40 protein-coding genes and 1 pseudogene are annotated in these 53,873 nt (G+C 73.0%); 32 read left to right on the plus strand and 9 right to left on the minus strand.

Annotated elements, in window-relative coordinates; translation table 11 throughout:
* The first annotated feature begins 78 nt into the window (after positions 1-78).
* The 3 genes from ACFV9D_RS34845 to ACFV9D_RS34855 all read left to right on the plus strand — a co-directional run bounded on the left by ACFV9D_RS34845 (position 79) and on the right by ACFV9D_RS34855 (position 3,903).
* Positions 79-765, plus strand: coding sequence for a response regulator (locus ACFV9D_RS34845; RefSeq protein ID WP_385155694.1), 687 nt, complete (start codon positions 79-81; stop codon positions 763-765).
* A gap of 14 nt (positions 766-779) precedes the next feature.
* Entirely contained in the window at positions 780-3,323 is a 2,544-nt protein-coding gene (locus ACFV9D_RS34850; protein ID WP_385155588.1) for an ATP-binding protein, read from the plus strand.
* 187 nt (positions 3,324-3,510) lie between these two features.
* On the plus strand, positions 3,511-3,903 hold the full coding sequence (locus ACFV9D_RS34855) for a nuclear transport factor 2 family protein (RefSeq protein WP_385155591.1): 393 nt from the start codon (positions 3,511-3,513) through the stop codon (positions 3,901-3,903).
* Positions 3,904-3,934: 31 nt separating this feature from the next.
* Here the strand turns inward: ACFV9D_RS34855 and ACFV9D_RS34860 are convergent, their stop codons facing one another.
* From ACFV9D_RS34860 to ACFV9D_RS34870, 3 genes are all read right to left on the minus strand, one after another.
* Complete coding sequence (locus ACFV9D_RS34860; protein ID WP_385155594.1) at positions 3,935-4,630, minus strand: type 1 glutamine amidotransferase domain-containing protein; 696 nt, start codon at positions 4,628-4,630, stop codon at positions 3,935-3,937.
* A gap of 242 nt (positions 4,631-4,872) precedes the next feature.
* Positions 4,873-6,282, minus strand: a complete 1,410-nt coding sequence (gene aspA / locus ACFV9D_RS34865; RefSeq protein ID WP_385155597.1) for an aspartate ammonia-lyase — start codon at positions 6,280-6,282, stop codon at positions 4,873-4,875.
* A gap of 138 nt (positions 6,283-6,420) precedes the next feature.
* On the minus strand, positions 6,421-7,476 hold the full coding sequence (locus tag ACFV9D_RS34870; protein WP_385155600.1) for an asparaginase: 1,056 nt from the start codon (positions 7,474-7,476) through the stop codon (positions 6,421-6,423).
* 116 nt (positions 7,477-7,592) lie between these two features.
* Here ACFV9D_RS34870 and ACFV9D_RS34875 point away from each other — a divergent pair, with 116 nt between their 5' ends.
* From ACFV9D_RS34875 to ACFV9D_RS34890, 4 genes are all read left to right on the plus strand, one after another.
* Positions 7,593-8,048: an Lrp/AsnC family transcriptional regulator gene (locus ACFV9D_RS34875; protein WP_385155603.1), complete on the plus strand. Its 456-nt coding sequence runs from the start codon at positions 7,593-7,595 to the stop codon at positions 8,046-8,048.
* A gap of 68 nt (positions 8,049-8,116) precedes the next feature.
* The gene (locus tag ACFV9D_RS34880) at positions 8,117-8,536 is read left to right on the plus strand and encodes a cell division protein SepF (RefSeq protein WP_385155606.1); all 420 of its coding nucleotides are present in this window, start codon (positions 8,117-8,119) and stop codon (positions 8,534-8,536) included.
* 196 nt (positions 8,537-8,732) lie between these two features.
* The gene (locus tag ACFV9D_RS34885) at positions 8,733-9,938 is read left to right on the plus strand and encodes an ATP-binding protein (protein WP_385155697.1); all 1,206 of its coding nucleotides are present in this window, start codon (positions 8,733-8,735) and stop codon (positions 9,936-9,938) included.
* Between the two features lie 284 nt (positions 9,939-10,222).
* Positions 10,223-10,717 carry a DUF6099 family protein gene (locus tag ACFV9D_RS34890; protein ID WP_385155609.1) on the plus strand — a complete coding sequence of 165 codons (495 nt, stop codon included), beginning with the start codon at positions 10,223-10,225 and terminating at the stop codon, positions 10,715-10,717.
* A gap of 56 nt (positions 10,718-10,773) precedes the next feature.
* On the opposite strand, the gene ACFV9D_RS34895 is transcribed toward ACFV9D_RS34890, so the two are convergent.
* The 3 genes from ACFV9D_RS34895 to ACFV9D_RS34905 form a co-directional block, all read right to left on the minus strand.
* The gene (locus ACFV9D_RS34895) at positions 10,774-10,992 is read right to left on the minus strand and encodes a hypothetical protein (RefSeq protein WP_385155612.1); all 219 of its coding nucleotides are present in this window, start codon (positions 10,990-10,992) and stop codon (positions 10,774-10,776) included.
* Between the two features lie 276 nt (positions 10,993-11,268).
* Complete coding sequence (locus ACFV9D_RS34900; protein WP_385155615.1) at positions 11,269-11,814, minus strand: TetR/AcrR family transcriptional regulator; 546 nt, start codon at positions 11,812-11,814, stop codon at positions 11,269-11,271.
* An 86-nt stretch (positions 11,815-11,900) separates the two neighbouring features.
* Positions 11,901-13,319, minus strand: a complete 1,419-nt coding sequence (locus ACFV9D_RS34905; RefSeq protein WP_385155700.1) for an MFS transporter — start codon at positions 13,317-13,319, stop codon at positions 11,901-11,903.
* A gap of 191 nt (positions 13,320-13,510) precedes the next feature.
* Here ACFV9D_RS34905 and ACFV9D_RS34910 point away from each other — a divergent pair, with 191 nt between their 5' ends.
* The 18 genes from ACFV9D_RS34910 to ACFV9D_RS34995 all read left to right on the plus strand — a co-directional run bounded on the left by ACFV9D_RS34910 (position 13,511) and on the right by ACFV9D_RS34995 (position 42,992).
* Positions 13,511-13,888 (plus strand): nucleotide pyrophosphohydrolase, encoded by a 378-nt coding sequence (locus tag ACFV9D_RS34910; RefSeq protein WP_385155618.1) that lies wholly within the window; start codon positions 13,511-13,513, stop codon positions 13,886-13,888.
* Between the two features lie 67 nt (positions 13,889-13,955).
* Positions 13,956-14,879, plus strand: a complete 924-nt coding sequence (locus ACFV9D_RS34915; protein ID WP_385155621.1) for an LLM class F420-dependent oxidoreductase — start codon at positions 13,956-13,958, stop codon at positions 14,877-14,879.
* Positions 14,880-14,894: 15 nt separating this feature from the next.
* Positions 14,895-15,830: a homocysteine S-methyltransferase gene (gene mmuM, locus ACFV9D_RS34920; protein WP_385155623.1), complete on the plus strand. Its 936-nt coding sequence runs from the start codon at positions 14,895-14,897 to the stop codon at positions 15,828-15,830.
* 46 nt (positions 15,831-15,876) lie between these two features.
* On the plus strand, positions 15,877-17,343 hold the full coding sequence (locus ACFV9D_RS34925; RefSeq protein WP_385155627.1) for a 3' terminal RNA ribose 2'-O-methyltransferase Hen1: 1,467 nt from the start codon (positions 15,877-15,879) through the stop codon (positions 17,341-17,343).
* Positions 17,340-19,895, plus strand: coding sequence for a polynucleotide kinase-phosphatase (locus tag ACFV9D_RS34930; protein WP_385155630.1), 2,556 nt, complete (start codon positions 17,340-17,342; stop codon positions 19,893-19,895). Before ACFV9D_RS34925 ends, ACFV9D_RS34930 begins: the two co-directional genes overlap by 4 nt.
* 227 nt (positions 19,896-20,122) lie before the next feature.
* A complete protein-coding gene (locus ACFV9D_RS34935; RefSeq protein ID WP_385155632.1) occupies positions 20,123-20,845 on the plus strand; it encodes a Crp/Fnr family transcriptional regulator in 723 nt (240 codons plus the stop codon).
* A 76-nt stretch (positions 20,846-20,921) separates the two neighbouring features.
* A complete protein-coding gene (locus tag ACFV9D_RS34940) occupies positions 20,922-21,740 on the plus strand; it encodes a hypothetical protein (protein WP_385155635.1) in 819 nt (272 codons plus the stop codon).
* The gene (locus ACFV9D_RS34945) at positions 21,737-24,112 is read left to right on the plus strand and encodes a hypothetical protein (RefSeq protein WP_385155638.1); all 2,376 of its coding nucleotides are present in this window, start codon (positions 21,737-21,739) and stop codon (positions 24,110-24,112) included. The genes ACFV9D_RS34940 and ACFV9D_RS34945 overlap by 4 nt, the downstream gene beginning before the upstream one ends.
* Positions 24,109-25,410, plus strand: a complete 1,302-nt coding sequence (locus ACFV9D_RS34950; RefSeq protein ID WP_385155641.1) for a hypothetical protein — start codon at positions 24,109-24,111, stop codon at positions 25,408-25,410. Before ACFV9D_RS34945 ends, ACFV9D_RS34950 begins: the two co-directional genes overlap by 4 nt.
* Positions 25,407-25,976 (plus strand): Pycsar system effector family protein, encoded by a 570-nt coding sequence (locus tag ACFV9D_RS34955; RefSeq protein WP_385155644.1) that lies wholly within the window; start codon positions 25,407-25,409, stop codon positions 25,974-25,976. The genes ACFV9D_RS34950 and ACFV9D_RS34955 overlap by 4 nt, the downstream gene beginning before the upstream one ends.
* Positions 25,977-25,982: 6 nt before the next feature.
* On the plus strand, positions 25,983-28,448 hold the full coding sequence (locus ACFV9D_RS34960; protein WP_385155647.1) for a VWA domain-containing protein: 2,466 nt from the start codon (positions 25,983-25,985) through the stop codon (positions 28,446-28,448).
* Positions 28,449-28,487: 39 nt separating this feature from the next.
* On the plus strand, positions 28,488-31,802 hold the full coding sequence (locus ACFV9D_RS34965; protein ID WP_385155650.1) for a tubulin-like doman-containing protein: 3,315 nt from the start codon (positions 28,488-28,490) through the stop codon (positions 31,800-31,802).
* Positions 31,799-34,291, plus strand: a complete 2,493-nt coding sequence (locus ACFV9D_RS34970; RefSeq protein ID WP_385155653.1) for a hypothetical protein — start codon at positions 31,799-31,801, stop codon at positions 34,289-34,291. Before ACFV9D_RS34965 ends, ACFV9D_RS34970 begins: the two co-directional genes overlap by 4 nt.
* Positions 34,288-36,540, plus strand: coding sequence for a hypothetical protein (locus tag ACFV9D_RS34975; protein WP_385155656.1), 2,253 nt, complete (start codon positions 34,288-34,290; stop codon positions 36,538-36,540). Before ACFV9D_RS34970 ends, ACFV9D_RS34975 begins: the two co-directional genes overlap by 4 nt.
* A complete protein-coding gene (locus tag ACFV9D_RS34980; protein WP_385155659.1) occupies positions 36,540-38,888 on the plus strand; it encodes a hypothetical protein in 2,349 nt (782 codons plus the stop codon). Before ACFV9D_RS34975 ends, ACFV9D_RS34980 begins: the two co-directional genes overlap by 1 nt.
* Positions 38,889-38,937: 49 nt before the next feature.
* Positions 38,938-40,170, plus strand: coding sequence for an arginine deiminase (locus ACFV9D_RS34985; RefSeq protein ID WP_385155662.1), 1,233 nt, complete (start codon positions 38,938-38,940; stop codon positions 40,168-40,170).
* Between the two features lie 145 nt (positions 40,171-40,315).
* A complete protein-coding gene (gene argF / locus ACFV9D_RS34990; RefSeq protein WP_385155665.1) occupies positions 40,316-41,335 on the plus strand; it encodes an ornithine carbamoyltransferase in 1,020 nt (339 codons plus the stop codon).
* Positions 41,336-41,471: 136 nt separating this feature from the next.
* Entirely contained in the window at positions 41,472-42,992 is a 1,521-nt protein-coding gene (locus ACFV9D_RS34995) for an amino acid permease (RefSeq protein ID WP_385155668.1), read from the plus strand.
* Here the strand turns inward: ACFV9D_RS34995 and ACFV9D_RS35000 are convergent.
* Positions 42,889-43,389: an ATP-binding protein gene (locus ACFV9D_RS35000; protein WP_385155671.1), complete on the minus strand. Its 501-nt coding sequence runs from the start codon at positions 43,387-43,389 to the stop codon at positions 42,889-42,891. The genes ACFV9D_RS34995 and ACFV9D_RS35000 overlap by 104 nt on opposite strands.
* Before the next feature lie 251 nt (positions 43,390-43,640).
* Here ACFV9D_RS35000 and ACFV9D_RS35005 point away from each other — a divergent pair, with 251 nt between their 5' ends.
* Both ACFV9D_RS35005 and ACFV9D_RS35010 read left to right on the plus strand, forming a co-directional pair.
* Positions 43,641-44,468 (plus strand): enoyl-CoA hydratase family protein, encoded by an 828-nt coding sequence (locus ACFV9D_RS35005; protein WP_385155674.1) that lies wholly within the window; start codon positions 43,641-43,643, stop codon positions 44,466-44,468.
* 5 nt (positions 44,469-44,473) lie between these two features.
* The gene (locus tag ACFV9D_RS35010) at positions 44,474-46,801 is read left to right on the plus strand and encodes a bifunctional salicylyl-CoA 5-hydroxylase/oxidoreductase (RefSeq protein ID WP_385155677.1); all 2,328 of its coding nucleotides are present in this window, start codon (positions 44,474-44,476) and stop codon (positions 46,799-46,801) included.
* A 6-nt stretch (positions 46,802-46,807) separates the two neighbouring features.
* Here the strand turns inward: ACFV9D_RS35010 and ACFV9D_RS35015 are convergent, their stop codons facing one another.
* Both ACFV9D_RS35015 and ACFV9D_RS35020 read right to left on the minus strand, forming a co-directional pair.
* A complete protein-coding gene (locus ACFV9D_RS35015) occupies positions 46,808-47,641 on the minus strand; it encodes a PaaX family transcriptional regulator C-terminal domain-containing protein (RefSeq protein ID WP_385155680.1) in 834 nt (277 codons plus the stop codon).
* A 9-nt stretch (positions 47,642-47,650) separates the two neighbouring features.
* Positions 47,651-49,300 carry an AMP-binding protein gene (locus tag ACFV9D_RS35020; RefSeq protein WP_385155683.1) on the minus strand — a complete coding sequence of 550 codons (1,650 nt, stop codon included), beginning with the start codon at positions 49,298-49,300 and terminating at the stop codon, positions 47,651-47,653.
* A 119-nt stretch (positions 49,301-49,419) separates the two neighbouring features.
* On the opposite strand from ACFV9D_RS35020, the gene ACFV9D_RS35025 reads away from it, so the two are divergent.
* The 5 genes and pseudogenes from ACFV9D_RS35025 to ACFV9D_RS35045 all read left to right on the plus strand — a co-directional run bounded on the left by ACFV9D_RS35025 (position 49,420) and on the right by ACFV9D_RS35045 (position 53,754).
* Positions 49,420-50,673 carry an acyl-CoA dehydrogenase family protein gene (locus ACFV9D_RS35025; RefSeq protein ID WP_385155686.1) on the plus strand — a complete coding sequence of 418 codons (1,254 nt, stop codon included), beginning with the start codon at positions 49,420-49,422 and terminating at the stop codon, positions 50,671-50,673.
* Positions 50,670-51,068 carry a RidA family protein gene (locus ACFV9D_RS35030; RefSeq protein WP_385155688.1) on the plus strand — a complete coding sequence of 133 codons (399 nt, stop codon included), beginning with the start codon at positions 50,670-50,672 and terminating at the stop codon, positions 51,066-51,068. Before ACFV9D_RS35025 ends, ACFV9D_RS35030 begins: the two co-directional genes overlap by 4 nt.
* Before the next feature lie 42 nt (positions 51,069-51,110).
* Positions 51,111-51,407, plus strand: a pseudogene (locus tag ACFV9D_RS35035) (alpha/beta fold hydrolase); the annotation flags it as partial.
* Between the two features lie 259 nt (positions 51,408-51,666).
* Entirely contained in the window at positions 51,667-52,116 is a 450-nt protein-coding gene (locus tag ACFV9D_RS35040; RefSeq protein ID WP_385155702.1) for an alpha/beta fold hydrolase, read from the plus strand.
* A gap of 90 nt (positions 52,117-52,206) precedes the next feature.
* A complete protein-coding gene (locus ACFV9D_RS35045) occupies positions 52,207-53,754 on the plus strand; it encodes an MFS transporter (protein ID WP_385155691.1) in 1,548 nt (515 codons plus the stop codon).
* The last annotated feature ends 119 nt before the right edge of the window (positions 53,755-53,873 follow it).

The following is a 53,873-nucleotide window of genomic DNA, read 5'->3' on the forward strand; positions in this document are numbered from 1 at the left end:
GGAACGACCCGGGCCCGCCGGCTCCCGCGGCACGTCGGACGACACGAACTGCACGTACAAGAGGAAGGCAGCACGCCGATGACGCGGGTGCTGGTGGTCGAGGACGACTCACAGCTCGCACGAGCTCTGGTGATCAACCTGCAGGCGCGCCACTACGTGGTGGACTCGGCGCCGGACGGTGCCACGGCACTCTCCCTCGCCGCCGCCGAGCCGCCGGACGTGCTGATCGTCGACCTGGGGCTGCCCGACATGGACGGCATCGACGTCATCAAGGCGTTGCGGCGGTGGAGCCGTTCCCCCGTGCTCGTCCTCTCGGCGCGCAGCGGTTCCGAGGACAAGATCCGTGCCCTCGACGCGGGCGCCGACGACTACATGACCAAGCCCTTCAGCATGGACGAGCTCCTGGCCCGGCTGCGGGCCGCCACCCGGCGCACGGAGGAGACAGCACCCGCGCCGCACACCAACCACCTGGTCACGACCGAGGACTTCACCGTCGACCTGATGGCGAAGCGGCTCCGGCGTGCGGACCGGGACGTACGGCTCACACCGACCGAATGGCATCTGCTGGAAATACTGATCTGCAACCCCGGTGTGCTCGTCAGCCGGCGGAGGTTGCTGCAGGAGGTCTGGGGCCCGAGCTACAGCACCAAGACGAACTATCTGCGGGTCTACATGGCCCAGCTGCGACGCAAACTGGAACTGGACCCGTCGCATCCCCGCTATCTGATCACCGAACCCGGTATGGGCTACCGGTTCGAACCGTAGGAGAGACGCAGGACATGGGACGCGGAAAGCTCCGTATCTACCTGGGAGCCGCGCCGGGCGTCGGCAAGACGTACTCCATGCTCTCCGAGGGGCACCGGCGCGTCGAACGCGGTACGGACTGCGTCGTCGCCTTCGTGGAGCACCACGGCCGGCCGCGTACGGAGGTGATGCTGCACGGCCTGGAGATGATTCCGCGCCGGACGATCGAGTACCGGGGGACGTCCTTCACGGAGATGGACGTGGACGCCGTCCTGGCGCGGCGGCCCACCGTCGCGCTCGTCGACGAACTGCCGCACACGAACGTCCCGGGCTCGCGGAACGCCAAGCGCTGGCAGGACGTCGAGGAGTTGCTCGCGGCCGGCATCGACGTCGTGTCGACCGTCAACATCCAGCACCTTGAGTCTCTCGGGGACGTCGTCGAGGCCATCACGGGCATCCGGCAGAAGGAGACCGTCCCCGACGAGGTCGTCCGGCGCGCCGACCAGATCGAGCTGGTCGACATGTCGCCCCAGGCGCTGCGCCGCCGTATGGCGCACGGCAACATCTACAAGCCCGACAAGGTCGACGCCGCCCTCTCCAAGTACTTCCGCCCCGGCAACCTGACCGCCCTGCGTGAGCTGGCCCTGCTGTGGACGGCCGACCGGGTCGACGAGTACCTGCAGGAGTACCGGACCGAGCACCGCGTCTCCACGATCTGGGGCTCCCGGGAACGGATCGTCGTCGGCCTCACCGGCGGTCCGGAGGGGCGGACCCTGATACGCCGCGCCGTGCGGCTGGCCGAGAAGGGGGCCGGCGGCGAGGTCCTCGCCGTCTACATCTCGCGCAGTGACGGTCTGACCTCGGCGTCGCCGAAAGAGCTGGCGGTCCAGCGCACCCTCGTCGAGGACCTGGGCGGCACCTTCCACCACGTCGTCGGCGACGACATCCCCGCCGGGCTGCTCGCATTCGCGCGCGGGGTGAACGCCACCCAGATCGTGCTCGGCGTGAGCCGGCGCCGTTCCTGGCAGTACCTGTTCGGCCCCGGTGTCAGCGCGACCGTCGCCCGCGAATCCGGACCCGACCTCGACGTCCACATCGTCACCCACGACGAGGCCGCCAAGGGCCGCAGGCTGCCCGTCACCGGAGGCGCCCGGCTCGGCCGGTCCCGGACCATCTGGGGCTGGCTCGTCGGCCTCGTCGGCCCGGCCCTTCTCACTGTGCTGCTCAGCACCGCCGCCCCCGACGTGGGCCTCGCCAACGACGTCCTGCTCTACCTCACCCTCACCGTCGCGGCCGCTCTGCTGGGTGGACTCAAGCCCGCCCTGGCGTCGGCGGCCGTCGGCTCCCTGCTCCTGAACTGGTTCTTCACCCCGCCGATCCACCAGCTCACCATCGCCGACCCGCGCAACATCGTCGCCCTGGTGATCTTCGTGGGGGTGGCGATCTCGGTGGCCTCGGTCGTGGATGTGGCCGCGCGCCGTACGCATCAGGCCGCCCGCCTGCGGGCCGAGTCGGAGACGCTGTCCTTCCTCGCCGGCAGCGTGCTGCGTGGCGAGACGACGCTCGAAGCGCTGCTCGAGCGGGTACGGGAGACCTTCTCCATGGAGTCGGTCGCCCTCCTGGAACGTCCTGACGAGGCGGAGCCGTGGTCCTGCGTCGCGGTCGTCGGTCACCGGCCGGCCGATCGCCCGGAGGAGGCGGACGTGGAGATGCCGGTCGGGGACCACCTGGCCCTCGCGCTGACGGGCCGGGTGCTGCCCGCGGAGGACCGGCGCGTCCTCGGTGCCTTCGCCGCCCAGGCGGCCGTCGTCCTCGACCGGCAGCGGCTCCTCGGGGAGGCGGAGGAGGCCAGGAAGCTCGCGGAGGGCAACAAGATCCGTACGTCGCTCCTCGCCGCCGTCAGCCACGACCTGCGTACGCCGCTCGCCGGCATCAAGGCCTCGGTCTCGTCGTTGCGCTCCGACGACGTCGAATGGTCGGAGGACGACCGGGCCGAACTCCTCGAAGGCATCGAGGAGGGCGCCGACCGCCTCGACCATCTCGTCGGCAATCTGCTGGACGTCTCCCGCCTGGAGACCGGAACCGTCACCGCCGTCATCCGCGAGACCGACCTCGACGAGGTCGTGCCCATCGCTCTCCTCGGCGTTCCCGAGGACAGCGTCGACCTCGACATCCCCGAGACGCTCCCGATGGTGGCCGTCGACCGCGGTCTGCTGGAACGGGCCGTCGCCAACATCGTCGAGAACGCCGTCAAGTACAGCCCTCCCGGGCAGCCCGTCCTCGTCGCGGCGAGCGCCTTGGCCGACCGCGTCGAACTACGGGTCGTCGACCGGGGCCCCGGCGTCCCCGACGAGGCGAAGGACCGCATATTCGGCGCCTTCCAGCGCTACGGCGACGCTCCGCGCGGCGCGGGTGTCGGCCTCGGTCTGGCGGTGGCGCGGGGCTTCGTGGAGGCGATGGGCGGCACACTGACGGCAGAGGACACCCCTGGCGGTGGGCTGACCATGACCGTGAGCCTGCGGATGGCCGCGGGCGCCCCGCCGTCCCTCCCGGACCTGGCGGCGGAGGCGACCACATGACGCCCACGTGCCGCCGGGCCCGTCAGTCCCGAGGTACGTCGGTCGGTGCCTTCAGCAGCAGCCACGCCGAGATGTCCGGCGGGAGCGTGCCCACTTGCCGGCTGTGGGCGTCATCGGGGCTGGACAACACCCCACCGCGGTCATAGCCTCCCCTCACCTATTCAATTAGTTGAGTATGCGAGGGCTCATGCACCCGTTCCGCAAGGCTGTCGAGAACCGTGACGCGGACGCCGTTGCCGCGCTGTTGGCCGAGGAGGTCGTGTTCACCAGCCCGGTCGCGTTCAAGCCGTACGAGGGGAAGGCGATCACCGCGGCGATCCTCCGTGGCGTACTGCGTGTCTTCGAGGACTTCACGTACGTCCGGGAGATCGCGAACCCCGACGGGCGCGACCACGCCCTCGTCTTCACCGCGACCGTGAACGGCCGTCGCATCCAGGGCTGCGACTTCCTCCACTTCGACGAGGACGGGCGGATCGACGACTTCACCGTCATGGTCCGCCCGTTGTCGGCCGCTCAGGCGCTCGCCGAGGCGATGGGTGCCCAGTTCGACCGCATCGCCCGGGAGGCCGCCGGCGAGTGAGGGGCCGCCGCCGGCTGGGACACGCCCGTGGTCAGGCGAGCTTCTTGAGGACCTCGACCGCGAGCGGGGCGGAGGAGGACGGGTTCTGGCCGGTGACGAGGTTGCGGTCGATGACGACGTTCGGTGCCCAGGGCTCGCCGACCTGTACGTCGACGCCCGCCTCGACCAGTCGGGACTCCAGCAGCCACTGGGCCTTGTCGGCGAAGCCGGACTGGGTCTCCTCCTCGTCGGTGAAGGCGGCGACCCGGTAGCCGGCGAAGGCGTTCGTGCCGTCGTCCTTGACGGCGGCGAGGAGCGCCGCCGGGCCGTGGCAGACGACGGCGAGCGGCTTGCCCGAGTCGAGGGCGTCGATCAGGATCCGCCCCGAGGCCCGGTCGACGGCGAGGTCCTCCATGGGGCCGTGGCCACCGGGGTAGAAGACGGCCGCGTACTCCTCGAGGTTCACGTCCTCGAGGGTGATCGGGTGCTGGAGCTCGGAGATCGAGGCGAGGACGGCGGCGATCCGGTCGGCGCCCTCCTGGCCGCCGTTGAACTCGGGGGCGAGGCTGCTCCGGTCGACCGTGGGGACGACCCCGCCGGGGGTGGCGACGACGATCTCGTGGCCGGCGGCCTTGAACGCCTCGTACGGCGCGGCCGCCTCCTCGGCCCAGAAACCGGTCGGGTGCTTGGTGCCGTCGGCGAGAGTCCAGTGGTCGGCGCCGGTCATCACGAAAAGGATCTTCGACATGGTGAGTCACTCCGAGGGGGCGGGGCGCCGAGGCGCCCGGGGATGGGCACCGCCGCACGGAGACCCTTCAGTGAGTGCGGACACTCGGGGTCCGGATCGTCGGTGCGGCGATGTCCTCGAAGCTATGCCCGTCGCCGACGGGTTTCCAATGGAGAATCCAATGGTCGGCATAGGAACTCCGATGGATCCGCGGGAATACCCTCCCGCCCTGCGGCCCTCCCGGTCGGACCGCCCCGGAGCGGCTAGCGGAGTGGCTGCGAGGGGCCCGTCAGGCGTTCCGGGGTGAGCAGTTCCGCGATCCGCGCCGCGGGCAGCAGGCCCTTCTCCAGGGTGAGCTCCGCGACGCCGCGCCCCGTGAGGAGGGCCTCCTTGGCGATGGCCGTGGCCGCCGTGTAGCCGATGTGCGGGTTGAGGGCCGTGGCCAGGCCGATCGAGTTCTCCACCGTGGCGCGCAGCTCGTCGGTGTTGGCCGTGATGCCCGCGACACAGCGCTCGGCCAGGGTGAGGCAGGCCGCCTGCAGCGAGGTGATGCTCTTCGCCAGGGAGTGCAGGATGACCGGCTCGAAGGCGTTGAGCTGGAGCTGGCCGCCCTCCGCCGCCATCGTGATGGTGATGTCGTTGCCGATCACCTCGAAGGCGACCTGGTTGACCACCTCGGGGATCACCGGGTTGACCTTGCCGGGCATGATGCTCGACCCGGCCTGTACGGCGGGGAGGTTGATCTCGTTCAGGCCGGCGCGCGGGCCGGAGGACAGCAGCCGCAGGTCGTTGCAGGTCTTGGAGAGCTTGACCGCGAGGCGCTTGAGGACACCGGAGAGCTGGACGAACGCGCCGCAGTCCTGCGTCGCCTCCACCAGGTTGGCGGAGGTCACCAGAGGCATCCCGGTGATTTCGGAGAGGTGGCGGCGGGCCGTCTCCGCGTAGGCGGCGGGGGCGTTGAGGCCCGTGCCGATGGCGGTGGCGCCGAGGTTGATCTCGTGGATCAGCTCGACCGCCTCGGCCAGCCGGTTGCGGTCCTCGTCCAGCATCACCGCGTACGTGGAGAACTCCTGGCCCAGCGTCATGGGCACCGCGTCCTGGAGCTGGGTGCGCCCCATCTTCAGGACGTCGCGGAACTCCACGGCCTTCGCCGCGAACGCGTCCTGGAGCACGGCCGTGGCCTGGAGCAGTCCGCGGACCGCCGTGATCGCCGCGATCCGGACTGCGGTCGGGTAGACGTCGTTGGTGGACTGGCTGAGGTTGACGTCCTCGTTCGGGTGCAGGTGCCCGTAGTCGCCCTTGGCGTGGCCGAGGAGTTCGAGGGCGCGGTTGGCGATCACCTCGTTGGCGTTCATGTTCGTCGAGGTGCCGGCGCCGCCCTGGATGACGTCGACGACGAACTGGTCGTGCAGCTTCCCGGTACGGATCTCCCGGCAGGCGGCGACGATGGCGGCCGCCTTCTCCGGGGCGAGCAGGCCCAGCTCCTCGTTGGCCAGCGCCGCGGCCTCCTTGACGGCGGCCAGCGCGTCGATCAGCTGGGGGTAGACGGAGATCGGCGTTCCCGTGATCGGGAAGTTCTCCATGGCGCGCAGGGAGTGGATGCCCCAGTACGCGTCCGCGGGCACCTCCCGCTCTCCGAGGAGGTCGTGCTCATGGCGGGAGACAGTCTTCATCGAGGTCAGTGCCTTCAGGGGAGGGGAGGGTGTGGAGGGCACAGCGAGGTGCCCGGGCGGGTGAGCCCGCCGGGAGGAGGAAGGAAGGAGGGCCGGCGTCCGTCGGGGGAGGGGAAGGGGACGGACGCCGGCGCGTGGTCAGGAGCCGCCGGAGAAGCGGGAGCCGGCCGCCGTCAGGGCGGGTTCGGCCCTGGTGGGGCCGTTCAGCAGGCCGTGCAGCAGCGCGGGGCGACGGTCCGGGGTGACGTCGGACAGGAGGGTCGCCAGGACCGCCATCCGGGCCTGCCCCGCGCGCAGCGAGCCGGTCGGCACGGCGCCCGCGGCCACCAGGTCCACGGCCCCGCCGCCCGTGTAGATCTCCGCGACCGGACCGGCGGCGACCCGGGTGCTGAGGGCGACCAGAGTGCCCTGGGCGACCGCCCTCTCGACGGCCTCGGCTATCTCGGGGGTGGCGTTGCCCGCGCCGGTGCCGACCAGGACGACGCCCTGGGCGCCCGCGGCGACGGACGTGTCGAGGAAGAGCGGGTCGCCGTCGCTGTGGTGCATGACCATGTCGACCCGCGGAGCGGTGGCCGCGGCGGGCAGCGGCAGCGGCGTGGGCCGGTCGGGGGTGCGGCGGATGTCCACGCTGCCGAAGCCGACCTTCCCGAGGTCGTGCTCGGACGGGTCGGAGAACGCGTCGGCCGCCAGGGTCTGCGACTTCACCGTGCCGCGCGCCGCGTGGACCCGGCCGTCGAAGACGACGAGCACGCCGAGGTCACGTACCGACGCGGCGACCTGGAGGGCGTCGTACACATTGCCCGGGCCGTCGCCGTCGCCCGTACCGAGGGGGCGCTGTGCGCCGGTGAAGACCACCGGTCGCGGGTCGGAGTGGTGGAGGTCCAGGAAGAACGCCGACTCCTCCAGGGTGTCCGTGCCGTGCGTGACCACGACGCCGTCCACGCCGGGGTCGGCGAGGGCCGCGTGGACCGCGCGCAGCAGCGTCAGCTGGCGGGCGCTGGTCATCCGGGAGCTGTTGACGTTGAACAGGTCCACGACCTCGACCGTCACGCCCTCGGGGAGGGCGGAGGTCGCCAGGACGTCGTCGCCGGACGCGTCGGCGGCGTACCCGGTGCCCTGCCAGCGGCTGGCGATGGTGCCGCCGGTGCTGATGAGGGTGATCCGGCGGGGCCGGTCGTCGCGTGTCCACTGCATGTCTGTCTGTCCCGGAGGTCGAAGGTCGTCGCCCTCGCAACGATAGGTCAGCTTGTATGGAATGTGATTGCGAATTCGGCCCCGGAATTGTGAATTCCATCGTGCATAATTGTGTGATGGACAGCATCGACCGCAGTATCTTGCGCGAGCTTCAGGAGGACGGTCGGCTGACCAACCTGGAGCTCGCCCAGCGCATCGGTCTCAGCGCCTCCGCCTGCCTGCGGCGGGTGCGGCAGCTGGAGGAGGACGGGGTGATCCAGGGGTATCGCGCGGTCATCGATCCCGCAGCGGTCGGACGGGGCTTCGAGGTGCTCGTCTCGATCGAGGTCCGGCGCGACCGGGAGACCGTCGAGGCCTTCGAGGAGGCGCTGCGGGACATCCCCGACGTCATCGAGGCGCACCGCCTCTTCGGCAGCCCCGGCTGCCTGCTGCGGATCGCGGTCGCCGACCTCGCAGCGTACGAACGCCTCTGGATCGAGCGGCTGACCTCGCTGACCGGGGTCACCGAGGTCAACTCGCAGATCATCATGAAGCGGATCAAGGAGCCGCGCGGGCTGCCGGTCGAACGCTGACTGACCTGCTGCAGAGTCGTGCCGTGTCGCTGTTGGGCCGAACGGGTGAGGGGCGGGAGGATGGGCGCATGAGTAGGTACGAGAGGTACGACGTCACCGACGAGCAGTGGGAGGGCCTCGCCCAGGTCGTGCCCCTGCGCGGCCGTGACGAATGGCCGTCGAGGGTCGACCACCGCGCGATGCCCGACCCGTACGAGGCCGCGGAGCAGCGGCGCATGGTCGTCCTGCGCGTGCAGGTCTTCGCCGACGCCCGCGAGGTCGCCGAATACCTCATCGCCCAGATCCCGGTGCTGCTGGACCTGACCGGCGCCGACACCGAAGTCGCCAAGCGCATCCTGGACTTCAGCAGCGGTGTCGTGTTCGGGCTCGGCAGCGCCATGCACCGGGTGGACCGCAATGTGTTCCTGCTGACCCCGGCCGGCACCGAGGTCGAGGGCGCGCCGGAGTCGGAGCACGACGGCGCGGGGGTCGCGGTCCCTCGATCGTAGGAAGGTCATCACGGCGTAACGGTTCGTCATACAACGGCCTGCATACGGTCCGAGCATGCACTCCACCGGCGGCCTTGCGCCCGATTCCGATGCCTCCGCCACCTCCGCTTCCACCTCCGTCTCCACGCTCGTTCCCGGTCCCGCTCCCGTGCGCGACTCCCCGCACGACCCCTCGCGCGACGTGCTTCGGCAGCTCATGGGCGGCTCCGCGCGGCGACCCGCCCGCCCCGCCGTCACCGAACTGCGCCTCTCGGCCTTCGCCGCGCACCGCGCCGCCGTCCACCCCCTCGGACCCGTGACGCTGTTCACCGGGGCGAGCGGGAGCGGGAAGTCCAGCGCGTTACGTGCGTACGAGGCGCTGGCGCGGCTGGGCGCGGGCGACGACCTGGCCACCGCCTTTCCCGACGCGGCCGACTGCGTCCCCGAGCGGGCCAGGCCCGACGCCCAGGGGAGGCGGGGGTTCAGGATCGGGTGCACGGTCGACGGCCCGGCCGGCCCCGTCCACCTCGACATCGCCGTACAGGCCGAACCCCGGCTCCGGATCGTCGGCGAACGGCTCACCTGCCGCGGCCGTACGCTGCTCACCACCGCACTCCGCGACCCGGGTCGCGACGCCGTCCAGGCCGAGTGGCACACCGCCGGAGCCACCCCCGTCACGCGCGCGCCGTTCCCCGACGACCTGTTGGGCACGGCCCTGCTGCCCCTGCGGGTCGCGGGCAAGACGAAGGGGCAGCTGGAGGTCCTGGCGGCGGCCGAGCAGGTGGTGGTCGCGCTGCGTTCGGTCTTCGCCTGCGATCCCCGGCCGGAGCTGATGCGCGCGCCGGTGCCGGCGGGCGAGGGGCGGTTGCGGCGTGGTTGCGACAACCTCGCGGAGGTGCTGCACCGCACGCGTACCGACTGCCCGCGCCGGCACGCCCGGTTGGCCTCGGTCGCGGGCGCCGGCTGCGCCGGGCCGGTCACGGGGGTCGGTGTCGAGGAGCTCCCGGACGGGAGGGTACGGGCGGTGCTGGAGCGCGCGGTGGCGGAGCGCGCGGCGGCGCGCGCCGGGGCGGGCGCGGGTACCTTGCCCGCCCCGCCGGGCCCGGGCCCGATGGCCACCCCGCTGGGACGGCTCGGTGACGGGGAGCTGCGCTATCTCGCCTTGGCCCTGGTCCTCCTCACCGGTCCGGGCGTGCTCGCCATGGACCAACTCGCCGAAGTGCCGGACGCCATGCGGACACTGACCGTCCTCGCGGACGGCTGCGATCGGGGGCTGGATCGACGTCAGCTCCGGGAACTGCTCGGCCTCGCCACGACCATCTGCGCCGGTGGGCACATCAGGCTCGTGGCGACCGTCGGGGAGACGGCCGCGGCGAGCGCGAGGGAGACGCCCGGGGTGTCGGTCGTGGATCTGGCGCCGTGACGGGAGGGGCGGAAGGGGGACTGCCGTGCGGGCAGGTCGAGTTCGCGGGCCTTGTCGGCGGCGAAGGTCGACCGGAACGAGATCCGCTGACCCGTCAGCGGGCCCCGGGACGGCCCGTGGACGCCACCGAGAACGGTGATCGTCACTCTTCGGAGTGAGCGCGTTTTCCCCGTCGAGCTTCCTGTCCACAGATTTCCGAATTCCTCTGGAGTTTGGGCTCAGGCGCCTTCACTCTGGGTAGTGGAGTGAGTGGGCAGTAAGTCGTACGAACGGGGGCGGCGTACATGGAAGCGGAGCGACTGATCGCGGCGGGGCGGAACGCGCTGGCGCGGAGCAGGGAAGCGTTGGACATCGTGGCGGAGGCCTGGCAGGCGCAGGCTCTCGCCCAGGCGATAGGGAGCCATCTCGCGCTGTGCGGACCGCTGGAACTGCGAGGCGAGGCACGCGGGTTGAGCGAGATCGGGGGCGGGCGCGGGGTGGTCGACCATCCCGCGCTGCGTACGGGCGGATTGAGAGCCGCTCAGCTCACCGAAGTGGGGGACACGCGCGTGGCGTTGACCGCGCTGAGCGCGCTCCTCGGAGAGGTGGGCATCGCCCTCGTCGGGGTGGCCTGTGTCACCGACGAGGAGGGGCTGTACTGGCAGTGCATCGAGGCGATCGACGCCGCCGACGAGTCGAACGACCGGGTGCGGGGGATGCTGCGCCGGCTCGCCGTACGGGAGCGGGACCGGCCGCCCGATGCCGCCCGGGGACGAGCGGGCCCGGCGGGGCCGTCATGAACGGGAACCGCGGGAACGCCGGCCGTGGCAACGGGCGGTGGGCGGCCGGAGCGCTGTCAGTCGGTGAAGGGCTCGTCTTCCGAGCGCGTGTCCTGGCGGTCCGCCGAGGACTGAAGGTCGGCGTCGAGCTGCGACAGATCGGCGGTGAGCGCCGCCATCAGCTCCTCCATCTGCTGCAGCAGGCCCTTGGGGGCGCCGGCGCCCTTCTGCTCGGGCACGGACTGCTGCACCGGCTGCTCGGGCATCGCCCTTTCGGGCGCGGCTTCCTGGGACATGGCGGCCTCCTCGGCCCAGGCCCTTCCCACGGGGGAGGGGCCACACGTGAGAACGACGCACCGGCAGCGGCCGCCGGCGCGCGGGCCGGGCGGTCCGGCTCCGCCCGAGCCAACGACGGGCGTCGGGCCACGGTCACTGGCCTGGCAGAACGCGCCCCGCCAGGAGCCCGGTATTCACCCGACCGAGCAAGTCCGCACCGGATGCTGACGGATGGAGCGACGGTGCGGCGGAGGCGCTCGGCTCCGACCGCCGGGGCGGGTGGGCCGGTCGGCCGGTCAGCGCCGTGGTGGCCACAGCCCGTCGATGAGGACGGTCAGCACCTGGTCGGCCTCCTCGGGGGCGTGCTCCCGGGTCCAGGCCGCCGCGGCGATCAGCGCGAACAGCCCGGAGGCCGTGGTGTCGTCCCGTACCTCCCCGGCCCGCTGCGCCCGCTCCAGCAGCTGCCGGCCGGACGACTGCATCGACGTACAGGCGTTGTTCAGCTCGGACGTCTCGTCCTTGAGGCTGTCCATCAGCATCGTCACGAGGCCCCGGTACGTGGTGGCATGGGCCACCGCCGCCCGCACCCAGGTCGCCAGCGCGGCTCCGGCCGGCTCCGTGGTCAGCAACTCCTCGGCGGTGCGGCCGAGTTCGGAGATGCTGTCGCGGAGCATGGTCTCGAGCAGGCTCTCCCGGGTCGGGAAGTGGCGGTAGAGCGTCGCGTTGCCCACCCCCGCCTGCCGGGCGATGTCGTCGAGCGAGGTGTGGATGCCGTGTTGGGCGAAGGCCTTCCTGGCCTCGGACAGAAGTCGCTCGTAGTTGCGGCGGGCGTCTGCGCGCATCGGGCTGTCTTCTCCTCGCCGTGCGGGGAACGGGGCCGCTCCCGTCGGCGACGGCAGCGGCACCGAAACGGGGTATGCCCCCGATTTTATCCTGCCTCCCCGCCGGTCTCCTCGACCCCACGCATCGGGACCGGGCGCATGATCAGGGTCAGCAGGATGGTGAGCGCGGTGAATCCCGCGCCCCAGGCGAACGCGCTCGTGACGCCCTCGGTGAGGACGAAGTCCGCCGCGCCCTTGGCGTCGAGACCCGTCGGGACCTCGGCCGCCGCGCCGCGGCTCGCGGTGCCGAAGACCGTGACCATGATGGCCAGGCCGAGCGCGCCACCGATCTGCTGCATCACGTTGAGCAGGCCGGATGCGGCGCCGGTCTCCTCCGGTGCGATGCCGGACATCAGGATGGTGGTGACGCCGACGAGCAGGGTGCCCATGCCCAGTCCGGCGACGAGCATCGGCCCGAGCAGGGCGGAGACGTATCCGGCCTCCGGGGTGATCCGGGCGAACCAGATCAGGCCGACGCTGATGGCGGCGGCGCCGACGGCGGTCAGCACCCGCGGGCCGACCGTGGGCAGCGCCTTGGCGGCGATGCCGGACGTGGCGAGGATCAGCGCGGCCAACGGCACGAACGCCAGGCCCGCCTGGATCGGGGTGAAGCCCCGGACCTCCTGGAGGAACTGGGTCAGGAAGAAGAACATCGCGTTGCCGGCCGCCATGACGAACAGCAGCGACAGATAGCCGGTCGCGCGGTTGCGGTCGGCGAAGAGCCGCAGCGGGGTGATCGGCTGCTTGGCGTGGGTCTCGACGAGGACGAAGAGGGTGAGCAGGACGACCGCGAGGGCGAAGGAGCCGAGGGTCAGGGTGTTGCCCCAACCGCTCTCGGCGGCTCGGATGAAGCCGTAGACCAGCGCGGTCGTGCCGACGGTCGAGGTCAGTGCCCCGCCGAGGTCGAAGCGGGCGGGCCTGCGCTCGGTCTCGTGGATGAACAGCGGAGCCGCGATCAGCAGCGCGACACCGATCGGCACGTTGATGAAGAGCACCCAGCGCCAGGAGAGCCAGTCCGTCAGCAGGCCGCCGCCGATCAGGCCGATGGCGGCGCCCGAGCCGGAGACCGCCGCGTAGAGGCCGAGGGCGCGGGCCCGGGAGGTGTCGTCGGTGAAGTGGGTCGCGATCAGCGCCAGCACGGTCGGCGCCGCGACGGCGGCGCCGACGCCCTGCAGGGCGCGGGCGGCGAGCAGTGTCCCCGCCGAGTCGGCGAGGCCGCCGAGCAGCGAGGCGAGGGTGAACACCGTGACGCCGATGAGCAGGCCGCGGCGGTGTCCGAGGACGTCTCCGGCGCGGCCGCCGAGCAGCAGCAGGCCGCCGAAGGGCAGTAAGTAGGAGCTGAGGACCCAGGAGAGCCCGGTGGGTGTGAAGCCGAGCGCCTCCTTGAGGTCGGGGAGGGCGATGTTCACCACGTTCACATCGAGGACGAGCATCGTCTGAAGGGTGAGGACGACGGCCAGCACCATGCCGGGGCGGCGGTTGGCCGCGCCGGCCCGGATGGCCGGGCTCTGTCCTGTGGTGTTCCTTGCGGTCGTTTCACTCATGGCTCGGGCATCTCCTCGAGAGTTAAACGGGGACTGTCCACGGTTACTCCCGGAAAATACGGGGACTGTCCCCGTTTCGCAATCATCGGTGTGCGGGGGCTAGACCTGATGCCGTGACAGAACTGGATGTGGCGGGATTGCAGCGCAGGCTGGCCGAGTTCGCGGCCGCACGGGAGTGGCAGCCGTACCACCGGCCCAAGAACCTGGCCGCGGCGCTGAGTGTCGAGGCGGCCGAACTGCTGGAGATCTTCCAGTGGTTGACCCCTGACGAGGCGGACCGGGTGATGGACGACCCGGAGCGGGCGCACCGGGTCGAGGACGAGGTCGCGGACGTGCTGGCGTATCTGCTCCAGTTCTGCGGCGGGCTCGGCATCGATCCGCTCGCCGCGCTGGCGGCGAAGATCGACCGCAACGAGGTCCGTTTTCCGGCCCGGCGCCCGGGGCGATCCATGGACGCGGACGAGAACGGTGATGCCCACGCCCCGGAGTGAGCGCGTTCTCCCCGGAGCGGGCGGCGGCGGAGAGGTTGACCGTCGCCTCGCGGTGCAGGATGGAGGCATGGATCTTCGAATCTTCACGGAGCCCCAGCAAGGGGCCGACTACGACACCCTGCTCACGGTCGCCAAGGCCACAGAGGACCTCGGCTTCGACGCCTTCTTCCGGTCCGACCACTACGTCAGCATGGGATCCGCCGACGGTCTGCCCGGACCGACCGACGCGTGGATCACACTGGCCGGGCTGGCCCGGGAGACCAGGCGGATCCGCCTCGGCACGCTGATGACCGCCGGCACCTTCCGCCTTCCGGGCGTGCTGGCCATCCAGGTGGCCCAGGTCGACCAGATGTCCGGCGGCCGGGTCGAACTGGGCCTGGGCGCAGGATGGTTCGAGGAGGAGCACCGCGCGTACGGGATCCCGTTCCCCAAGGAGAAGTTCGCCCGGCTCGAGGAGCAGCTGGCGATCGTCACGGGACTGTGGGGCACGGAGGTCGGCAAGACCTTCTCGTACGAGGGCGAGTACTACGAGCTCGTCGACTCGCCCGCGCTGCCCAAGCCGGCCCAGGCCAGGATCCCGGTGCTCATCGGCGGCCACGGCGCGAGCCGCACCCCGCGTCTCGCCGCACGGTACGCCGACGAGTTCAACATCCCGTTCGCCTCCCTGGAGGACAGCGAGCGGCAGTTCGGACGGGTCCGGGCCGCCGCTGAGGCCGCCGGCCGCCGGGCCGACGAGCTGGTGTACTCCAACGCCCTCGTGGTCTGCGTCGGCAAGGACGACGCCGAGGTGGCCCGCCGCGCGGCGGCCATCGGACGCGAGGTGGAGGAGCTGAAGGCCAACGGCCTGGCGGGCTCGCCCGCCGAGGTCGTGGACAAGATCGGCCGGTACGCGGCGATCGGATCGTCCAGGATCTACCTCCAGGTTCTGGACCTCGACGACCTGGACCACCTGGAGCTGGTCTCCGCCCAGGTCCAGTCCCAGCTGGGCTGAGCGAAGGGCACCCCGATGGCACCCGCGCGCACACTCGCCGAGGCGCTCGCCGAGGACGTGCTCGTCCTCGACGGCGGGCTCTCCAACCAGCTGGAAGCCCAGGGCTGCGACCTGCACGACGAGCTGTGGTCGGCCCGGCTGCTCGCCGACGGGCCCGAGCAGATCGCGGCGGCGCACACGGCGTACGTGCGGGCGGGTGCCCGGGTCCTGATCACCTCCGGCTACCAGGCCACCTTCGAGGGCTTCGCCCGGCGCGGCATCGGCCGGGCCGAGACGACGCGGCTGCTCGGGCGCAGTGTGGAGCTGGCCCGGGCGGCGGCGGAGGGGGCCGCCGAGCAGGTGTGGGTCGCCGGGTCGATCGGCCCGTACGGGGCGATGCTCGCGGACGGCAGCGAGTACCGCGGCCGGTACGGGCTGACCGTGGCCGAGCTGGAGCGGTTCCACCGGCCCCGCGTCGAGACCCTCGCGGCGGCGGAGCCGGATGTGCTGGCCCTGGAGACGGTGCCTGACACCGACGAGGCCGAGGCGTTGCTCCGGGCCGTCGAGCGATGCGGCGTGCCGGTCTGGCTCTCGTACACGATCTCCGGCGAGCGGACGCGCGCCGGGCAGGGGCTGACGGAAGCGTTCGGGCTCGTCGCGGACAACGACCAGGTGATCGCGGTCGGGGTCAACTGCTGTGAGCCGGAGGACGCGGGCCGGGCCGTGGAGATCGCCGCCGCGGCGACGGGGAAGCCGGTGGTCGTCTACCCCAACAGCGGTGAGGAGTGGGACGCCCGGGCCCGGGCGTGGCGCGGGAGCGGATCCTTCGATCCCGGGAGGATGCGGGACTGGCCGGCGGCCGGAGCCCGGCTGCTCGGCGGCTGCTGCCGCGTCGGCCCCGACCGGATCGCCGCGCTGGCCGCCGCCCTGGGGGATGTCCCGGGCGATGCCGGGAGACCCGCGGAGGGCTGAGGAAAATGCCTGGTCGGAGCGGGATGGGCGGACCATACTCGGACGTGTGTTCCTGACGATCAGTACGACCGGCACCCCCGAACGTCCCGCGACCGATCTGGGCTTTCTGCTGCACAAGCATCCCGACAACGCGCAGACGTTCTCCACCTCGCACGGCACGGCGCACGTCCTCTACCCCGAGGCCACCGCCGAGCGGTGCACGGCCGCGCTCCTCCTCGAGGTGGACCCCGTGGCGCTGGTGCGCCGCGGCAAGGGCAAGGGCCGGGGCGGCGCCCCCGACGCCGCGCTCGCGCAGTATGTGAACGACCGGCCCTACGCCGCGTCCTCGCTGCTCGCCGTCGCGCTCTCCACCGTCTTCAAGAGCGCCCTGCGCGGGAGCTGCAAGGCGATGCCCGAGCGGGCCGCCGCGCCGCTGCCCCTGCGCATCGAGGTGCCGGCGCTTCCGGCGCGCGGCGGGGCGGAGCTGGTCGGCAAGCTGTTCGGCCCCCTCGGCTGGGACACCGTCGAGGCGGAGCCGGTGGCACTGGACACCGCGTTCCCCGAGTGGGGCGACTCCCGCTATGTGCGGCTCGTCCTCGAAGGGGAGCTTCGGCTCGCCGACGCGCTCAACCAGCTGTACGTCCTGCTGCCCGTCCTCGACGACGCCAAGCACTACTGGGTGGCTCCCGACGAGGTCGACAAGCTGCTGCGCGCCGGTGACGGCTGGCTGGCCGACCACCCCGAGCAGAAGCTCATCACCAGCCGCTATCTGTCCCGCCGTTGGGGCCTGACCCGCGAGGCGATGGAGCGCCTGGAGCTGGTGCGCCTCGCCGAGAGCGACGGGCTGGACGTCGAGGACGTCGACAACGCCGTCGACGAGACGACCGACACAGAGGAAAAGCCGGTGCCGCTCGCCGAGCAGCGCCGGGACGCGATCCTCGCCGCGCTGCGGGCCGCCGACGCGACCCGCGTGCTCGATCTCGGCTGCGGGCAGGGCCAGTTGGTGCAGGCGCTGCTCAAGGACGTGCGCTTCACCGACATCGTCGGCGTCGATGTCTCCGTGCGCGCCCTGACCGTCGCCGGACGCCGGCTGCGTCTTGAGCGGCTCGGCGAGCGGCAGGCCGGCCGGGTCAAGCTGATCCAGGGCTCGCTCGCGTACACGGACAAGCGACTCACCGGCTACGACGCGGCCGTCCTGAGCGAGGTCATCGAACACCTCGATCTGCCGCGGCTGCCCGCGCTCGAGTACGCGGTCTTCGGCTCGGCCCGACCCCGGACGGTCCTCGTGACCACGCCGAACGTCGAGTACAACGTCCGCTGGGAGACCCTCCCGGCCGGACACGTCCGACACGGCGACCACCGCTTCGAGTGGACCCGCGAGGAGTTCCGCACCTGGGCGGCGCGCGTCGCCGAACAGTACGGATACGGCGTCGAGTTCACCCCCGTCGGCCCGGACGACCCCGAGGTCGGTCCGCCCACGCAGATGGCCGTCTTCACCCAGAACACCGCGACCCCGAAGGAGGAGCAGGCATGACCACCGAGACCACCGGCGCCACCTGGGCCCGCAGGCTGCCCGTCACCGACCTGTCCCTCGTGGTCCTGATCGGTGCGAGCGGGTCCGGCAAGTCCACCTTCGCCCGCCGCCACTTCAAGCCCACCGAGGTCATCTCCTCGGACTTCTGCCGCGGCCTGGTCGCCGACGACGAGAACGACCAGAGCGCCAGCAAGGACGCCTTCGACGTCCTGCACTACATCGCGGGCAAGCGCCTTGAGGCGGGACGGCTGACCGTCGTCGACGCCACCAACGTGCAGCAGGAGGCCCGGCGCCAGCTCGTGCAGCTGGCCCGGCAGTACGACGTACTGCCCATCGCGATCGTCCTCGACCTGCCCGAAGAGGTGTGCCAGGCACGGAACGCGGCCCGCCCCGACCGGGCGGACATGCCGAAGCACGTCATCCAGCGCCACCGCCGCGAGCTGCGCCGCTCGCTGCGCGGTCTGGAGCGCGAGGGCTTCCGCAAGGTGCACGTGCTGCGCAGCGCCGAGGAGGTGGAGGCGGCCGAGGTCGTCCTGGAGAAGCGGTTCAACGACCTGCGTCACCTCACCGGCCCCTTCGACATCATCGGTGACATCCACGGCTGCCGCTCCGAGCTGGAGACCCTGCTCGCCACGCTGGGCTATGTCGACGGCCACCACCCCGAGGGGCGTACGGCCGTCTTCGTCGGCGACCTCGTGGACCGCGGACCGGACAGCCCGGGCGTGCTGCGCCGCGTGATGTCCATGGTGGCGTCCGGCGACGCGCTCTGCGTGCCCGGAAACCACGAGAACAAGCTCGGCCGCTGGCTCAAGGGCCGCAAGGTCCAGGAGACCCACGGCCTGGCCGAGACGATCGAGCAGCTGGGCCGCGAGACGGAGGAGTTCCGCGCCGAGGTGGGCGCGTTCATCGACGGGCTCGTCAGTCACTACGTCCTCGACGAGGGCAAGCTCGTGGTCTGCCACGCCGGTCTGCCGGAGAAGTACCACGGCCGGACGTCCGGCCGGGTGCGCTCGCACGCGCTGTACGGGGACACGACGGGGGAGACCGACGAGTTCGGGCTGCCCGTGCGCTACCCGTGGGCGGAGGAGTACCGCGGCCGGGCCACGGTCGTCTACGGCCACACGCCGGTCCCGAACACCTCCTGGGTCAACAACACCATCTGCCTCGACACGGGCGCGGTCTTCGGCGGGAAGATGACCGCGCTGCGCTGGCCGGAGCGCGAACTGGTCGACGTACCGGCGGAGAAGGTCTGGTACGAGCCGGCCCGGCCGCTCGCGACCGAGGCGCCCGGCGGGCACGAGGGACGGCCGCTGGACCTGGCCGACGTGCACGGACGCCGGATCGTGGAGACCCGGCAGATGGGCAACGTCTCCGTACGGGAGGAGAACGCGGCCGCCGCGCTCGAGGTCATGAGCCGGTTCGCGGTCGATCCGCGACTGCTCGCGTATCTGCCGCCGACGATGGCGCCCACGGGCACCTCGAAGCGGGACGGCTACCTGGAGCACCCGGCCGAGGCCTTCGCGCAGTACAAGGCGGACGGCGTCGAGCGGGTCGTGTGCGAGGAGAAGCACATGGGCTCGCGGGCCGTCGTGCTCGTCTGCCGCGACGCGGCGGCGGCGCGCGAACGGTTCGGTGTCGAGGGCCCCACGGGCTCGCTGCACACCCGTACAGGACGGCCCTTCTTCGACGACCAGGAGGTCACCGAAGAGGTCCTGGAACGGCTGCGCGCGGCCGTCACCGCCGCCGGGCTCTGGGACGAGCTCGACACCGACTGGGTGCTGCTCGACGGCGAGCTGATGCCGTGGTCGCTGAAGTCCGCCGGGCTGCTGCGCTCGCAGTACGCGGCGGTCGGCGCGGCCTCCCGCGCCGTCTTCCCCGGCGCGCTCGGCGCACTGGAGCAGGCGGCGGCACGGGGCGTGGGCGGGGTGGACGCGCTCCTCGCCAAGCAGCGCGAACGGGCGGTGGACGCCGAGGCGTTCACCGAGGCGTACCGCCGTTACTGCTGGCCGACGCAGGGCCTCGAGGGCGTGCGCTTCGCCCCGTTCCAGGTCCTCGCCGTGCGGGGGCGCTCGCTGGCGGGTGTGCCGCACGACGAGCAGCTCGGGTGGCTCGACCGGCTGGTCGACTCCGATCCGAGCGGTCTTCTCCAGGTCACGCGCCGGCTGGTCGTCGACACGGGCGACGAGGCGTCGGTACGGGCCGGTGTCGACTGGTGGCTGGAGATGACGGCGGCGGGCGGCGAGGGCATGGTCGTCAAGCCGCTCGCGGCGCTCGTGCGCGGCGCCGACGGCCGGCTCGTCCAGCCGGGCGTCAAGGTCCGCGGCCGGGAGTACCTGCGGATCATCTACGGCCCCGAGTACACCCGCCCGGAGAACCTGGAGCGCCTGCGCAACCGGTTCCTCGGCCACAAGCGTTCGCTCGCGCTGCGCGAGTACGCGCTGGGCCTGGAGGCGCTGGAGCGGCTCGCGGAGGGCGAGCCGCTCTGGCGGGTGCACGAGGCCGTGTTCGCGGTGCTCGCACTGGAGTCCGAGCCGGTCGACCCGCGTCTGTGACAGCCGCCCCACGGGGGGCGCAGGGGAGTGGATAGCTGCGCTCCCCTGCGCCCCCCGTGCTCGTTGACGGGCCTCTTCGCCAGCCCCTAGCGTTCTTCACCCCACGGCGTGACGCAGCGTCAACAACGTGTCTTCGTAGGCCACTTGAGGTGGGAACAAGCACACGAACGCGCGGGTACGGTCCCCACGTGACATCCGGGCTTCTCAGGCGGCGGGGGTGAGTGACGGTGAGTCTTTTCGGCCAGGACCGCTCGTTCCTCCACGCCCTGCCCGACCGGGACCGCAGGACGCTCCTCGCCGAGGGGAGCCCGCGCACCTACGAGCCCGGCGAGGTGATGATCCGGGAACGGGACACCACCGCGTACGTCCTCGCCCTGATGTCCGGCTGGTCCGTCGTCTCGGTCGAGACCGAGCGCGGCACCCGCCTCATCCTCGCCCTGCGCGGCGCCGGCGAGGTGGTCGGCGACCTCGCCGCGGTGGACCGCCGGCCGCGCAGCGCCACCGTCACCGCCCTCGGCCGCGTCGAGGCCGTCGCCATCTCCGGCGACCGCTTCCGGCGCTTCCTCGCCGCCCATCCGCACGCCACCTCGCTGATCCTGCGGCAGCTCTCCACCCGGCTGCGCAGCGCCGACGTCGAGCGCCGCTCCCTCGCGTCCGAGACCGTGCTCCAGCGGCTCGCCGCCCGCCTGGTCGAGCTCGCCGAACGGGCGGGCCGCCGCGCGGACACCGGGACCCTCCTCGAACTTCCGCTTCCCCAACACGACTTGGCGGCCGCCATAGGCGCCACCCGGGAGGCGGTCGCCAAGGCCCTCCGGCTGCTGCGGGAACAGGACGTCGTCCGCACGGCGAACCGCCGGGTCGTCGTCATCGACATGCCCGTCCTGGTCCTGCTGGCCCAGGGCGGATCCCCCCACACGAAAACGGCGGAGAAACCTCCGCCGGGTGTGTAAACGGCTACATCGCCGGTCGCCGTGCGCGACCAGGCTTGACCCGTCACCACGGCAACACGGCACACAGGGAGTCCGAGTGAGCAGTGCGGGAGCGAGCGCGGGAGCGAGTGCGGGAGCGATCCACCGCCTCGTCGTCTTCGGCGACGCGGTCGGATCGGGCTCCTGGAGCATGGACGCGAAACGGCGGATGCGCGCGGCCATGTACGAGGCGTTCGGCGAGGCGTACGCCGCCATCGGCGTCGAACCGGGCACCGTCCACCAGGAGGACCGCGGTGACGGCATCCTCGGGGCGCTGCGCCCGGAGGTCCCGCCGTCGTTCATGGTCGGACGCTGGATCGACACCCTGTACGAGAGCCTGCGCGAGCACAACGCGGGCCGCCGCGAGCGGCTGCGGATGCGGGTCGGCATGAACGCGGGACTCGTCCTGGAGGACGGCCACGGACTGGTCGGGCGCGCGGTCGACCTGGCCTGCCGGCTCTGCGACAGCCCCACGGCCAAGCAGGTCATGACGGCCGCCGCCGACGCCGATCTGCTCGTGGTCGTCTCCGACTGGCTCTACGACAACGTGGTCGTGGAAGGCGGCCGCTACGTGGAACCGGGGCACTACCGGCAGGCCCGCGTGCGCTCCAAGGAGACCGACGAGACCGCCTGGTTCCACATCCCCCGCAGACCGGCACCGCCGCTGCCGCCGTTCGGCGAGACGGACGGCGGGAACGGCAGCGGTGACCCCGAGACCGGCGGTGGGCCGACGCGGGGGGACGGCCCACCGCCCACCGACACCCCGCCCACGCCCACGAAGGGCGACCGGTACCACGCGGGCCGCGACCTGCTGGTGATCAAGGACAACACGATCCACGGCGGAATCACCGGCATCCGGAACGGGGAGGGCGCATGAGCGACGAGGACGGCTCCCCGGCGCAGGACGAGCCCAAGGACGACGGCCCCTCCGCCGGTGGCGACTCCGGAGGCGCAGGGGGAGCGGCAGGCCCAGGCGGCGCGGCGGGGGCGGCGGCCGGCGACCGACCCGGCGGCGACCGGGGGGACGGCGCCGGCGAACAGCCGCCCGAGGCCAACCCCTTCGAGCGGGCGGGCCGCAGTCCGGTCGACGGCGTGGGCGGCACCGGCGGCGCCGGCACCGCACGCGCCGCCCTGCGCACGCTCGCGCCGCGCCCCGCCGGACGTACGTACGAGATCGGCGGCGACGGCCAGATCTACGAGGGCAACCAGTTCATCACCCAGTTCTGGTCGGGCCCCGGCAACCGCCCCGACTTCGTACGGGGCCGGGTGCCCGAGGAGACCCTCCAGCACCTGGACGACGTCTACTGCGAGGTCCCCGGCTACGTACGGATGAAGCAGCTCCTGCGGGAGAACCGCCTCCTGGTCCTGTGCGGCGAGACGGGCAGCGGCCGCAAGGCCACCGCCCTGGCCCTCCTCTCCGAACTCACCGACCACAAGGTCGCCCGCCTCGACCCGCGCCACCGCGTCGACGAGATCGAGACCGACGTGCTGGAGCGGGCCTGCGGCCACCTCCTGGAGCTGCCGAACGACGACGCCCGGCCCGAGCACGAGCCGCCCCCCGGCCGAGACGAGCCCCGTGACCGGACCCGCCGTCCCCGCATCCGCCTCTCCGAACTGCACCTCGACCGGTTCAGCCGGCAACTGCACGAGCAGGAGGCGTACGGCGTCGTCCTCGTCGAGAGCGGCGACCTCGCCGACCGGCTGATGCGCGGACGGTACGGGACGTACTGCCCGCCGCCGCCCTCCGACGAGGTCCTCCGCCGCCACCTGCGGCTGCTGCTGCGCGGCGAGCCGGCGGGAGCCCTCGACGCCGCCCGGGCCCTCGCCCGGCGGCCCGAGGTGACCAAGGCCCTGGGGCTCGACGCGCTGCGCCCGCGCGAGGCCGCCCGGCTCGCCGACCACCTGGCCCGGCGTCAGAAGGAGGAGCTCACCGACGAAGAGCTCCTGGAGGACTGTTCGGCGTTCGTACGGGCCCAGGCGCGCTCCTGGTTCGCCGGCGCGGACCGCCCCGGCACGCTGCCCGAGGCGCAGCCGGCCCTCAACGCGACCGCGTTCCGTATCGCCGTCGCCGTCTTCAACGGCTCGGCCTACAGCATCGCGGCCGAGGCCGCCGAACTCCTCGCCTGGGAGCTCGGCTCCACCCTCGACCCCGAACGCCCCCCGGGTCGGCGGCTGTTCGGCACGCATGCCGACAGTCGTCCGGTGCTCGCCCGCGCCGTCCTGGAGGACGGCGAGCTCGACCTCGGGCCGGCCAGGGTGCCCGTGCGGGCGATCCGCTTCCAGGGCGACGCGCTGGCCACCGCCGTCCTCGCCGAGATCTGGCACGGCTACCACAACGTGCGCGGCCCGGTCTCCCGCTGGCTCCGCTCGCTGTGCGACGACCCGCGCCCGGAGGTGTGGGTGCGGGCTTCCATCGCCGCCGGGGTGCTCTGCTCCTGGGACTGGATCCACGGCTTCGGGGAGCTGATCGCCCCCATGGCGGTCATGGACAGCGCCGTACCCCGGATGGCCGCCGCCACGGCGCTCGCCGAGGCGGCGCGCGATCCACGGGTGCGACCCGCCGTCGTCGCCGTCCTGAAGGAGTGGGCGTCCGGCGACGACGACGAGCTGCGCGACGTGGTCCTGCTGACCCACGGCTACGTGCTGGCGGCGGGCACCGTGAGCGGTTCGCTCGACGGACTGGCACGGGTGGTGCGCGGGCGGGAGGCGACCGACGTGGACGTCATCTCAGCGGCCGCGTTCAGCGTCGTCAGGCTCCTCGCCTCGGGGGAGCCGGAGACGGTGATCCGGCGAATGGCCGAGTGGCTCAAGGACGGGCGGCTCAGCCTCGCCAACCTGGTCCTCGTCTCGATGCTCGACACCCTGACCTTCCGTACCACCCATTTGTGGGGGCTGCGCGACGTACCCGAGCTCGAACCCCACGCCGCCCGGCCGTTGCTCGTGGCCCTGCTCGCCACCCGGCCCGAACTCGCGCCGGAGCTGGGCGCCCTGCTGCTCCACACGCTCAACACCGCGCGCTCCGGAGAGGCCGCCCTCGACGGTCTCGGCAGCCTGCTGCGCCGCGCGGCCAAGGACGAGGAGGCGCTCGGTCACGTCTGCCGGCTGCTGCCGCTGCTCGGCGTGAGCCGCAGGGACCGGGACCGGCTGCGGGGGCTGCTGAAGGAGCTGGTCGGCGACCGGGACCGGCCCATGGACAAACGCGCGGCGGGCCGGATGTGGGACGCCGTCGCGGAAGGAGCGACGCGATGAACGACCCGCGGAACGAGGGCGGCCGGCCCGGCGATCACCAGGCAGAGGGGGAGGGCCAGGGCCTCGGCCAGGGGCGGCAGGGGCAAGGGCCGCAGGGCGAGGGCCCCCGCGGTCCGCTGCTGCGCGAGCGCAAGCCCCCGTACAAGCGCGAAAGCGGCCAAATCGCGGCCGTCCTGCTCTACCGCAACGGCGGCCACCGGGTCATGTGGCCCGATCGCAACGAGGACACGAACAAGCCCCGGCTCGGCTCCCCGTACACCGTCTTCGAGGTCCGGCTCGGCCGTAACGTCACCGAGTTCGAGCTCACCCTGCCCGCCTCGGGCGACGGGGTCTTCTTCAAGGCCGCCGCCCGGGTGCAGTGGAAGGTCGCCGACCCGCATCTGGTCGTCACCCAACAGGTCTGGGACGTCGCCGAGTTGCTGCGCGACGACCTCCTGGACGGGTTGCGCGCGGTGTCCCGCAGGTTCCGGCTGACCGACGCCCAGCGCGCCGACGAGGCCGTACGGGACGAGTTGGCCTCGGGGCGGTTCCGCCTCGGCGCCGATCTCGGGCTGCGTACCCGGGTCCTCGTCTTCATCGACCTGGACGACGCCATCAAGGAGGCGATCGGCAAGCGCGACATGGTCGCGGTGACCATGCAGGTCGACGAGCGGGAGATGGAGCAGCAGCGCCTCAAGGACGTGGCCGAGCGGCGGCTGGTCGCCGAACGCGCCCGCGATCTCGAGGAGCTCTTCCGGCGCGGCGATCTGGCGCAGGTCGCCCATCACATGGCGATGAACCCCGACAAGCAGTGGGACATCAGGCGCGAGCTCCAGCACGAGAAGCGGGAGGGCCAGGCCGACTTCCTCGCGGTGTTCAACCGGCTCCTCGACACCGGCGTCCTGGAGCGGCACGACATCGGCGAACCGATGTACCAGGTACTGGAGTTCCTGCGGGAGAGCACCGGCACCGTGCTCGGCGGAGTCGCCGGGCACGTCCTCAACCCGCCCGGGCCCGACCGCAGACGGGCGGCGCTGGACCGAGGACTCCCCGAGCCGGTCCTGCCGCCGTGGGACGCCGACGCCGACTTCGACGCCGACCGTGACGAGGACGACGGCGGCCGGCACGAGCGCCGGGACGCGGACCGGGCGGCGGACCGGACGGGGGAGCGGGGCGACGGCCGGGCCGAGGAGGAACGTCCGGTGTACGAGCCGACCCGCGTCCAGTCGTCCTCCGAGCGCGACCGCGACGAGTACCCGGGGCGGCCGTCCCGCTCCCGGCCGCCGAGCTCCGACTTCGACGACTGGGACGCCGAATGACCACCCCGGCCCCGCCCCCGACCCCGGCGCCCGTCCCGCCGCCGGCGCCGCCTCCCGACCCGGGCCCCGTTCCCGGCCCGGCCCCCGTACCCGCCCCCGACCCCGCCGACCTCCGCTTCATGGCCGACCGGCTCCTCGTCGACGTCCGCGAGGACATCGGCCGGGCCGACACCAAGGCGGCGATCCTGCTCTCCGGCGCCCTCGCCTTCCTGGCGGTGGTCTTCTCCAAGGACCGCGGCCCGCTGCCCTCGTCGGGAGCGGGCCTCGCCCTGCTCGTCGTGGCGGGGGCGCTGTGGACGGGCGGGGTCCTGATGCTCGTCTCGGTGGTCCTGCCGCGCACCCGCACCGGCGCCGACCGCACCCTCCTGCGGGAACTGACCGCGGGGACCTCCTCGGGCGCCCTGCGCGACCGGCTCACGGCGTCCGGCGAGGACGCCACCGGCTGGCTCCTCGAACAGGCGAGCGTGCACGGTGTCGTGCTCGCCGCGAAATACCGATGGCTGCGCCTGGGCGTCTGCTCCCTCGTGCTCGGCGCGCTATCGGCCCTCTTCAGCGAACTGTGGTGAGAGACAATGCAGTCGAGACACACGGGGGGCGTCCTGCTCCTCGCCGGGGCGCTGCTCGCGCTCTCCGGTCCGATGGCCACGACCGGCGCGGACGCGGCGACCCCGCGGACCCCCGCCGCCCCGACCACCCCGAACGCCCCGGACGACGGTCCCGACCCGATCGACTTCGCCGTCGTCGTCGACCAGTCGGCGAGCCTCGCCGACAAGGACCTGGCCCTCGAGACGGAGGCGGCCGCCCTGCTCAGCCAGGGTGAGATATCCGAACGCTCCCGGGCCACCGTCATCGGCTTCGGCAGCTCCGAGAAGGCCGGCCAGTCCCCGGTGCGCGAGGTCTGCCCGCTCACCGTCGCCGACGCGGCCGGCCGCCAGCGGCTCAGCGACTGCGTCCCCCAGCTGACCCGGCGGGACGCCGCCCGCATGGGCCCCGGCACCGACTTCCCCGCCGCGATCCGCCAGGCCGTCGCCCGGCTCACCGAGAACGGCCGTAGGGACACGCCCAAGGTCGTCTTCCTGCTCACCGACGGCAAGCTCGACGTGAGCGACAGCCCGGAGTACGGCACCGACAAGGCCAACCGGCAGTCGAACGGCGAGAAGCGGCTCGCCGAGGAACTCGCCCGCGCCCGGGCGGCGTCCGTCCAGGTCTGGCCGCTGGGCTTCGGTGGCGAGATCGACCGCGCGGCGCTCACCGCCATGGCCGAGGGCGGCCACCGCGGCCGTTGCGCCGACCTGCCCGAGGCCACCCCCAGGATGCGGGTGGTCGACACCGCGGCGGAGATCGACAAGGCGCTCCAGGAGACCTTTGCGGCCGCCCGCTGTGCGCGCATCGCGCACGGCACCGTCGGCAAGCCGCCGGCCGATCTGTCCGTCACCATCCCGCCCATCGCCACCGACGGTTCCCTCACGGTCGCCAAGCACGACCCCAAGGTGCGGGTGACCTACTACGACCCGAGCGGCCGCAAGGTGGACACACAGGGCGAGTTCGACGGCTCCACCTTCGAGGTCAGCGGTCAGGACGGACCGGTCGAGGCGCTGCGGGTCAAGAACCCGATGCCCGGCCGCTGGCGCGTCCACATCGAGGCCCCGGAGGGCCACCGGGACCGCGAGGTGGCCGTCCGGGCGATCTGGCAGGGCCGGCTGCGCTCCGAGGTCACGGTCGACCCCGCCTCGCCGCGCGCCGGCGAGGAGGCCGTCGTGGAGGTACGGATGCAGACCCGGCGCGGTGTGGTCATCACCGACCCCGCACAGCTCCAGGGCGTCACGGTCTCCGCCGTGCTGAGCGGCGAGGGCTTCGCCCCGGTCACCGTCCGTCTCGCCGACGACGGGAAGGCCCCCGACCGCAGGGCGGGCGACGTCCGGTTCACGGGCCGGATCACCGTCCCGACCTCCGCCACGGGAGCCCTGCAGCTCGTCGCGGACATGGCAGCGCCCGGGGTCACCTCCGACCGCCGCGTGCACCACCTCCGTACGACGGACGGCACCCCCGCCGTCACCGCCGGGCTCACCGTCGACCGGGTGACCGTGCATCCCGGGGCCACCGTCCGGGGCACCCTCGACGTCACCAACAACGACAGCGGCCCGCACCGACTGAGCCTCGCCCTGCGGGACCAGGCGGCCGGCTCCGAGCTCACGCTGTCCCCGGCCACGGTCACCGCCGAGGCGGGGCGGCGCACCCGCGTCGACTTCACCGTCACCGTGGGCAAGGGCACCCCCGTCGGCGAACTCGGCGGCCAGGTCGAGGTCCTGGACACCGGGGACGCCGGACGGGTCCTCGACACCGCCTTCCTGGACGTCCGCGTCGAGGCGCCCCCCACCTGGTGGGACCGGTGGTGGTGGGCGGTGCTCGGCGGGGCCGCGGCCGTCCTGCTCGCCGGCGCCGTCGCCGGCATCCGGCTGGCCGCCCGGCGCCGGCGCAAGGACCTGACCGGGGTCCGGCTCGAACTGCTCCGCGACGGACAGTCCCTCAGCACGCTCACCGTCCGCAGCGGCCAGAGCGTCGGCGGCGAGTACCTCTTCACGGTCGAGGAGGCGCGCGGCGCGGCGCCCGCGCTCCGCCGCGCCCGCGGGGCGTCCTCGGCCCACCGGCTGCGCCGTACGGGCGGCGGCGAACTGCTGCTGCGCCCGCACGGGGGGCGGGAGTTCGGCGTACGACCCGGGGTGCCGGCCGGGCTCGACGACTTCGAGCTCGTCGTCGGCGACGGCCGCCGCACCGGCCGTGCCGGACAGCCCGGACCCGGCCGTTCGGACGGCCCGGGCGGCATCGGCCGCTCGACCGGCACCGGTCGAGCGACGGGCTCGGGCCGCACCCGCGGTGCGGGCGGCTGGCGCGACCGTGTCACCCGCCGCACCCCCGCCCCCGGCGACCGAGAAGCAGGCCGCGGCCGCGACGGCGACCGGAGCCGTACGTCCTCCGGAACCGACGCGGGCCGCCCCGAGCAGCCCACGACCACCAGCACATGGGACCCGAACTTCTGACCGGACCACGCACCACAGGGTCCCAAGGGGAGACACGACATGAAGATCTACCAGCCCATGCTCTTCGTCGGCCTCGGCGGCACCGGCGGACGCATCGGCAGCGAACTGGAGCGGAGCCTGCGCAGGGAACTGTGCGGCCCCGACGGCACCGACCTCGTCGACGGGGGCAAGCGACTGCCCTTCCAGCTGCCCGAATGCCTCCAGTTCGTGTACGCCGACTTCAGCGAGGGCGACCTGCTGCGCCAGCCGCAGTTCCGGGCCAAGGGGTCCGAGGGGCAGGCCTTCGCCCGTACGTCCAGGATGGTCCGCGACCTGCTGCCGGCCGAGTTCGACTCCTCACCCGAGGTGACCCGCATGCTGCGGATCGCCCTCCACGAGGAGACCCGTTCGTGGCTGCCGCCCCAGGTCCGTCAGCCCCGCGTCGCGCCCCTGCACGCGGGCGCCGGCCAGCTGCCGACCGTGGGCCGCGCCGCGCTGTTCGCGACGATGCGCTCCGGCCTCGAACCGGTCCTGCGCCAGTTGCGCGAGGCGATCAGCGCCATCGGCACCTCGGCCGGCGACCTCCAGCGGGTCGGCGGCGGCCGGATCCGCGGCTGCGACGTCTTCGTCGCCTTCTCGGTGGCCGGCGGCACCGGAGCCGGGATCTTCTACGACTTCCTCCATCTCATCGGGCACGAGTTCCGCCACGCGAAGGTGCGCGGCGTGAAGATCTATCCGCTGGTCGTCATGCCCTCCGCGTTCCCTCCGGAGGCGGGCGGGGGCCGCGAGGCCGAACTGAACGCGGCCCGCGCCCTGGTGGACCTCTCGCGGCTCGTCGACGACCAGAACGTGCCGAACGCCCTCGACGAGGTCGGCGACGTCGCACAGCGGGGCCGCATCGGCGTCCACTACCCGGGGGAGGGCGTCGTGGCGCTGCGGCCCTCGACCGTGCAGACCGCCTTCCTCTTCTCCAAGCCCTCCGTGATCCGGTCCGAGGACCTGCGGCGCTCCATCACCGCCATGGTGATGTCCCTCATCGGCACCGAACTCAGCGAGGACACCGGCGGCGCGGGCAACCGCGGCGAGGACGACTACCAGTCCTTCGCCGCCAGCTTCGTCAACAAGGCGGTGGAACGGTCCACCCCCGCCCGTACCGGCATCGGCTACCGCGGCATGTCCAGCAGTCTCGCCGCCTCCCTCACCGTGCCGGTCGACGACCTCGCCGAGATCGTCGCCGCCCGCCTCCTCGCCCAGGCCGTCCGCGGCATGACCGAGAAGGCACGCCGGCCCTCGTCCGAGGCTCCCGAGCTCGTACGGGAACTCTTCAACCGCTCCGGCGTCGGCCGGCTGTGGACCCGGGAGGCCCCGGACGTGCCCGACCCCGAGGAACTCCCGCGGGGGAGCCGGGCGATCACCAAGGCGCTGCGCGACCGGCTCGGCGACATGCAGGACTCGCTCGACCGTCTGGAGACCAACCTCGACCGTGAAGTCCCGCGCCTCATCGAGGAGTTCAAACCGAGCGCCGGCGCCCGTGAACTGCTGGACAAGATCGGGCCCTTCCAGCTGGAGGCCGTCCTGAACGGGCTGCCCGGCCACCCCGAACGGATCGCCAGGGAGGGGTTCACCGGCATGCTCGACAACCGCCGCAACGAACCCGAACGGCCCTCGCACGTCCAGACCGCGGCCCCCGTGATCCCGCACATCAGGCGGACCGCCGCCGGCCTCGTACCGGCGCGATGGACGGATCCCGACGTACAGGACGCACTCGGCGAGCAGCAGGACTGGTACCAGTGGCGGGCGCGGAAGCTGTGGCACGGCGCCTGGCAGGCGGGCGAGCCGCAGTGGCGGGACCCGCTGCACCGGATCGTCCACGACCTCGGCGAGCTGACCAAGGCGCTGCGCGCCCACGAACAGGACGAGGGCCGGCTCTTCGCCGACCGCAGGCGCGAGCTCTACCGCGACGACCGCACCGGCATCACCTATCTGCTGCCTCCGCAGAACAGCCTGCGCGCCTTCTACGACGACGTCCTCGACCGGCTCGCGCAGAGCGAGCGGCTGCCCGAGAACGTGGACGCCGCCACCCTCCTGGGCCGGCTGGTCCGGCCCGAGGACTGGCGCTCGGCCCTGGACGCCGTCCGCCGCTCGCCCGGCGCCCCGGTCAAGGAGATCAAGCAGGTCGTCGAACAGCGCGTCAAGCGGCTCTTCGGCGAGGCCAACGAGGACCGTTACACGCGTCCGCTGCTGCCCTCGATGGAGCTGCTGCTGCGGGCCGCGTCCGGCGACGAGTCCGCCGAATCGAAGATCGACGTCCGCTGGCTCGAGCAGTTCAGGTCCGGTCTCGCCGGGCTGCTCCCGGTCGGCTTCAGCCCCGACGGCAGCGGACCCCTGAAGATCCTCATCGTGCATCCGGCGAGCGAGTCCGACGCCCGCGCGGCCGACTACCTCGCCGAGGCGCTGAACCTGCCGGCCGGGGCGACCCAGGAGTACCGGGCCGTGGACACCGACTCCCTCACCGTGGTCCTTTTCCGCAGCGGGATGAACCTCACCGACATCTCCGAGGTCCGCAGCGTCCTCAAACTCTGGGCGGAGGCACGGGACTCGGCGGGCGAGGACGACTTCCTGCACTGGCGGCAGCGGCTCGGCTACCAGGACGACTGGCTGGTCTCCACCGAGGAGGACCGGCAGCGGATCCTGCACCGGCTGCTCAACGCGATGTGGAACGGACACATCACGATCGAGGGCCCCGCCGACTCCCCCGAAACGGTCCGGATCCGGCTCCAGGAGGGCGAGTCCGCGACCATGTCGCTGCGCCTGGAGGGCTTCGACGGGGCGCTCTCCAGCTGGGCAGGGCTGCTGCGCGCCTACGAGCGCTGGGCGCTGCTGGACGAGGGCCGGATCATCGAGGAGTTCTGCGAACGGCTGATGCGCGCGCTGCCGAAGGGGCTCGCCCGCACGCCGGTCGGCCCCTCGCCGCTCTTCGTCCACTTCGTCGAGAAGGTCGCCCCGCGCCAGCTCGTCCGGATCGAGGAGATGGCCGCGGAGTACGGGGAGGAGAACGCGGAGTGGCTCGCGCCGCTGCGCCACTTCTGGGAGGTGACCTTCCCCGGCGCCCTGGACATGCGCTTCTCCGGGGCGGGCCTCGCCACCCGCCCCACCCTGCGCGCCCTCTTCGACCGCCACGCCCCGGCCCCGGCGCCGGTCGCGCCCCCCGCGCCGGTCACGGAGCCCGTACGGGAGGAACAGCCGCCCCACGCGTACGAACCGCGGACGTCGTACCTGCCTCGACAGGCGCCCCAGCCGGACCCCGCGCCCGGGCCGGCGCGGGAGTCCGAGGACACCCGCAACCCCTGGGCCATGGACGGTGAGGAGGAGTGAGCCCGCGCGCGACCCCGGACCACCCGGTGCCCGGCCATGCCGTGTGCCTCGATCTGCGGGACGGAGGGCACGACCCCGACGGCGCCGTGCGCACGGCGCTCGACGCCCCGCAACCCAGGGGCGGCGAACGACGGTTCCTCGTCCTCGACGACGCCGACCGGCTCGTCGCCCATCAGCTCCTGTACGAACGCCTGTCGTCCCACGGTCCCGCGCGGGTCGTCTGCCTCGCCGTCGGAGCCCCCGGGCAGCGGGTCCTGCGCCGCTCGCTGGCCCTGCGGCCGCCGGGAGCCGGTGTGCTGTGGCTCCTCGACGACCCCGACGAGGGCGCCCTGCGGCCGCTCGTCGACGTCCTGTCCACCCCCGAGGTGTTCGACGCCGTGCTGCGGGCGCTCGCGGACGTGGTGCAGGGCGTGGCCGTCCCCTCCGCCCGCGTTCTGGAGCACGATCTGACCGACGAGGCCCGTGCGCGCTCCTGGCGGCAGGCGGTGGAGGGGCTTGCCGGACCCGACGTCCCGGCCCAGGCGCCCGCCGCCGAGACGGTGCCCGGCGAACTCGCCCTGCTCCTGGACGAGTCCGTCCCCCGCTCCCTCTCCGATCACGACTGGCTTCCGGTCCGGGGGCGGGCCGGAGCGCTGCTGCGCGCCTGCGAGGAGGCTCTGGACGACGCCGTCGAGGGCCATGCGCGGGTGCGGGGGCCCGCCGGTCTGCTCACCGGGTCCGGCCGCTCGCTCGACCTGCCCGGCGACATCGAGCGGGTGGCGGGCGCCCTGGCCCGGTTCCGTACCGCCGTCGCCGACGCGTTCGCCGCCGCCGGCGGCACGCGGCTCACCGCCGAACACCGCGGGAACCTCCGGGACCGGGGCATCGAACTGCCCGAGATGCCACGGGAGATCTCGCGCGCGGGGATCGTCCCCGCGCTCCGCGACCACACCCACGATCTGATCGGGCGACGGCTCCCGCTGCGGTCCGTCGCCGCCCGGCTCGCCGCCCTCTCGGCGCGCACCGCTCCGGCGGGCAGCGCAGCCCGGCTCGCCCGGCTGGACGAGATCTGCGGCCGGGAGAAGATGAACCGCCTTTCCGCACAGCATCCGTTCATCGCCGGAGGCTCACGGTCCGTGGCCGCGGCGGTCACCGCCGTCCTCGCGTTCCTGGCGGGACTCTGGCACGGCGCCGGGTGGGCCCTCGGCCCCGCCGTCGGGGTGCTGAGCGCCTTTCTCGCCCATCTGATGCTGCGGCGCAGGCCCAACCGCTCCCCGGACGGACGGCTCGACGGCGGAGGCAGCACGGGCGCCGCGCCCCGGCTCCTCGGCGGCCTCGTCGGCGGGGCCGCCGGAGCGGGCGTGGGCCAGCTGCTCGGCCTTCCGCTCTGGGCGGGGGCCGTGACCCTGACGGTGGCCGTGGCCACCGTCGTGGCGCTCGCGCTGCGGGACTGGAAGCGGGCCGTGGACGACTGGTGGGCCCGGGTGGACCCGGAGAGCGCGGGCCGGGTGCTGGGGGAGATCCACGCCCTCGTCGTCACGACCGCGGTGCACGACTGGCTCTTCGCCGACGTGCGCCACCACTGCTCGGACGGGGCCGGAGCCGTCGCCCGGCTCCTGCGCGGTCTCGCGGCCACCGCGGACGCGTACGGGTACGAGGACGGCGGGGAGAAGGAGGAGCCCACGAACACCCCGGTGACCGGGGCCGCGGCCTGGAACTGGCAGGACTGGGCGGACAGCGCGGGGGACGACGCCTGGTCCGACGTGCCGGAGGACCCGCCGCCGGGCACCGGCGGTCGCCACACCGCCTTCCCGGACCCGGCGCCGGACCGGGCCTCGCCCCCGGGTCCGGACCCGGCGCCCGCCGCCGCGCCACCCGTCGCTCCGGCTCCCGCCACCGGCCCACCGACCTTGGGTTCAGCGCCCCCCTGGCTGGAACGCCGGTACGGCGACGGGGGACCGGCCCTCGTGGACACACTCGTCGCCGACCTCGTCGACGGCACGGTACGCATCCTCGACAGCTGCTGGGCCGGGATCGAACGCGATCCGGCGAACGCCGGCCGGTTGCCGCTCGACGAGCGGCTGACGGAACTGCTCCACGAGACGCGCGTCCGGCTGGAACGCGACGTGGCCGCCTCCCCGCCGCCCGGCGGCGCGGACCGGGGCGAACGTCAGGACCGGGGCGAACGCCCCGACGCCGCCCGGCTCACCGGAGTCGCCCCGGACGCGGTCGCCCGGCTGCTCGCGGCCGACGACGACCCCGACCGTACGGTCCCGCTGTGCGGCCCCGAACATCTGCGGATGCTGTCCCACGACCCCTCGGCGTCCCGCCAGGTCCGCTTCGTGCCCGAGGCGATGCGCCGCGGTGCCACGGGCGACGACATCTGGCGGGGCACGGCCGAGGACGTGGTGTGGACGCGCGCGGGACGCCACGCGGGCATCCTGCGGCTCGTACCGCTGCGTGGCGACGTGGTGCGCATCGTCAGGGAAGAGGGGGCGGGAGCGTCATGATCGACACGGAAGCCGCACAGCGCCCCGGGCCACAGGAGGAGCTGGAGTTCTTCACGCACACGGAGGAGCAGATCAGGTTCGCCGTGCGCTACGGAGAGGACCGCAGGCTCCCCGGCCGCCCCGGTGTCCTGGCCCGGCACGTCACGCTGAGCGCGGGCTGGCCGGTCCTCCAGTTCCGGCTGCCGCTCTCCGCACAGGGCGACCCACGGGCGTACGGGATGCTCGAACGCGAGGTCTCCGCCGCCGTCGCCCTCGAACGGCGTTACGGCGCCGAGAAGTTCGGCGAGGTCTTCACCCGGGTGATCGGCTTCGACCTGGAGTGCGCCGAGCCCTTCGTCCTCTACCGGGTGCCGGGCGGCACCCCGCTCGCCGAGTGCCGGGACCGCCTCGGCGGTGACGAACAGCAGCTCGTCATCGCCCAACTCGCCCTTGCCGTACGTCTCCTGGGCGAGGCCGAGCTGGTGCACCGGGCCATCGCGCCCGACACCGTCCGCTGGGACGGCACCCATGTGCGGCTGTGCGAGCCGTACGCGGCGCTGCGCGCCGGCGAGGCCCGCGAGGCGTTCGGCGCGGCGCCGTGGGCCTCGCCCGAGCAGCGGGCGGGCCGCGGCGCGGCCGACACCCGCGACGACCTGTGGTCGGTGGCCAGGCTCGGCTACTACCTGCTCTCCGGCCACCCCGACAGGGGCGAGGGCCCGCCCGAGGACCTGGGCGACTACCGGCGCCTCGCGGCGCTCGAACAGAGCGGTCTGTTCGCCACGGAGGCGGCTCAGCGGCCGTCCCCCGCCGAGTTGATGCGGCTGCTCCACGTCCCCGATCCGCTCGCCACGGCGGTCGGCACCGCCGATCCGCTCAGCCGGGGCCGCGCCGACTTCGACGCCCAACTCGCCCGCAAGCGCGAGGCGTCGAGGGCGACCGGGCAGAGCCAGGACGCGCTCCAGTACGGCCCGGGCACACCGTACGAAGGTCCACGGAACCCGTACGAGGGCCCACGGAACCCGTACGGGGGTCCACGGAACCCGTACGAGGGTCCACGGGACGCGTACGACGGTCCGCGTAAATCGTACGACCTGGTGTCGCCGAAGCGCTCCCTGCGTTCCCGGCTCTTCGGCGGCGACGACCCCGACCCGAGCCCGGCCGCGAACCCTGCCGCCCCGGCGCCGACTCCCTCGCCGCCGCCGACGCGGGGACGGATGTGCCCGCACTGCCTGCTCCCCGTCGAATACGACGAGAGCCTGCTCGTCACGATCGACGCCAAGGGGAACCGGATCCCGCTCGACCTCAGCGGCGAGCACCGTCCCGCGCACCGGCAGGACGCGCTGCGCAAGGCGTACCACCTGTGCCCGCACGCCGGCGCGGGCGACGAGGCGCACGAACTCCCGGTGCCCTACCTCACCAACGGCGAGCCGCTGTCCATCGCCTTCGTCGGCAGTTCCGCCGCGGGCAAGACTCATCTGCTCGCGGCGATCCTCGGCGAGGTCGAGCTCGGCGGTCTGGAGCCGTACGGCCTGAAGTGTCTGCCGCTCAACCCCGAGGCGCACCGCACCTATCTGCGGGAGCGGGTGCAGAGTCTGCAGCAGGGGCGGCAGCTGGGCCGTACGGGCCAGCAGACCTTCGCCCGGTTCGCCGACGGGCTGCTGGTCTCCGCGCGCGGCGCGCTGCCCCGGCCCGTCGTCTTCTTCGACCTGGCCGGTGAGGACCTCGCGCAGGACGGGGAGGTCACCCGCTTCCTGATGGGGGTCGACGCCTTCGTGTTCGTCCTGGACCCGCTGCGGGCGCTGCGGTTGTCGTCGCTCGACCCGGCCCGCGAGGAGAACGGACTGCCGCGCCGGGACCTGGGCGACGAGGCGTTCACGACCGTCCTCAACCGGATCCCGCGGCAGAACAGCGGCCTGGTGGGCGCGCCGGCGACGATCGCCGTCAACAAGTCCGACCTGGTGCGGTTCGAACCGGCCGTCGACCGCTGGCTGGGCCGCGCGCTGCCGCCGCGGCTCGACCGGGAGGCGCTGCGCGCCGAGAGCCGGGACGCCTACGCGTTCCTCTCCCATCACGCGAGCCCGGCCTGGCTCAAGCCCTTCGACGACTGTGCCCGCTGCACGCTGCACTTCGTCGCGGCGACGGGCGGGCAGGCGAAGGGGGACCGCTTCCCGCACGGGGCCCGGTCGCGCCGGGTCCTCGCGCCGCTGCTGTCCATCTTCGCCATGTGCGGGCTGCTTCCCGAGGCGGAACCGAGCGAGGGGAGAGCCTGATGGCGCGGTCGGAGAACGAGGTCGACCAGATCGTCTTCCGCTGGGACAGCGACAACCTCTCGGGCAGTACGGGGTTCGGCCCCGTGGCCTGGTCGGCGTCGCGCGAGGAGGTGGAGACGCTCTTCGGGATCTTCGGCGCGCTGCTGCGGGCGAGCGGCGAGGAGACCCGGCCCGCGCTGCTCCGGCTGCACCAGCGCGCGGGGGTCCTGCTCATCCGCCGTACGCCGTGGACGGACCCCGGGGGACGGTCCTCCGCGATCTGCCACGCGCTCGTCGGACCGCCGGAGCTGCTCGACCCCGCCACCTGTCTCGGGCTGCACGCTTGGAACTGGGAGGGCGCCGCGCTTCCCCTGGCCGACGTGCGCGGCCCGCTCCCCGTCGTACCGGCACAGGCCCTGGTGCGCGCGGCCGGGCGGGGGTTCGGGGCCCTCGACCTGCCGGGGGTCGAGGCGGAACTCATCGGGACCACCGCCGAGTTGCTGCGGAACCCGAAGGCGAGGTTCACCCTGCTCGACGAGCGGGGGGACGCGGCGCCCGCCGTGCTGTGTGGGCTGCACGGGATGTTCGGCGGGCTCTTCCCCGACCGGCGCTGGACCTTCGCGAGCCACGACACCCTCGAACTGCCCGCGCTGCGCTTCGTGTTCGTCGGCAAGTGGGCGGGGGCGGCGAGCCGGAACACCGACCGCCGACGCGTCGATCCACGCGAACGCCTCGGCGACCGCGCCGAGGACATCGCGGCCCGGCTCGTCCACCACCACCTGCGGGCCCGGTCCGAGGGCGCGACGGTCGCCGACGCGCTGTGCGCGGTGCCGGGCGCGGACCACCTCCCCTTGCTGGAGACGGCGGAACGGGCCCTGACCGCCCTCGACCACGCGTCGTCGCGCCGGGAGACGTACGACGACCCGAACCCGGGCCGCGGGGTGGCCGTTCGCGACCCGTGGGGACCGGAGGGCGCTGGGGATCCGCCCCGTGACGACTCCGCCGCCCGCGCGCCGCGGGTGTCCTGGGACACGGGGGTGCCCCCCGCACCCCACGACTCGCGATCCCGTGTACGCCGGGAGGATCCCGCCCCCGCAACACCCGGCGACGGCCGCGAGACCGGCGACCCGCCGCGCGAGGCGCGAGCCGTCGAACGCGACGGCCCGCGCCCGCTCTCCGAGGGCGAGGGCGGGGCCCGCCACCGCGAGGGCCCCGAACCCCGAGGCGGCTGCGAGGGCGCCGGGCCGTACCGCGAGGGCTCCGTGCCCGGCGGCGCGCGCCCGCTCTCCGACGTCGGCGAGGGCGCGGCCCCCCACCGCGAAGCCCCCGAACCCCGGGGCCCCCGGGAGGGGGGTGACGTCGAACCCGACGTGTTTCGTGGGCTCCACGAGGAGCGCGACGCGCGCGCCCGCCGCGAGGCCACCGAGCCCCGCGGCGCGCGCCCGCTCTCCGACGGCGGCGCGGCTGCCGGTCCGCACCGAGAGGGCCCCGAGCCCCGCAACCGCGGTGAGGCCTTGGGGCCGTACCGCCCGGGTGTCGTGCCGCCCGTGCCGCGGGATGCGCCGGTCGCGGGCCGGGCGCTGGGCCACGATTCCGGTGGGGTGTCCGTCGTGGACGCGGTGTGGCACGGGCCCGAGGGTGGGGCGCGGCGGCGGGTGCCGCGAGTGCGGCGGCGGGGGCGGGTCGTCGAGACCGGGCTCGTACGGCGGCTCGCCGCCGCCGGCGACGATGCCGAGGCGCGCGTGCGGGCCGGTGGCGACGGGGAACTGCTCGACGCGCTGCGCCGACCCCAGCCGTACGCCGTCACCACCCTGCTCATGCACGAGGTCGCCCGGCGCCTGCCGTCCTGGGACCCTCGGCTGCGCAGGGAGTTCCGGGACCTCGTGATCGCCCAGGAGCTCTTCGTGACGGCCCCCCGCTCCACCCACCACGGCGAGCCCACCGAGGCGGAACGTGCCGCCAACGCCGCCGCGCTCCACCGCTGGGCCGTCCGTCCGCTCCTCGACGAGGGCGACGTCCCGGCCGGTGCGCTCGCGGCGCTGTTGTCCCGGCTCCGGTCGAGCCCGCTCCCGGCCGCACGGTCCGCGTTCCGGCAGATCGTGGACGACGAGCGGCCGGGGCTCCCCGAGGGCGTCTGGCGGGCGCTCCTCAGGGAGGCCTACGCCCAGCCCCCGGCGCCCCGCCGCCCCGCCCCGGCCGCTCCGGCCCCGGTGTCGCGGCCCGCACCACCCCCGCCGCCGCCCCCACGCCAGGAAGCTCCCCCCGCCCCGTCCGCCGGCGACGACCGGGTCATCGTCTTCGTCATCGTCGCGGTGCTGGCGCTCCTGGTGATCTTCATCATTTCGTACTACATGACAGGGGACGGCTGACCGCTGCGAGAACCACGCGCGAGCCGCCCGGCTCCGTCAGGATGGGCGCATGGGATTCCATGTCGACTCCGAGACCGGGCGGCTCCGCCGCGTCATCCTGCACCGGCCCGATCTGGAGCTGAAGCGGCTGACACCCTCCAACAAGGACGCTCTCCTCTTCGACGACGTGCTCTGGGTCCGCCGGGCCCGGCAGGAGCACGACGGATTCGCCGACGTACTAAGGGACCGGGGCGTCGAAGTCCATCTCTTCGGGGATCTCCTGCGGGAGTCGCTGGAGCTGCCCGCCGCCCGCAAGCTCGTCCTCGACCGGGTCTTCGACGAGAAGGAGTACGGGCCGCTGGCCGCCGACCATCTGCGCGCGGCCTTCGACTCCCTCGACGCCGCCGAACTCGCCGACGCACTGGTCGGCGGGGCGACGAAGCGGGAGTTCCTGGCCGCGCACCGCGAGCCGACCTCGGTCCGGTTCCACGTCATGGACCTGGACGACTTCGTGCTGCGGCCGCTGCCGAACCACATCTTCACCCGGGACACCTCCGCCTGGATCTACGACGGTGTCTCCATCAACGCGATGCGCTGGCCGGCCCGGCAGCGCGAGACGGTCCACTTCGAGGCGATCTACAAGCACCATCCGCTCTTCACCGGCCCCGAGGCGGGCAGCTTCCACCTCTGGTCGGAGGGGCAGTCCGACTATCCGTCGACGATCGAGGGCGGGGACGTCCTCGTCATCGGCAACGGCGCCGTGCTCATCGGGATGAGTGAGCGGACCACCCCGCAGGCGGTCGAGATGCTTGCCCGCGGCATGTTCGCGGCCGGGTCGGCCCGGACGATCATCGCGCTCGACATGCCGAAGCGGCGGGCGTTCATGCACCTCGACACGGTGATGACGATGGTCGACCAGGACACCTTCACGCAGTACGCGGGGCTCGGCATGCTCCGCTCGTACACGATCGAACCGGGCGACGAGGGCCAGTCGTTGCGGGTCACCGACCATCCCCCGGAGCACATGCACAGCGCGATCGCCGCCGCGCTCGGGCTGCAGGACGTCCGCGTCCTGACGGCGACGCAGGACGTCCACGCGGCGGAGCGCGAGCAGTGGGACGACGGCTGCAACGTCCTCGCCGTCGAGCCGGGCGTCGTCGTGGCGTACGAGCGGAACGTCACCACCAACACGCATCTGCGCAAGCAGGGCATCGAGGTGATCGAGATCCCGGGCAGCGAGCTGGGGCGGGGCAGGGGCGGCCCGCGCTGCATGTCGTGTCCGGTGGAGCGGGACGCCGTGTGAGGCCGGTCGGGGCGACGAGTGGGCGCCAGGTCTGTATAGCCATACTGGTTAACGTATAGACTTCCAGTCGTCACGTTCGTCGTGCCGCTCGTCGTCACGTTCGTCGCCCCGATTCGCCGCCCCCGACCGTACCCAGGAGCACCCCATGGCCACCGACCTCATCGGCCGCCACTTCCTCAAGGAGCTGGACTTCACCGCCGAGGAGTTCCGCGGTCTGATCGGCCTGGCCGCCGAGCTGAAGGCGGCCAAGAAGGCTGGTGCCGAGGTCCAGCGGCTGCGCGGCAAGAACATCGCCCTGATCTTCGAGAAGACCTCGACCCGGACCCGCTGTGCCTTCGAGGTCGCCGCCGCGGATCAGGGTGCCTCCACCACGTACCTCGATCCGTCCGGTTCGCAGATCGGGCACAAGGAGTCGGTCAAGGACACCGCCCGCGTCCTCGGCCGGATGTTCGACGGCATCGAGTACCGCGGCGACAGCCAGGCGCACGTCGAGGCGTTCGCCGCCCACGCGGGCGTCCCCGTCTTCAACGGTCTGACGGACGACTGGCACCCCACCCAGATGCTCGCCGACGTCCTGACGATGACCGAGCACACGGACAAGCCGCTGGACGCCGTCACGTTCGCCTACCTCGGCGACGCCCGCTTCAACATGGGCAACAGCTACCTGGTCACCGGCGCCCTCCTCGGCATGGACGTGCGGATCGTGGCCCCGGAGGCGTACTGGCCGGCCGCGGAGATCGTCGCCTCCGCGCGGAAGCTGGCCGAGACGAGCGGCGCGACGATCACGCTCACCGAGGACGTCGCCGCGGGCGTCCACGGCGCCGACTTCGTCGCCACCGACGTCTGGGTCTCCATGGGTGAGCCCAAGGAGATCTGGGACGAGCGGATCGCCCACCTCGCCCCGTACTCCGTGACCATGGACGTCCTGCGCGCCACGGGGAAGGCGGACGTGAAGTTCCTGCACTGTCTGCCGGCCTTCCACGACCTGGGCACGGCCGTCGGCCGTGACATCCACGCCCGGCACGGACTGACCGAGCTGGAGGTCTCCGACGAGGTCTTCGAGTCGGAGCACTCCGTCGTCTTCGACGAGGCCGAGAACCGGATGCACACGATCAAGGCGGTCCTCGTCGCGACCCTCGCCGGCGCGAGCCCGGGCGCCGAATAGCGATACGTCCGATTGGGTGTATATGCGCACCCGTGGTTACCATCGGATCGAATGGTGGGGTTCGAGCTCGCACGCTCGGACCCCACTCGCATGCGCGCGACCTCGCGCGGGCTCGATCAGAGATGAGAACCACCGCATGTCCCCGTCCGCGTCGCGGATCAAATCCCCCCAGCAGTTGATCGCCGAATCCGGCGCGGACCTCGAGGGCCACGGCCTCAAGCGCACGATGGGCCTCTTCCAGCTCGCCTGCTTCGGCGTCGGCGCGATCGTCGGCACCGGCATCTTCGTCGGCCTCTCCGACAGCGTCGCCGAGGCCGGCCCCGCCGTCGTGATCTCCTTCGTGCTGGCCGCGATCACCTGCATCTTCACCGCACTGTCCTTCGCCGAACTCGGCAGCGCGATCCCCGTCTCCGGCTCCTCCTACTCCTTCGCCTACGCGAGTCTGGGCGAGCGCGTCGCCTTCCTCGTCGGCTGGTGCCTGCTCCTGGAGTACGGCGTCTCGGTGTCCGCGGTCGCGGTCGGCTGGAGCCAGTACCTCAACGAGCTCCTCGACAGCCTCATCGGTCTGCAGCTGCCCACCGCGCTCTCCGCCGGTCCCGCCGACGGCGGCGTGGTCAACCTGCCCGCGGTGGTCGTCATCCTCCTCGCCGCCGTGCTGCTGGTGCGCGGGGTCCGGGAGAGCGCCCGGGCGACGGCCGCGATGGCCGTCCTCAAGATCGGGATCCTGATCCTCTTCTGTGCGATCGGCTTCACCGCCTTCCAGGACGGGAACCTCTCGCCGTTCGCCACGCACGGCGCCGCCGGGATCACGGCGGGAGCCTCGGTGGCCTTCTTCTCGTACATCGGCTTCGACGCGATCACCACCGCCGGCGAGGAGGTGAAGAACCCCCGCCGCACCATCCCCCTCGCCATCCTCATCTGCATCGGGGTCGTCACGGTGTTGTACGGCGCGGTGGCGCTCTCCGCGATCGGGGCGCTCGGCGCCGACGACGTCGCCGGCCAGCCGGCCGCGCTCTCGCTCGTCGTCGACCGGGTCACCGGGTCGACCATCGGCGGCGGCGTCATCGCCTTCGGCGCGGTCGTCGCGATCGCGTCCGTCGTCCTCGCGGTGATGTACGGGCAGACCCGCATCCTGATGTCCATGTCCCGCGACGGACTCGTCCCGCGGGTCTTCGAACGGGTCTCGCCGAAGAGCGCGACCCCCGTGGCCAACACCTGGATCGTGGCCGCCGTCTTCGCGGTCCCGGCCGCGTTCTCCTCGCTCGACGTCGTCGTCGGGCTCACGACGATCGGCACGCTCGCCGTCATGGCCGTCGTGAACGTCGCGGTGATCGTGCTGCGCCGCCGTGACCCCGAGCTGCCGCGCTCCTTCCGGGTGCCGCTGTACCCGCTCAGCCCGGTGCTCGGCGTCGGCTTCTGCCTGTATCTGATCTGGGGCACCGGCTGGGAGACCTGGCTGCAGTTCGCGGTCTTCCTGGCCGTCGGGGCGCTGGTGTACGCGGGCTACGGGCGCCGCAACTCGCGCCTGGTCGCGACGGCGCCCGCGCCGACCGCTACTCGGTCGGCCGCCGCTCCGTCGGCCGATCCGGCGCCGGCTGCTCCCGCGCAGGCCGACGCTGTTCCGGCCGACGCTGTGCCGGTACCGCGGGAAGGGTGAACCAGACCGCCTTGCCGTGCGCGGTGGGGCGGTGACCGCAGTCGCTGCTGAGCGCGCGGATGAGTAGCAGGCCGCGGCCGTGCTCCTGCCAGGGGTCCGGCCGCTCGCCCGGCTCCGGGCCGATCAGTTCGCCGGGGCGGGCAGGGCGCCGGTCGTGCACCTCGACCTGACAGCCGCCCGGCAGCAGCTCGACGACCAGCTCGATGGGGTCCTCGTCGTCGGTGTGCTCGACGGCGTTGGCGACGAGCTCGGCGGTCAGCAGCTCGGCCGTGTCGCTGTCGGCGGGCGCGTCGAGATCCGTGAGTGCCGTACGGACGAGGGCGCGGGCGATCGGCACGGCGGCGGTGGTGTGCGGAAGCTGGATGCGCCACGTGGTGGGCTCGCCGGCTTCGACCATGGCAGCGTCCGTTCGCAGGGGATGGGGGAGGGCGGACGACGCGATGGCGCGTCCCGAGACGTCCTGCTTTCAACCTTACGAACCGTAAAAGCGGAATCCATGGGCACCCCCTCCCTTGCAGGAGGGTCCAGGGTCACCCGCTGGTCGGGACCTTCGGCCGGGTCGCCCCGCCTCCTCCTCTATCGCGCACTCGTGACGACAGTCACAATGCGGTGATACGCTCCGAACAGGAGGAAGGGAGGCCGTCCCGTATGAGCCCCTTTACCGGCTCCGCACCCCGCACCGAGCGCTGGCACCATCTGCGCCTGGCCATCGACGACGGTGTCGCCACCGTCACCCTCGCCCGCCCCGAGAAACTCAACGCGCTCACCTTCGGCGCCTACGCCGACCTGCGCGATCTGCTCGCCGAACTCTCCCGGGAACGCGCCGTGCGCGCCCTCGTCCTCGGCGGCGAGGGCCGCGGTTTCTGCTCCGGCGGCGACGTGGACGAGATCATCGGCGCGACGCTCTCCATGGACACGGCCCAGCTGCTCGACTTCAACCGGATGACCGGACAGGTCGTCCGGGCGATCCGGGAGTGCCCCTTCCCGGTGATCGCCGCCGTCCACGGCGTCGCGGCCGGGGCGGGCGCCGTCCTGGCGCTCGCCGCGGACTTCCGGATCGCCGACCCGAGCGCCCGCTTCGCCTTCCTCTTCACCCGCGTCGGGCTTTCCGGCGGCGACATGGGCGCGGCCTATCTGCTGCCCCGGGTCGTCGGCCTCGGCCACGCCACCCGGCTGCTCATGCTCGGCGAGCCCGTCCGCGCGCCCGAGGCCGAGCGGATCGGCCTGCTCAGCGAGGTCACCGAGGAGGGCGGCGCCGACGCACGCGCCGCCGCACTGGCCCGCCGCCTCGCCGACGGACCCGCCCTCGCCCACGCCCAGACCAAGGCCCTGCTCACCGCCGAGCTGGACATGCCGCTCGCGGCCTCCGTCGAGCTGGACGCCGCCACCCAGGCGCTGCTGATGAACGGCGAGGACTACGCGGAGTTCCACGCGGCCTTCACCGAGAAGCGGGCCCCGAAGTGGCGGGGGCGGTGACGGTGGTGCCCGGGACTCGCGCATCGGAGCCTCCCACCCCATCGGAGCCCCCCACCCCCGCTCCGCTGCGCGTCGCCGTCGTCGGCGGCGGCCCCGGCGGGCTGTACGCCGCGGCGCTGCTCAAGCGGCTCGACCCGGCGCGCGAGGTCACCGTCTGGGAGCGCAACGCCCCCGAGGACACCTTCGGCTTCGGCGTCGTCCTCTCCGACGAGACCCTCGGCGGGATCGAGCACGCCGACCACGCCGTGTACCGCGCCCTCCAGGACGCCTTCGTCCGCTGGGACGACATCCACATCGCCCACCGCGGGCACCTCCTCACCTCCACGGGCCACGGCTTCGCCGCCCTCGGCCGCCGTCGGCTCCTGGAGATCCTGCACGCCCGCTGCGCCGAGCTCGGCGTACGGCTCCGCTTCCGCACCGAGGCCCCACCGGCCGCCGAACTCGCGGCCGAACACGACCTGGTCGTCGCGGCCGACGGGGTCCACAGCAAGACCCGCGACGCCCACGCGGACGTCTTCCGGCCCACGCTCACCACCCACCGCTGCCGGTACATCTGGCTCGCCGCGGACTTCGCCTTCGAGGCCTTCCGCTTCGAGATCGCCGAGACCGAGTACGGCGTGATGCAGCTCCACGGCTATCCCTTCTCCTCGGACTCCTCCACCGTCATCGTCGAGATGCGCGAAGAGGTCTGGCGGACCGCCGGCTTCGACGAGCTCGACGAGGCGGAGTCCACCGCCCGCTGCGCCAAACTCTTCGCCGAGGCGCTCGGCGGCCGGGCCCTGCGCTCCAACAACTCCTCCTGGACCGCGTTCCGCACCGTCGTCAACGAGCGCTGGTCCCACGGCAACACCGTCCTCCTCGGCGACGCCGCCCACACCGCCCACTTCTCCATCGGCTCCGGCACCAAACTCGCCGTCGAGGACGCCCTCGCGCTCGCCGCCTGCGTCGAGGAGCAGCCCACCCTGGGCGATGCGCTCGCCGCGTACGAGACGGAGCGGCGGCCCGTCGTCGAGTCCACCCAGCGCGCCGCCGCCGCGAGCCTGCGCTGGTTCGAGGAGCTCGACGGCTACGTGGACCAGCCGCCCCGCCAGTTCGCCTTCAACCTCCTCACCCGCAGCCGCCGCGTCACCCACGACAACCTGCGGCTGCGCGACCCCGCCTTCACCGGCTCCGTCGAGCGCGACTTCGGCTGCCCGCCCGACACCCCGCCGATGTTCACCCCGTTCCGGCTGCGCGGCCTGACCCTGCGCAACCGGGTCGTCGTCTCGCCCATGGACCTGTACGTCGCCGAGGACGGCCTCCCCGGCGACTTCCACCTCGTCCACCTGGGCGCGCGGGCCCTCGGCGGCGCCGGGCTCGTCATGACCGAGATGGTCTGCGTGAGCCCCCAGGGCCGGATCACCCCCGGGTGCACCGGCCTGTGGACCGACGAGCAGGCGGCGGCCTGGAGCCGGATCACCTCCTTCGTCCACGCCCAGGCGCCCGGCACGGCGATCGGCGTCCAGCTCGGCCACTCCGGCCGCAAGGGCTCCACCCGCCGCATGTGGGAGGGCATCGACCAGCCGCTCCCCGACGGCAACTGGCCACTGACGGCCCCCTCACCGCTCCCGTACCGCCAAGGCGTCAACCAGATCCCGCACGCCCTGGACCGGGCCGGGATGACCGCCGTACGCGAGGAGTTCACGGCCGCCGCCCGAAGGGCCGCCCGTGCCGGCTTCGACCTGCTCGAACTGCACTGCGCGCACGGCTATCTGCTCTCCGGCTTCCTCTCCCCGCTGACCAACCGACGGGACGACGCGTACGGCGGCGCGCTCGCGAACCGGTTGCGCTTCCCGCTCGAAGTCTTCGACGCCGTACGGGAGGTGTGGCCGGAGGACCGGCCGATGACCGTCCGTATCTCCGCCACGGACTGGGCGGAGGGCGGCACGACGGCCGAGGACGCCGTGGAGACCGCCCGCGCCTTCGCCGCCCACGGCGCCGACGCGCTCGACGTCTCCACCGGCCAGGTGGTCCCCGAAGAACGCCCCGAGTACGGCCGCTCCTACCAGACCCCGTACGCCGACCGGATCCGCAACGCGCTCGCCGTCCCGGTGATCGCGGTCGGCGCGATCTCCTCCTGGGACGACGTCAACTCGCTCCTCCTGGCGGGCCGCGCCGACCTCTGCGCCCTCGCCCGCCCGCACCTCTACGACCCCCACTGGACCCTGCACGCGGCGGCCGACCAGGACTACCAGGGCCCCGCGGCCCCCTGGCCCTCCCCGTACCGCGCGGGCAGCCGCAAGCCCCCGACGGGCCGGACGGACGCGCCGAAGCCGCGACTCCGTCTGGACTGACGGTGGTCAGCCGGTCGTTCCCCGGCCCACGAACTCCGCCCCCCGGTCCCGCAGCCTCTCGTGCAGCGCCGCGAAGACCTCCGCCGAGCGGGCGCCCGGCCAGTCCTGCGGCAACAGCTCGGCCGGCAGGACCGGGTCCGCGTACGGCAGGCGGCGCCAGGAGTCCAGAGCGAACAGGTAGTCCCGGTAGGCGTCCTCCGCCGAACCCGGGGAAGCCCGAGAGGCCGTCCAGGACCGCAGGACCGGCTCGTGGGCGGCGAGGAACTCCTCGTGGAGCTTGGCGATCGACGGCAGGTCCCACCAGCGGGCCACCGCCTCCGCGGTCGCCGCGTAGCCCAGGTGCTCGCCGCGGAAGAGGTCCACGTACGAGGAGAGCTCCAGACGTTCCAGCGTGTGACGGGTCTCCTCGTACAGCCGTGCCGGGGCGATCCAGACGCCGGGGGCCGCCGTGCCGAAGCCCAGCCGGGCCAGCCGGGAGCGCAGCAGATGGCGCTTGTGGCGCTCGGCTTCGGGGACGGTGAAGACGGCGAGGACCCAGCCGTCGGACAGCTTGGGTTCCGTACGGGTGTAGATCCGGCGGTCGCCGTCGTCCAGGAGCTGGCGTGCGTCGTCCGACAGCGCGTATCCGGCTGCTCCGTCCGCGGTCCGGCGCGGCAGCAGCAGCCCCCGCCGTTTCAGCCGGGACACCGACGACCGAACCGAGGGCGCGTCCACGCCGAGCACCGCGAGGAGGCGGATCAGCTCGGCCACGGGCACGGGCTCCTCGCCCGGCGCGAGGCCGCGGCCGTACGCGCCGTACAGCGAGACGATCAGGGAACGGGGGGTGTGCTGCTCGGCCACGTGATCACTCTAGGGGGTGGCAGTGTCGTCGGGGTCTGCGCGCAGCCGGAATCGCTGCAGCTTCCCCGTCGCCGTCCGCGGCAGCGCGTCCAGGAAGACGATCTTGCGGGGAGCCTTGTACGGCACCAGCCGGGCCCGTACGAACGCCCGCAGCGCCGCCGCCGTCTCCGCGTCGCGCGGCACCCCGTTCCGTACGACCGCGTAGGCGACCACGATCTGGCCGCGCATCTCGTCCGGGTGGCCCACCACCGCCGCCTCGACCACGTCGGGGTGGGCGAGCAGCGCCTCCTCGACCTGGGGGCCGGCGATGTTGAACCCGGCCGAGATGATCATGTCGTCGGCGCGGGCCACATAGCGGAAGTAGCCTTCCGCGTCGCGGACGTACGTGTCCCCCGTGACGTTCCAGCCGTCGTGGACGTACTCGCCCTGGCGGGGGTCGGAGAGATACCGGCAGCCGACCGGCCCGCGCACCGCGAGCAGGCCCTCCTCGCCGTCGGGGACCTCGGCGCCCGCACGGTCCACGACCCGCGCCTGCCAGCCGGGCACGGGCCGTCCGGTCGTGCCCGGGCGGATGTCGCCGTCCGCCGCGGAGATGAAGATGTGGAGCAGTTCGGTCGCCCCGATGCCGTTGATGAGTTTCAGGCCCGTGCGCCGGTGCCAGGCGTCCCACGTCGCGGCCGGCAGGTTCTCGCCCGCCGACACGCACCGCCGCAGGGACCGCAGCGAGGCGACGTCGTGCCCGCCGTGCCGGTCGATCTCCTCCAGCATCACCCGGTACGCGGTCGGCGCTGTGAACAGCACCGACACCTCGTGCTCGGCGATCGCCGTCAGCAGCTGCTTGGGGCCCGCCTGTTCGAGCAGCAGCGCGCTGGCACCGGCGCGCAGCGGGAAGAGGACGAGCCCGCCGAGGCCGAAGGTGAAGCCGAGCGGAGGGGAGCCGGCGAAGACGTCGTCCGGCTCGGGTCGCAGGACGTGCTCCGAGAAGGTGTCGGCCACCGCGAGGACGTCGCGGTGGAAGTGCATGCACCCCTTGGGGCGCCCGGTCGTCCCCGAGGTGAAGGCGATCAGGGCCACGTCGTCGGCGGCCGTCTCCACCGCCTCGTAGGTGTCCGGTCGGCCCATGGCGAGGGAGAGCAGATCGTCGGGGGAGTCCCCGCCGAACGCCGTGATCCGCAGCCCCGGCACCTCGGCCTTCACCAGGTCGTCGACGCTCCTGATGTCGCACAGCGCGTGCGTGCAGCGGGCCATCTCGCACATCACGGCCAACTCCTGGGCGCGCTGCTGGGCCAGGACGGTGACGGCGATCGCTCCCGCCTTCATGACCGCGAGCCAGCAGGCGGCCAGCCAGGGGGTGGTGGGGCCGCGCAGGAGCACGCGGTTGCCGGGCCGGACGCCGAGGTCGGAGGTCAGGACGTGCGCGATCCGGTTCACCCGCTCCCGCAGCTGTCCGTATGTCCAGACATGTCCCGTACCGTCCCGGAACGCCGGACGCTCCGCGCCGAATCGTTCCACCGTGGCGTCGAGCAGTTCCGCCCCGCAGTTGAGCCGCTCGGGGTAGTCGAGCCCCGGCAGATCGAAGAGCAGGCGTGGCCACGCGTCGGCGGGCGGCAGATGGTCGCGCGCGAAGGTGTCGTGGTGGGCCGAGGGGGTCAGCTCCATGAGTTCGTCCCCTTGTCGTGGTGGGGTCGCCCATCGAGCGTATCGTGATGGTGACGACAGTCAACAGTGCGCGATAGAACTGATGCAGGCGAGCGACACAGAGGGAGACAGGGGTCCGAATGTCCGTATTCTCACTCGATCCACGCCAGACCGCCCGGTGTGCGGAGCTCCGCGCCCTCGCCGCCGAGCGCCTGCGGCCGCTCGCCGAGAAGGGCGAGCCGGGCCGGGTCAACCGCCCCCTCGTCGCCGCCCTCGGCGAACTCGGCCTCCTGGCCGGACTCTTCGACGCCGGCGCCCTCGACCTCTGCCTGCTGCGCGAGTCCCTCGCCCACTCCTGCACGGAGGCCGAGACCGCGCTCGCCCTCCAGGGCCTCGGCGGCCACCCGGTCGCCGCCTTCGGCACCCCTGAGCAGCGCGCCCGCTGGCTCCCCGAGATCGTCGCGGGACGGGCCGTCGCCGCCTTCGCGCTCAGCGAGCCCGACGCGGGCTCCGACGCCGCCGCCCTCTCCCTGGAGGCCCGGCCGGACGGCGCGGGCGGCTGGCGCCTCCACGGCGAGAAGCGCTGGATCTCCAACGCCCCCGAGGCCGACTTCGCCACCGTGTTCGCCCGCACGACCCAGGGCGCCGGAGCCCGCGGCGTCACCGCCTTCCTCGTCCCCGCCGACCGGCCCGGCCTCTCCGGCAGCCCCCTCGACATGCTCGCCCCGCACGCCATCGGCTCCCTCGTCTTCGACGGCGTCCCCGTCGGGGCCGCGGACGTCCTCGGTGAGACCGACCGGGGCTTCCGGGTGGCCATGACCACGCTCAACCTCTTCCGCCCCAGCGTCGGCGCCTTCGCCGTCGGCATGGCCCAGGCCGCCCTCGACGCGACCCTCGTCCACACCGCCGCCCGCAGGGCCTTCGGCGGCGTCCTCGGCGACCTCCAGGCCGTCTCCCACCAGGTCGCCGAGATGGCCACCCGCACCGAGGCCGCCCGACTGCTCGTCTACGCGGCGGCAGCGGCGTACGACGCGGGCGCCGCCGACGTGCCGCGACGCTCGGCGATGGCGAAGCTGCTGGCCACCGAGACCGCGCAGTACGTGGTCGACGCCGCCGTGCAGCTGCACGGGGCGCGGGCGCTGCAACGCGGCCACCTGCTGGAACACCTGTACCGGGAGGTGCGTGCACCGCGCATCTACGAAGGAGCCACCGAGGTCCAGCGCACGATCATCGCCAAGGAGCTGTACGCCGCGACCGACCGGGCCGCCGCGGGGTCCCCGGCGGAGCCGACCGAGGTCGCCGCCCGGCAGCCGGTGGAGCCGACCGCCGTCGCCGGGCCCCCGGCGGAGCCGACCGCCGTCGTCGCCGAGTCGCCGAAGGAGCCGTCCGTATGAGCCTGCACCGGCACAACCCCGCCGAACTCTCCCCGCCCACCGGCTTCTCCCACGCCGTGACCGCCACCGGCACCCGGCTGGTCTTCCTCGCCGGACAGACCAGCCTCGACCGCGACGGCAAGGTGGTCGGGGAGACCCTGCCCGAGCAGTTCGAGACCGCGCTCACCAACCTCCTCGCCGCCCTCCGCCACGCCGGCGGCACCCCCGCCGACCTCGCCCGCGTCACCGTCTACGCCACCGACATCGCCGACTACCGGCAGCACGCGCCCGAACTGGGCCGGATCTGGCGGCGGTTGGCCGGACGCGACTATCCGGCGATGGCCGTGATCGGTGTCGTACGGCTGTGGGACGATCAGGCCCACGTGGAGCTGGACGGCTTCGCGGTGGTGGACTAGGGCCTGTCCGGCGGATCAGGGCCTGGCGGCACAGGGGAAGCCATGCCGGAGATCGAGCTGACCGCGGGAACGATCACGTACGAGGACACGGGCGGTCCTGGCCCGGTCGTCGTGCTCCTGCACGGACTCGTCCACGATGCCACGGTCTGGCGGAAGGTCGTCGCCGCGCTCGCCCCGGACCACCGGGTGCTCGCGCCGACCCTCCCGTACGGCTCCCACCGCACCCCGATGCGGCCGGACGTACCGCTCTCGCCCGACACCGTCATCGACCTGATCGCCGAGTTCCTCGACCGGCTGGACCTCACCGACGTCACGCTCGTCGAGAGCGACTGCGGCCGCGCCCAGACCGTCGCCGTGCGCCACCCGGAGCGGCTCGCCCGGCTCGTGCTCATCTCCTGCGAGGCCTTCGACAACTGGGGGTGTCTTCAGGGTCCGGCCGGGCTCCCGACGCCCAGCACGCACATCTGCCGCGTTGTCGTCGGTCGCCATGGCTCCGCCATTGTCTCCCTCCTCCGCCTTGCAGCTGCACGCGCCGGACGCCGCTCGCTGATCCGGCCAGACCCTGAAGACACCCCCACCGCCGGGGGCGCCCGGCAAGATGATCGACCTGGCCTGCCGCGTCCCCGGCGGGATCCTCCTCATGGCCCGCGTCCTCGGCTGGAAACCGCTGCGCCGCCTGCCCGTCGGCCTCGGCGCGCTCACCAGGCGACCCGTACCCGACGAGATCGCGGACGGCTGGCTGCGCCCCCTGCGTACCGACCCCGCGATCCGCGACGACTTCCGCCGCTACTGCCTGGCCGTGCGCCGGGACGAACTCCTCCAAGCCGCCGAAGGGCTGCGGAAGTTCGACCGCCCGGCGCTCGTCGTCTGGGCGGCCGACGACCTGATGATGCCGCGCGAGCACGGCCGCCGGCTCGCCGAACTCCTGCCGCGGGGGCGGCTCGTCGAGATCACGGACAGTCGCACCCTCGTCGCGGAGGATCAGCCCGAACGGCTCGCGGACACCTTGCGGGCCTTCGTCGCGGAGACCCCCGGGCCGCCCGCTTGATCAACTGGAGAGTCTCTGGACCCGGGCTTAATGTCGAGGGGTGGACTGACCGGCCCACGGCACCCTCACAGAGCGAGGGCGCGATGCGCCATGAGTACACCCAAGCCGACAACCCCAGCAGAGACCGCGAGGCCCCAGAAGCACAGTGACGGCAAGGGCATCGCCCTGTTCGTCATCGCCTCGTGCCAGTTGATGGTCGTTCTCGACATCACGATCGTCAACATCGCGCTGCCGCACATCCAGAGCTCGCTGGAGTTCTCCACCACCAGTCTGTCGTGGGTCGTCAACGCCTACACGCTGACCTTCGGCGGTCTGCTGCTCCTCGGTGGACGCGCCGGCGACATCCTCGGCCGACGCCGCGTCTTCATCTTCGGCATCCTCCTCTTCGGATTCGCCTCGCTGCTCTGTGGACTGGCCCAGAACGACTGGCAACTCCTCGCCGCCCGTGCCCTCCAGGGCGTCGGCGGAGCCATCGCCTCCCCGACCTCGCTCTCCCTGATCACCACGAACTTCGACGAAGGCCCCGAACGCAATCGGGCCTTCGGCGTGTTCGCGGCCGTCTCGGCGGGCGGCGGCGCGATCGGCCTCGTCGCCGGCGGAGTGCTCGTCGAGTGGCTCGACTGGCGCTGGATCTTCTTCGTCAACGTGCCCATCGCGCTGCTCATCGCCTTCCTCACCCCCCGCCACATCAAGGAGTCCGAACGCCACCCCGGCCACTTCGACTTCACCGGGGCGCTCACCTCGACCCTCGGCATGGTGGCGCTGGTGTACGGGTTCATCCGCGCCGCGCAGGAAGGCTGGCGCGACCCCTGGACGCTCGCCTCGTTCGGCGCGGCTGTCGTCCTGCTGCTCCTGTTCATCCTGGTGGAGCGGCGCTCCCGGCAGCCGATCACCCCGCTGCACATGTTCGCCGACCGCAACCGGGCGGGCACGTACGCGATCATGCTCTGCCTCGCCGCGGCGATCTTCGGCATGTTCTTCTTCCTGACGCTGTGGGTGCAGGGCGTCCTGCACTTCAGCCCGTTGAGGACCGGCCTCGCGTTCCTGCCGGTCAGCGCGATCATCGCGGTGGGCGCCGGTATCACGTCCCAGTTCCTGCCCAGGTACGGGCCGAAGCCCTTCATGGTCGTCGGCTCGCTCTTCTCGGCGGCGGGCCTGTCGTGGCTGACCCTGACCAATGTGGACTCCACCTATATGGGCAGCATCCTCGGTCCGATCCTGGTCTTCGGCTTCGGCATGGGCCTGATGTTCGTCTCGCTGACCATCATGGCGCTGTCCAACGTCGAGCAGCAGGAGTCGGGCGCCGCCTCCGGACTGCTCAACGCCACCCAGCAGGTCGGCGGTTCGCTCGGGCTCTCGATCCTGGTGACGGTCTTCGGAACGGCCAGCCGCAACGAGGCGCAGGACCAGGTCCCCGCCTTCCTCTCCCAGGCGGGGCCGCTGGAGAAGGCCGAGTTCGCCAAGACCGGGCAACTGCCCCCGCCCTGGGCCGACGAGGTCCTGACAGCCGGTGTCTCGTCCGGCTTCATCACGGCGGCGGCGTTCTCCATCGTCGCGTTCTTCATCGCCCTCTTCGTGATCCAGGTCCGCGCCTCGGACCTCGAACGCCTCAAGGGCGGGATGCCACCTCCCGGCTGATCCTCCGGGCCCCGAACCGTCGCCGCGGCCCGCCCCCCCGGGGGGGCGGCGGCGCGGCCCCCCCAGGGGGCCGCGGGCGGCGAAACCCCGAGCGGGCCCCCCTTCAGCGGGGGCGCCCC

Source organism: Streptomyces sp. NPDC059875 (assembly GCF_042731085.1).
Lineage (GTDB): Bacteria > Actinomycetota > Actinomycetes > Streptomycetales > Streptomycetaceae > Streptomyces.

Bases quoted from the DNA above. Each gene is read 5' to 3' on its own strand.
- ACFV9D_RS34905 (WP_385155700.1), bottom strand. From the start codon at position 13,319: ATGGTGCTGGCCGTCGTCCTCACCCTTCAGACGATGCTCGTCCTCGAT.
- ACFV9D_RS34960 (WP_385155647.1), top strand. From the start codon at position 25,983: ATGCAGTCGAGACACACGGGGGGCGTCCTGCTCCTCGCCGGGGCGCTG.
- ACFV9D_RS35020 (WP_385155683.1), bottom strand. From the start codon at position 49,300: ATGGAGCTGACCCCCTCGGCCCACCACGACACCTTCGCGCGCGACCAT.
- ACFV9D_RS34855 (WP_385155591.1), top strand. From the start codon at position 3,511: ATGCACCCGTTCCGCAAGGCTGTCGAGAACCGTGACGCGGACGCCGTT.
- mmuM (WP_385155623.1), top strand. From the start codon at position 14,895: ATGGCACCCGCGCGCACACTCGCCGAGGCGCTCGCCGAGGACGTGCTC.
- ACFV9D_RS34985 (WP_385155662.1), top strand. From the start codon at position 38,938: ATGGGATTCCATGTCGACTCCGAGACCGGGCGGCTCCGCCGCGTCATC.
- ACFV9D_RS34850 (WP_385155588.1), top strand. From the start codon at position 780: ATGGGACGCGGAAAGCTCCGTATCTACCTGGGAGCCGCGCCGGGCGTC.
- ACFV9D_RS34945 (WP_385155638.1), top strand. From the start codon at position 21,737: ATGAGCGACGAGGACGGCTCCCCGGCGCAGGACGAGCCCAAGGACGAC.
- ACFV9D_RS34845 (WP_385155694.1), top strand. From the start codon at position 79: ATGACGCGGGTGCTGGTGGTCGAGGACGACTCACAGCTCGCACGAGCT.
- ACFV9D_RS34875 (WP_385155603.1), top strand. From the start codon at position 7,593: ATGGACAGCATCGACCGCAGTATCTTGCGCGAGCTTCAGGAGGACGGT.
- ACFV9D_RS34930 (WP_385155630.1), top strand. From the start codon at position 17,340: ATGACCACCGAGACCACCGGCGCCACCTGGGCCCGCAGGCTGCCCGTC.
- ACFV9D_RS34980 (WP_385155659.1), top strand. From the start codon at position 36,540: ATGGCGCGGTCGGAGAACGAGGTCGACCAGATCGTCTTCCGCTGGGAC.
- ACFV9D_RS34895 (WP_385155612.1), bottom strand. From the start codon at position 10,992: ATGTCCCAGGAAGCCGCGCCCGAAAGGGCGATGCCCGAGCAGCCGGTG.
- ACFV9D_RS35045 (WP_385155691.1), top strand. From the start codon at position 52,207: ATGAGTACACCCAAGCCGACAACCCCAGCAGAGACCGCGAGGCCCCAG.
- ACFV9D_RS34880 (WP_385155606.1), top strand. From the start codon at position 8,117: ATGAGTAGGTACGAGAGGTACGACGTCACCGACGAGCAGTGGGAGGGC.
- ACFV9D_RS35000 (WP_385155671.1), bottom strand. From the start codon at position 43,389: ATGGTCGAAGCCGGCGAGCCCACCACGTGGCGCATCCAGCTTCCGCAC.
- ACFV9D_RS34950 (WP_385155641.1), top strand. From the start codon at position 24,109: ATGAACGACCCGCGGAACGAGGGCGGCCGGCCCGGCGATCACCAGGCA.
- ACFV9D_RS35025 (WP_385155686.1), top strand. From the start codon at position 49,420: ATGTCCGTATTCTCACTCGATCCACGCCAGACCGCCCGGTGTGCGGAG.
- aspA (WP_385155597.1), bottom strand. From the start codon at position 6,282: ATGAAGACTGTCTCCCGCCATGAGCACGACCTCCTCGGAGAGCGGGAG.
- ACFV9D_RS34915 (WP_385155621.1), top strand. From the start codon at position 13,956: ATGGATCTTCGAATCTTCACGGAGCCCCAGCAAGGGGCCGACTACGAC.
- ACFV9D_RS34890 (WP_385155609.1), top strand. From the start codon at position 10,223: ATGGAAGCGGAGCGACTGATCGCGGCGGGGCGGAACGCGCTGGCGCGG.
- ACFV9D_RS34995 (WP_385155668.1), top strand. From the start codon at position 41,472: ATGTCCCCGTCCGCGTCGCGGATCAAATCCCCCCAGCAGTTGATCGCC.
- ACFV9D_RS35005 (WP_385155674.1), top strand. From the start codon at position 43,641: ATGAGCCCCTTTACCGGCTCCGCACCCCGCACCGAGCGCTGGCACCAT.
- argF (WP_385155665.1), top strand. From the start codon at position 40,316: ATGGCCACCGACCTCATCGGCCGCCACTTCCTCAAGGAGCTGGACTTC.
- ACFV9D_RS35040 (WP_385155702.1), top strand. From the start codon at position 51,667: ATGATCGACCTGGCCTGCCGCGTCCCCGGCGGGATCCTCCTCATGGCC.
- ACFV9D_RS34955 (WP_385155644.1), top strand. From the start codon at position 25,407: ATGACCACCCCGGCCCCGCCCCCGACCCCGGCGCCCGTCCCGCCGCCG.
- ACFV9D_RS34870 (WP_385155600.1), bottom strand. From the start codon at position 7,476: ATGCAGTGGACACGCGACGACCGGCCCCGCCGGATCACCCTCATCAGC.
- ACFV9D_RS34965 (WP_385155650.1), top strand. From the start codon at position 28,488: ATGAAGATCTACCAGCCCATGCTCTTCGTCGGCCTCGGCGGCACCGGC.
- ACFV9D_RS34900 (WP_385155615.1), bottom strand. From the start codon at position 11,814: ATGCGCGCAGACGCCCGCCGCAACTACGAGCGACTTCTGTCCGAGGCC.
- ACFV9D_RS34860 (WP_385155594.1), bottom strand. From the start codon at position 4,630: ATGTCGAAGATCCTTTTCGTGATGACCGGCGCCGACCACTGGACTCTC.
- ACFV9D_RS34975 (WP_385155656.1), top strand. From the start codon at position 34,288: ATGATCGACACGGAAGCCGCACAGCGCCCCGGGCCACAGGAGGAGCTG.
- ACFV9D_RS35030 (WP_385155688.1), top strand. From the start codon at position 50,670: ATGAGCCTGCACCGGCACAACCCCGCCGAACTCTCCCCGCCCACCGGC.
- ACFV9D_RS34885 (WP_385155697.1), top strand. From the start codon at position 8,733: ATGGGCGGCTCCGCGCGGCGACCCGCCCGCCCCGCCGTCACCGAACTG.